The sequence below is a fragment of the Mesorhizobium sp. WSM4816 genome (genome assembly GCF_055811535.1).
The window spans coordinates 176856-234380 of sequence record NZ_JBVVQR010000005.1 but is presented as its reverse complement, the minus strand read 5'-3'; the positions used below and the strand labels follow the sequence as shown (position 1 = coordinate 234380).

The window sequence follows — 57525 nt, the reverse complement described above, 5'->3', positions numbered from 1 at the left end:
GTTGCAGTCTCCGGCATTATAATACCCTCACTTGATCGATGCGCCAAACGTAAGACGCAATGAGGGCCAATGCAAGGAACTTACGGCCGCCGTCTAGTCTCGGATTTCGAGACAGGGCACCGCCACCTTTGCGAAACGCGATTGCGATCGGAGATGTCGTCATGTCCCATTTCACCGCCTTTCCCCTTGTGCTCGCCGCAGCCATCATGGCTGCGGCTCCAGTCCCGGCAGGCGAGCCGGATCTCGTCAGGGCCGACAGGTTCGTCGAACTACCGACGGGCGAGCGCCACTTCGTCCGGGAGGTGCGCCGTCCTGGCGCAGCGTCCGAACCCAAGTCCGCCGTCCTCCTCATCCATGGCGCACGCGTGCCCGGCGTGGCGTCCTTCGATCTGCCTGTTGCGGGCGGATCGCTTGCCGCCGACCTCGCGGCGGACGGGCACCTTGTCTATGTCCTGGATCTTCGCGGCTACGGCGCATCGAGCCGTCCTGCGGCCATGGACAGGCCGCCGGACAAGTCCGCTCCCCTGATGCGCACCGAAGACGTCGTGGCGGATATCTCCGCAGCGGTCGACGGCATCGCGAAATGGAGCGATGTTTCGAGGATCAGCCTCGTCGGCTGGGCCACCGGCGGGCATTGGGCCGGCGCCTATGCCAGCCGCTTGCCGCAGACGGTTGATCGGCTCATCCTCTACAACACCCTGTATGGAGGCTCAGACCAGCATCCCACTCTTGGCACCGGCTCGCCGCTCGAAAATCCGGATCGGCCCGGGACGTTCAATGTCCATGCGTTTGGCGGTTATCGGCTGAATACACGTCCGAGCCTGTTCACCGCCTGGGACGACAGCATCCCGGCCGCGGAAAAGGCTCAGTGGCGCGATCCCGCGGTGGCCGCGGCCTACGGTGATGCGGCACTCGCCTCCGACGAGACGGCGTCGACGCGCCAGCCGCCGAGTTTCCGGTCACCGAGCGGCGCCATGGCCGACAGCTTCGAACTCGCGTTCGATCGCCGGCAATGGTCGGCGGCGGCGCTCACCATGCCGGTGCTCGTTATCCGTTCTGGACGGGATTTCTGGAGCCGACCGGAGGATGCGAAGGCAATTGTGGAAGAAGCACCAAAAGCGGAACGCCTGAACATCCCGGACGCTACCCACTTCGTGCATCTCGACCGCGAGGCCGCAGGGCGCGGTGTGTTCCTCGGCGCCGTGAAGCGGTTTCTCGATCGGCAGGAGGACTGACCATGAAGGGCAGTTCATGTGTCCTGCGGGAGCAGCAGCCGCAACGGTGTCAGGTCGACCGCCTCCAGGCTTTGCGGCTACCGTCCACCCGACAGCTACTCACTGCGCGGTCGCGGGGCTACGCCTTATCTCCGCCGCGCCACATCTCGACTCCCCCGTCTCCGCCATTTCCCTGCGCGTACAAACGTCAGACTTCACTGGGCCGGCGCCGTTTCCTTGGATGTACATGCTTTTTTGTCATCGACGAACGCACCCATCGCGGCGAGGTGGTCGGCGAAGCCGGCAACGAACCGCCTAACCTTCAACGGAATGAAGCGGTTCGATGGATAGACCGCATGCACATGGTGCGGCGCATAGTGCCAGTCCGGCAGCACAAGTTCGAGCAAGCCTTCGGCGATGAGCGGATCGAGTGTCACCCTGTGCCCGAGGCCGATGCCGACGCCGGACAGCAACGCTTGATGATTGAGCAGCGAATTGTCGGAGCGCATGGCCGGCCGGATTCGCACCTCGGCCTTTTCGCCGCCCGGGCCGGTGAGCGGCACGACATCGCGCTTCCTGATGTGGGCGTAAAGCAGATAATCATGGTCGGCGAGATCTTCCGGGCGTCGCGGCCGGCCCCTGCGGTCGAGATACTCTGGCGTTGCCGCAAGGCAGCGCCCGATCACCCCGAGCTTGCGCACGATCAGCCGGTCGTCATCGATGGTCCCCATACGGATCGCCACGTCGAGCCCCTCTGCGATCACATCGACGAAACTGTCGGTCAGCGCCACGTCGAGCAACAGTTCCGGATAGGCGCGCTTGAACTCGATCAGATAGCTGCCAAGCACGCCGGCGCCGAAGCTGGCCGGCGCGCCGACGGCAAGACGTCCGCACATCTTCGATTCGAGGCAGCCGACGCTGCGGTCCGCCTCCTCGATGCGCTCAATGATGTCGCGGGCGCGCTCCAGATAACGCCGGCCGGCTTCCGTCGGCGAAACATGGCGGGTCGTACGGTCAAAGAGCCGGACGCCTAGACGCGTTTCCAGTGCACGGATCTGCTGGCTGACGGCCGGCTGGCTCAAGCCCAACTCGCGCGCTGCCGCCGAGAAGCTGGCGGTATCGCAGGCGCGTACGAAGCTGGTCAGCTCGGTCAAGCGGTCCATGATGGCAACTCTCCGTCGTGATTAATAAACAAGAGTAATAAGACATATAAGGTATTGGCAAGTTCAAAAAGCTGAGCCTATGGCATAGACCCGCCTTGCTCCGCCTGGAGCTCTAGATCCCAAACTGGAGACGATGCAATGCCGCTTTCCCGCCGTCATTTTCTCGCCGGTGCCGGCCTAACCGGCGGCACTCTCCTAGCCAACGTCTCCGTTCCGGCGGTGGCCCGCGCGCCGCTGGTCGACGCCGCAACGCTTGGCGGGCTGCGCCGCAACGTGGGATCGGTCCAGGTTACGGCGCTACTAGATGGCTATATCGACCTTGGTTCCGAGCTGGTCATCGGACTCGCTGAGGCCGATGCGGAGCGGCTGGCTGAGGCCAGCTTCCAGAAGCCCGGACCGCGCCGCGCACCGGTCAATGCCTATCTCATCAATCTGGGCGACCGTCTGGTGCTCGTCGACGCCGGTACGTCGGGCAGCATGGGCCCGTCACTCGGCAGACTTCCGGCCGCTATCGAGGCGGTCGGCGTCTCTCCGGACCAGGTCGATACATTGCTGATTACCCACATGCATCCCGACCATATCAACGGCGTTCTGACTCCCGCCGGCCAGGCGCTGTTTCCCAATGCCGAGCTCGTCGTCACCGCCGCCGATTACGCCTTCTGGCATGACGACGCGAACATGAACCAGGCGCCGGATGGGGCAAGGCCGTTCTTCATCGGCGCCCGCCAGGCCGCCGTCGCCTATGCGAACCGCGTGCGGCAGGTGGGTGGCGAGGGCGAGGCGGTCGGCGCGATCCGCACCGTGCCGCTGCCCGGCCACACTCCGGGCCATGCCGGCTTCATCGTGGAATCGGACGGCGAGGCGCTGTTCATCTGGGGCGATGTCGTGCACATGGCGACCTACCAGTTCGCGCGCCCGGACTGGAGCATCGCCTTCGATGTCGATTCCAAGCTGGCTGCCGAAACGCGCAAGCGGACGCTCGACCGGGTCGCTGCTGACCGGATGCTGATCGCCGGCATGCATTTGCCGTTCCCCGGCATCGGCCATGTGGCGCGCGATGGCGACGCCTATCGCTTCGTGCCGGACGAATGGCCCTATGCACTGTAGCGGCGGCCGGCGCGGTAAGGGGCCATCATAGCCCCGCTGCTCAACACCACACCCGGCCCCTCGCCAGCGCAGCCGATGTCTTTGAGACTTCGGACGATAAATCGGCTCCTTTTGGTTTGGCACGGCAGAAGCCTGCTCACCTCCCTCGCGCTGCGTGAAACCGCGACGTCGCCATCGACCGTGCGTCAGCCATCAGCTCAAACTGAACCGGCCGACCACTTTTCTGGTGCACCACGATCGCACGCGCCCGTATCTGCGGACCGACGACCAAGGTTCCGATGTTGATCTTCACGAGGTCGCATCGGTATCGTGGCGAAATGCGCGATCTGCCTCGGCTGCCAATTATGATCTGTCGCGAAATTCAGTTCTGCACCCGACTTCTGCGACAGATATGATCCATGACGACGGCCACCTGCAAGGCCTGCTTTCAGAGCCGTCACTTCCTGACAAGAACGGCCGAGATGGATCGTCTCCCGGCGTCCCCAGCGGGTACCAAGCGTTAGGCGCTAAAACGCGCTGACGTAGAGGCCGCCATCGACCGGTATGTTCTGCCCGGTCAGGTAGCCGGCATGAACCGAGCACAGGAAGGCGCAGATCTGGCCGAATTCCTCGGGCGTGCCGAGCCGCTTGGCCGGAACGTTGGCTGCTGCCTGGGCCTTGCGTGCGGCGGCGGCAGCCGGATCTTCCGGGGTGCCGGCTTCATGCGGGGGACGCAGCCGGTCGGTGTCGAGCTTGCCCGGCAGCATGTTGTTGATCGTCACATTGCGGTCGATCACCGTCCGCGCGACGCCGGCCAGGAACGAAGTCAGGCCGGCGCGCGCGCCGGACGACAGATCGAGGCCTGGAATGGGAACATAGACCGACAGCGAGGTGATGTTGACGATGCGGCCGAAGCCGCGCTCGGCCATGCCGTCGATCACAGCCTGAACAAGCTCGACCGGGGTCACCATGTTCTGGGTGACGCCTTCGAGGATCTTTTCGCGGTCGAGCTCGCGGAAATCGCGAAGCGGCGGTCCGCCATTGTTGTTGACGAGGATATCGGGATCGGGACAGGCGGCAAGCAGCGCGTTCTGCACCTCGAGCTTCGATACGTCGCCGACGATCTCGGTCACCTCAACGCCAAATTTTTCGCGCAGTTCGGCGGCGGTCTTGGCCAGTTGGTCGGCGTTGCGCCCGTTGACGACCAGGTCGCAGCCGGCTTCGGCCAGCGCTTTGGCGCAACCGCGCCCAAGACCCTTGCTCGAAGCACAGACGATGGCCTTTTTTCCGCGAATACCGAGATCCATGGCGATTTCTCCTCTGATTTGGGTCGCAACCTACTCTTGGGGCTGGACCAATCGCAACCGTCATACGGTTGTTGCATGAATCGAGGCATAGCCTGTTCGGAAGCAACGGTGAGAATCCAATGCCTGGCGCAGAGCCCCGCACATTCCGCAGCATGTTCATCTCCGACGTCCATCTCGGATCGAAGGCGGCGAAGGCCGAGTTCCTGATCGATTTCCTGCGCCATCACGACGCCGATATCATCTATCTCGTCGGCGACATCGTCGACGGCTGGCGGCTGAGACGGAACTGGCACTGGCCGCAAAGCCACAATGACGTCGTCCAGAAATTGCTGCGCAAGGCGCGCAAGGGCGCCAGCATCACCTACATCGCCGGCAATCACGACGAATTTGCGCGCCAGTTCCAGGGCGTGCATTTCGGCGGCATCGTCGTCGCCGACCGCGTCGTCCACGAGACCGCCAACGGCAAACGCTTTCTCGTCATCCATGGCGACCAGTTCGACACCGTCGTCCACAATGCGCGCTGGCTGGCCTATCTCGGCGACTACGCCTATGATGCGGCGATGCTGGTCAACCGCGTGGTGACGCGACTTCGCCAACTGCTTGGCCTGCCTTACTGGTCGTTTTCGTCCTGGGCCAAGGTCAACGTCAAGAAGGCGGTGAATTTCATCGGCTCGTTCCAGACCATGCTGACCGAGGAAGCGCGCCGCTCGCATGTCGACGGCGTGATCTGCGGCCACATCCACCATGCCGCGATCGAAAATTATGAGGACGTGCAGTACATCAACACCGGCGACTGGGTGGAGAGCTGCACCGCGGTGGTCGAGCATTTCGACGGCCAGATGGAGATCCTGCACTGGGCGCATGTCCTGCCGGAGGTTCCGGTCGGCGGCGAAGTGCTGGTGCCGATCGACATCGTCGCCATCAAGGGCAGGGCAGTCCAGGCTGCCTGACGCGATGATGCGTTCATGCATGTCGCGCAAAAGCATGCCCTCGGGCCTGACACGAGGGTGTGCAGCGGTTTTGCGATAACGACATGCATAAACAAGAACCTAAAGCGCGTCGCATGAGGCCGGTCAAACGCGACGCGCTTTAGCGCAGCGGTTTCATCGCTTTTTTCGCCATGTTATGGGATCGGCTTGCGTTGTTTGGCCGGCCGGTCGAATGCTGCGCCGACGGATTGCCTGCTGATGTCCTCCCTGCCGCCGCTTTCACCCGAACAACTCGTCAAGCCGCGTCAGTTCGAGCTGCGCATGGGCCTGATCTTCTTCACGCTTTTCGTGCCGCTCGGGATACATTTGCCGTACTTTCCGCTGTGGCTGCAGGCAAATGGTTTTGATGCCGAGCAGATAGCGATCATTCTCGCGGCACCGATGTTCCTGCGCGTGGGGACGACGCCATTGCTTACGGCACTGGCCGACAGGGCGAGCGACCGCGCCCATGTCTATGTCGCGCTGACGGCCGCATCGCTGGCGCTGTCCGCCGGTTATTTCCTGACACCGAGCTATGCCATGGTGCTGGCCGTTTCGCTGGCGCTCACTGTCGCCTGGACCCCGCATTCGCCGATCGCCGATTCGCTGGCGCTGTCGGGGGTGCGTCGCTTCGGCTCGAATTACGCCAACATGCGCAAATGGGGATCGATCTCCTATCTGTGCGCAAATCTTGCCGGCGGTTTTATCCTGTCGGCGACCGGCGCCCAGGCAGTTCCGGTGATCATCTTCGTGGCGTTTGGCGCCGCACTTGTCGTCGCACTGATCGCGCCGCGGCTCGGCCGTCCCCGCCGTGCCTTGCCGCTTTCGGCTGCCGACATCCAGCAGTCGGCGCCAAAACTCCTCAACGGCTATTTCCTGTATTTCTCCGTCGGCGTCGGCGTCATCACCGCCAGCCACGCGTTTTTCTACGGCTTCGTCTCGATCTACTGGAAATCGATCGGCATCGGCGACTCTGTGGTCGGGCTGCTTTGGGGTTGGGGTGTCCTGGCCGAGATCGGCATGTTCATGATCTTTACTCGGGTTTTCGGTTCCTTCTCGGTCGTATCGATCATGCTGATGGCGGGAATAGGCGCGATCGTGCGCTGGATTGCCTTTCCCTTGATCTGGCCGCTTGGCCTTGGCGTAGGTGGGTTTTTCGCAGTCCAGACGCTGCACGCGGTCTCGGTGGCGCTGGTGCTGATCGGCCTGCAGAAAATGATCGGTGAGACGGTCGCGGAGGAACGCACCGGGGCCGCGCAAGGCATCGCCTATTTCTCCAACGGGTTTTTCACCGCTGTGGTGACGCTCCTGTGCGGCCCGCTTTACGACCGCTTCGGCGTCGACGGCTTTTTTGCCATGATCCCGATCGCCCTGGTCGGCCTCGTGCTGATCGGGCTTGCGGCGCGTTCAGCCCCACAGCGCCGGATCGGGCGGTGACACCAGCGAAACTTGGTAGACAAGGCCAGGCGCACGGTCGCGGGCCAGCAGCAGCGGACCGTCGAGATCGACGAAATCGGCATCCTGGGCCAACAGCACCGCCGGCGCCATGGCCAATGACGTGCCGACCATGCAGCCGACCATGACGCCAAAACCCAGTTCGCGGGCGCGATCGCGAAGGACGAGGGCAGCGGTCAAGCCGCCGGACTTGTCGAGCTTGATGTTGACCGCATCGTAAAGGCCGACAAGCCAGGCAAGGTCTTTAGCCTCATGCAGGCTTTCATCGGCGCAGATCGGCACCGGATGGGCGATGTTGCGAAGCATGCCATCACGGCCCGCCGGCAGCGGCTGTTCGATCAGCGCGATGCCGTGCTCGGCGGCAAAGGCCAGGTTTGCAACGATGTTGTCGTCGCGCCAGCCCTCATTGGCGTCCAGGATGATGCGGCTCGCCGGTGCCGCCTCCCTGACCGCGCGAATGCGGGCCATGTCGTTGTCGCCGCCGATCTTGACCTTGAGAAGCGGGCGCAGGGCATTGGCGCGGGCCTGGGCTGCCATGGCTTCGGGCTCGCCGAGCGACAGCGTGTAAGCCGTTTCGAGCGCCCTCGGCGGCGCCGTGCAGATGCTGGAAGCCACCGGCTTGCCTGCGATCTTCGCCTCCAGGTCCCACAGCGCGCAGTCGACGGCGTTGCGCGCCGCGCCTGCCGGCATGGCGTCGAGCAGCGCGGCCCGGCTGATGCCGCCCGCAATCTGCTCCCGCATAGCCTCGATCGCATCGCGCACACCCTCGATGGTTTCGCCATAGCGTTTGTAGGGGACGCATTCGCCGCGCCCGCTCTGGCCGTCCTCGCGGATCGTCACTGTGACGACCTCGGCTTCGGTTTTCGAACCGCGCGAGATGGTGAAGGTCCCGGCGATAGGAAAGCGCTCGGACTCGACCGAAATGACACGCGCCATATTTTTCTGCTCCGGCTGTGCGACAACAAGCTTGTCGGCAAATCGACAGGTGGGTTCTGTCAGGTTAAACAGATCGGCCCGTCAGGCTAAACAGGACGCCATGTTGACGATCCGCAAACGCGACGCAAGCGGCACGACCGCCAAGGAGGCCGACCACCAGCCGCGCGTTGTGGTCGGCGAGGACGGCGGCGTCCTCGGCTGCGCTTTCTCCGGGACCTGGACGACACGCACCGTGGCGCTCGTCGATGCCGAGATGCGCAAGATCGAGCAACGCAGCGGCTTTCAGACATTGGCGCTTGACCTCTCGCATATCGAGAAGATGGACACCGCCGGGGCCTGGGTGATCGACCGTCTGGTCAGCGCCTTCGAAAAGCAGGGTGTGAAAATCACGATGCAGGGGCAAAGCGAGGTTGCCTCGATCCTGCTCGGCGCCGTCGGCGACGCCGTTCGACGCGAACCTGATTCCGGCATCGTTGGGCCGCCGAACATCGTCATTCGCGCGCTCGAGGCGGTTGGCCGCCGCGTCTATGAGATGCGTGACGATTTCCTGGCCGCGATGAACATACTGGGCGCCACGATACGCGGCGCGCAGATGAAGCTTGGCCGCGGCCATGCGGTCAATCCGGCGGCGATCTTCAACCAGATGGACCGCATGGGCGTCGGCGCCATCCCGGTGGTTGTGCTGATGTCGGCCATCGTCGGGGCGATCGTCGCCCAGCAAGGCGCCTATCAGCTCAGCTATTTCGGCGCCGATATCTTCGTCGTCGACCTTGTCGGCGTGCTGATCCTGCGCGAGCTCGGCGTGCTGATGACTGCGATCATGATCGCCGGCCGTTCGGGCAGCGCCATCACGGCTGAAATCGGCTCGATGAAAATGCGCGAGGAGGTCGACGCGCTGAAGGTCATCGGGCTCAATCCGATCGGCGTTCTGGTGTTTCCGCGGCTGGTCGCGCTGGTGATCGCACTGCCTTGCCTGACGATCATTGCCAATTTCGCCGCACTCGGCGGCGGCATACTGGCGGCATGGCTCTACTCCGACATCGCACCGGCCGCCTTCATCGACCGGCTGCGCGTTGCCATCGATCTCAGCACCATCTTTGCCGGGCTGATCAAGGCGCCGTTCATGGCCATGATCATCGGCACGATCGCCTCGGTCGAAGGCATGAAGGTCGGCGGCAGCGCCGAATCGCTCGGGCAGCACGTGACTGCTTCGGTGGTGAAGTCGATCTTCGTGGTGATTATCCTCGACGGGCTTTTCGCCATGTTCTACGCAGCGATCGAGTTCTGACATGGCGCTGCTTGGCACAAAGCCGACCACGACTACGCAAAGGGCCGACGAGGACGAGATCGTGCTTTCTGCGCACGACGTCACCGTCTCCTTCGGCGACAAGGTCATTCTCGACAAATTGTCGCTCCATATCCGGCGTGGCGAAATTCTCGGCTTCGTAGGCGCCTCCGGCGCCGGCAAGTCGGTTCTGCTGCGCACCATTCTCGGCCTGGTGCACAAGCAGTCGGGAGCGATCAAGCTGTTCGGCGTCGATGTCGAAAAGGCGAGCGAGAGGGAGCGCCTTCGCATCGACATGCGCCTTGGCGTCCTCTTTCAGCACGGCGCGCTGTTTTCGGCGCTCACGGTGCTCGAAAACGTGCAGGTGCCGATGCGCGAATATCTCGATCTGCCGAAAAAGCTGATGGACGAGCTGGCGATGCTCAAGGTCGAACTGGTCGGGTTGCCGCCGGATGCGGCGCAGAAATTCCCGTCCGAGCTTTCCGGCGGCATGATCAAGCGTGCGGCGCTGGCGCGCGCGCTGGCGCTCGACCCCGAGATCGTGTTCCTGGACGAGCCGACATCCGGCCTCGATCCGATCAGCGCGGCTGAGTTCGACGAACTGGTCGTCAAGCTGCGCGATACCATGGATCTGACCGTATACATGGTCACGCACGATCTCGACACGCTGTTCACCGCTTGTGATCGGGTGGCCGTGCTCGGCAACAAGAAAGTGCTGGTCGAAGGCACGATCGACGACATGCTCAAGAGCGAGGAACCCTGGGTGAAATCCTATTTTCGCGGAAAACGTGCGCGGCAACTTGATCTTGCGGCCCGCGCGTAGCCATAAGTGGATAAATGGAAACCAGAGCCAACTACGTCATTGTCGGCATTTTCACGCTAGCCGCGATCCTGGCGGCATTCGCGTTCGTCTATTGGACTGCCGCGATCGGCGACAGGGGTGAGACGGCGATGCTGCGGGTGCGCATTCCGGGATCGGCTTCCGGCCTCGGCCGCGGCAGTTTCGTGCTGTTCAACGGCGTCAGGGTCGGGGATGTCAGGCGCGTCTATATCGACCCCGCCAATCCGAACGACGCCATAGCCGAAGCCGAAGTAGGCCGCACGACGCCGATCACCAAATCGACGCAGGCCGATATCGGGATCGTCAGCCTCGCCGGCCAAGCGAGTATCGAGCTCAGGGGCGCTGACCCCAAGGAAGTCAACCTTCTCGACCAGGCGGAGCAGGAGGGCCGCGTCGCCGAGATCGTCGCCAACCCGTCGGCGGTCACCAACCTGTTGCAGACGGCGCAGAACATCTTCACCCGCGCCGATACGGTTCTCTCCCAGCTCGAAGGCTTCACCAGCGACGTTCGCGGGCCGCTGACGCAGACCGTTAACAATGTGCAGACCTTCTCCGATGCGCTGGCCAAGAACTCTGACGGCATCGACAAATTCCTCGCCAGCGTCAGTTCGCTGTCGGAGGAACTGAGGGGCGTCTCGGGCAAGCTTGACGGCACGCTGAAGGCGGCGGAAGGGCTGCTCAACGCCGTCGACAAGGATCAGATCAAGAGTATTGTCGCCAATGTCGATACGGTGACCGAGAACCTGAAGGAAACCAGCAAGCAGTTCGACACGGTCGTCAGGAATGTCGACACCGCGGTGGGGTCGATCAACGATTTCGCCCAAAGGACGCAAGGCACGCTGGCCAAGGTCGACGGCGTTCTCGACGGCATCGATCCGGCACAGGTCCGCACCGCGCTGGCCAACATCCAGAAGGCCAGCGAAAACGCTAACGAGGCTGCCGCCGACATCGCCAAGGTGACCAACAAATTCGCCAACCGGGCCGACGATATCGACCAGACGATCAAGGATGCGCAGCAGCTCGCGGAGCGCCTCAACGACGCTTCGGTGCGTGTCGACGGCATCCTCGTCAAGGTCGATACATTGCTCGGCTCAGGCCAGGCCGACGGCATGATAGCCGATGCCAGGAATACCCTGAAATCGTTCAAGCAGGTCGCCGACACGCTGAACGCCCGCCTCGGCACCATCACCGACAATCTGGCGCGATTCTCCGGCCAGGGCCTGCAGGACGTCGAAGCGCTGGTCCAGGACAGCCGTCGTTCGATCAACCGCATCGAAGAGGCGGTGACGGATCTCAGCCGCAATCCGCAGCGAATCCTGTCAGGCGGCGAAGGTGAGGTTCGGCAATTCGATGGCAGGGTGCGGCGTTGACTTCGGCTTTCGCCGGCCCCAAGAACGGCAGGCAAGTACGCTGCGGGTGCGATTTGCTCATTCGATTCGGGGACAACGGGGATCGCGTGTGAAGTCGGTCGTGCTTAAATTGGGCGTGCTTAGATTGGGCGGGGTGAAAGCGGGCGGGCCCACTGCGGGTGTGGCATTGCTTGCGCTTTCGCTGGCCGGCTGCGCGTTTTTGCCGGGCGGCGGGCCGGCGCCCCTGGACACATTCGAACTGTCGGCGCCGTCGCTCGATGCGCGCGGCCGCGGCCGCCAACAAATCCTCATCGCCCAGCCTTCGGCGCTCAAGGCGCTGGACAGCCAGAACATCGTCATCAAGCCGTCGGTGCGCTCGATCCAGTACCTCAAGGGAGCGCAATGGGCCGACCGGCTGCCGCTGATCGTGCAGGCGCGGCTGGCCGAGACATTCCAGCGCTCGGGCAGTTTCGCCGGCGTCGGCAAGCCGGGCGAGGGCCTGGCGATCGACTATCAGGTGATCGTCGAGGTCCGTTCCTTCGAGGTCCGCGTCGACGGCGGCCAACACGCCGAGGTCGAGCTGTTCGTGCGGATATTGAACGACCGCAATGGCGAGGTGCGCGCCTCCAAGAGCTTCAACGCGACCGCGCCCGTCTCGGGCAGCGGCAACCAGGCCTATGTCGATGCGCTCGACAGGGCGTTCGGCGCTGCCGCCAAGGACATCGTCCGCTGGACCGATTCGGTGATCTGACCACAGCCGTGCACTCAATTGTCGCAGCCGGAGCCGCCCCTCATCCGCCTGCCGGCACCTTCTCCCCGTATAGTGACGGGGAGAAGGGGTCGGCTGCAACCTCGGCACCCTTTCTGCAACGCTGAAGATTGGCGAAATCCTCGGTGAAGGCGTCCTTCTCCCCGTCACTATACGGGGAGAGTGCCCGGCAGGGCAATGAGGGGCGGCGCCAACGCCGGTAACGGTGTGAAATTCAAATCCGAAGCGATTGCCCTAAAAGGCGGGAGTTTCCCGCCTTTTTCCGTTCGCTTATCGTCTGATCAATGCAGGCGGCCACTGGCGTGGGCAAGCATCGTATAGACCTTGCCGGTGTCCGACGTCAGGTAGGTCTGCGCCATCATGTTGTCGCGGTCGTTGCGCGACACGTCCTTGAGCAGCTTTTCGAAATCGTCACAGTAACGGTCGACGGCGGCGCGAAATTCCGCCTCCATCTGATATTTGCGCCGAATCTCGTCGAACGTCTGCTGTCCCTTCAGCGTGTAGAGACGCCGGGTGAACACGTCACGCTCGCCGCTCCGGTAGCGGTTCCACAGTTCGATCGAGGCGTCGTGATCGATGGCGCGGGCGATGTCGACGGAAAGCGAGTTGAGCGACTCCACGACATGAAGCGGCGAGCGCTGGGCAGGGGCTGCCGAGCGTGGCGCTTCCGAAGGTGCTGCTGGCTTGGCGGCCTCTTCGCGCGATGCCCCGGTCAAGAGATCGCGCACCCAGCCGCCCTGCGGCGCGCGGCCATTAGGGTCGCGCTGGCGCGGCGCCGTCTCCGGCGGCCGTTCCAGGTCGCCGCGCAGTGCGGTGTCACCCGACGGCGCCTGCGGGGCAAGAGGTTCCGGGGCCGGAGGCCGGCGCAGCGGCTCAGTGGCGCGCGGGGCAGGCGCCTGTTGTGCCGGGCGCAGGTTGCGCGGCTCCGAAGAGTCGGTGTTGCGGCCAGATTTCACAACGATATCAGATAGTTCCTTCAGGGCGTTGATCTGCTCGGAAACGGCACGGCGGATGGCCGTGGTCGATTCCTTTGCCTCTTCCGGCATCTCGATGACACCCTTCTTGAGCTCGGCGCGGGTAAGGTCGAGCTCGCTCTTGATCGAGCTGGCGGTGCGTCGCATCTCCTCGGTCGCGTCGGCAAAGCGCTTGGTTGCCGAATCGACGACGTCGGCAATGGAGGTACGGATCTTGTCCGCCGACTCCAGCGTCTTGCCTTCGGCGTTCTGCAACGTCTGGCCGACCAGATCCTCGAACGAGCGCATGACTTTTTCGAGATCCTCCGACTTCTTGACCAGGCCGACGGCGAGGTCCTCCAGCGACGACTGCCTTTCCAGCGTGTGTTCGAGGTTGCTCTGGGCCGAGCTCAACAGGTCCGAAGCACTCGACAGCAATCGGCTGTGCTCGTCGAACTTGGTGGCGATCGAGGCAACCTCGCGCAAGGTCGAGGACGACAGCTCGGTAAGCCGTGTCGTGTTCGAATCGACCAGACGCGCAGAGCTGGCGAAGGTCTGAGCGGCTTTTTCCGTGGTCGCCGCAAAGCTTTGCGTGCTGCCGGTCAGGCGTTCGTCGACCTGGCCGAGATTGGCCGCCGCCTGTTCGATGAGCTGGCCGAGCTGTGCGCTCGAGGTGCTCATGCGGCCGATGAGGTCGGCGACGCTGTCGGCGAGCGTCGAGCGCGCCCCTTCGACGGCCGACAATGTTTCGGCCGTGCGGCTGGCGAGCGCGTCGACCAAGGCGGCGTTTTCGCTGCGCAGCTTCTCGGTGGCGCGTTGGGTCACCTCTTCCATGCTCTTTTGAAGTTCCGAGCCGCCGTGGGCGAAGCGCTCGACCAGGGGCCGAGCCGTTTCATCGAGGATTTTCGAGATCTCGGCCGAACGTGCCGCAAGCATGGTGTTGAGTTCGCGGGTGTTGGTGCCGATGGTCTTGGCGGCGTCGTTGGTGCTCTGGCCGATATGCTGGCCGACCGCAGTGAAGGTTTCGGCGATCGAGTTGGCGCGCGAAATGAGCTGCGCCTCGGCGGTCGAAACCTGCTCGTTGAGCTTCTGGCCTATCGTTTCGGTGGTGTTGACCAGACGGTTTTCGACGCCGGCAACCTGTTCCTCGACGCGAGCCGCCGCGGCCGCCGCGCTGGAGGCCAGGCGCTCGTCGGCGCCGGCGAGCGCCTGCTCGATCTCACGGGCGTGGACGGCCAGGTCCTGCCCGGTCTGCTTTGCACGTTCGGCAACCCGCTGCTCGGTGCTGGCGAAGGCCCCGACGATGTTGTCGGCATGTTCTCCGATCGTCGACGTGCTGTCGGCGATACGCGACACCAGGCGGTGATCCGCCTCATCGAAGATGCGGCCGATCTCGGACGCGCGGGCCGACAGCGCTTCCGAACCTTCGGCGATGCGCGAGATCAGCTGCTGGTCGGCGGCATCGAAAATGCGGCCGAGGTCCGATGCGCGCGTTGCGAGCGCTTCGGCCGATTCGCCGATGCGCACGCTGAGCCGTTCGTCGGCGCCTTCGAAATTGCGCAGGATGTCGCCGGCGCGTTCCGCCAGCGACTGCGCCGTTTCGACCGCGCGGGCAACCAGCTTCTGGTCCGCCGCATCGAATGTACCGGCGATCTCGCTGGCACGGGCAGCCAACTGGTCGGCCGTCTCCTGGGCGCGCGCCAGCAACGAGTTCGAGGTGTCGTCGACGCGGGCCATGATTGCGCTCGATGCACCCTCCGCCCGGGCAACGAGCGCGCTCGACGTGTCTTCGGCACGTGCGGCGAGGCGGCGATCCGCTTCCTCGAAGGTGCGTGCGATATCCTCCGCCCTGGCGAGCAGGGCAGCAGAGGTCTGCTCCGCCCGTTCGGCGATCTTGCGATCGGCGTCACTGAAAGCCGCGCCTGCCTGCTCATGCAGTGCGCTGGTAACTTCCATGACCTTTTCGCGCAGCGCTCCGGCAACGAAGACGGCGCTCTTTTCGAGCACGTTGCGGACGTTGTCGACGCCGGTCGACAGCGCGCGCTCCATGGTCCCGGCACGCTCCTCGATGATGCCGGTCTGGCGGCTGAACGCCTGCTCGATTTTTTCGACGTCGGCGGCAATGGCGTCCGAGATGTCGGTGCTCCTGGCGGCGATCTGGTCGATATGGCCGGACAGGGAACGGTCGACTTCCTTGCGCGTGTCGGCGAGCTTGGAGAGGTCGTCCTCCAGCGCACGGGTCAGCGCGTCGCGGCCTTCGGTCAGCTTGCCGACGTGCCCGGCGATGATGTCGTCTATGTCGCTGCGGCTGGCTGCAATTTTCTGCAGGTCTGCTTCCAGCGCACGTCTGAGGATGTCGCGGCCTTCGGCCAGCTTCTCGACCTGGCCGGAAACCAGCCCGTCGATGCTCGACCGGCCTTCCGCCAGCTTGGCGAGATCGTCTTCGAGCGCCTTGGACAGGATCGAGCGGTCCTGGATGAGCTTCTCGGCGTGGCTGTTCACAAGACCGTTGACGCTGCCGAGGTCGGCCTCCAGCGCCCGCGCAAACTCTGCGCGATTGTCGGTCAGCTGCTGAGACTGGTCGGCGACGACACCCTTGATGGTGTTGAGGTCTGCTTCCAGCGCACGTCTGAGGATGTCGCGGCCTTCGGCCAGCTTCTCAACCTGGCCGGAAACCAGCCCGTCGATGCTCGACCGGCTTTCCGCCAACTTGGCAAGATCGTCTTCGAGCGCCTTGGACAGGATCGAGCGGTCCTGGATGAGCTTCTCGGCGTGGCTGTTCACAAGACCATTGACACCGCCGAGATCGGCCTCCAGCGCCCGCGCGAACTCTGCGCGATTGTCGGTCAGCTGCTGAGACTGATCGGCGACGACACCCTTGATGGTATTGAGGTCGGCTTCCAATGCGCGTCTGAGCAGGTCGCGGCCTTCGGCCAGCTTCTCGACCTGGCCGGCAACCAGCCCGTCGATGCTCGACCGGCTTTCCGCCAATTTGGCGAGATCGTCTTCAAGCGCCTGGGACAGGGTCGAGCGGTCTTCCACAAGCTTTTCCGACTGGTCCGATATAACGCTTTTGATCGTGTTGAGATCGGATTCGAGCGCGCGCTTGAGAATGTCGCGACCCTCGGCCAGTTTCTCGACCTGCCCGGTGACCAGCCCATCGATGCTCGACCGGCTTTCCGCCAATTTGGCGAGATCGTCTTCGAGCGCCTGGGACAGGGTCGAGCGATCTGCGGCGAGCCTGTTCATGTGATCGGAGATAAGGCCGTTCACGCTCTGCAGGTCGGTTTCCAACGCCTTCGAGAGATGATCACGGTCTTCCGCCAGCTTTTCCGACTGGCCTGATAGGACCTCCTTGATCGTGTTGAGATCGGATTCGAGCGCGCGCTTGAGGATGTCGCGACCCTCGGCCAGTTTCTCGACCTGGCCGGCAACCAGCCCGTCGATGCTCGACCGGCTTTCCGCCAGCTTGGCGAGATCGTCTTCGAGCGCCTTCGACAGGATTGAACGGTCCTCGGCGAGCCTGTTCATGTGATCGGAGATAAGGCCATTCACGCCCTGCAGGTCGGTTTCCAACGCTCGCGCCAGTTGACCACGATCTTCCGCCAGCTTTTCCGACTGGTCTGATAGAACGCTTTTGATCGTGTTGAGATCGGATTCGAGCGCGCGCTTGAGAATGTCGCGACCTTCGGCCAGTTTCTCGACCTGGCCGGTGACCAGCCCATCGATGCTGGACCGGCTTTCGGCCAGCTTGGCGAGATCGTCTTCGAGCGCCTTCGACAGGATTGAACGGTCCTCGGAGAGCCGGTTCATGTGATCGGAGATAAGGCCATTCACGCTCTGCAGGTCGGTTTCCAACGCCTTCGAGAGCTGACCACGGTCTTCCGCCAGCTTTTCGGACTGGCCTGATATGACCTCCTTGATCGTGTTGAGATCGGATTCGAGCGCGCGCTTGAGGATGTTGCGGCCTTCGGCCAGCTTCTCGACCTGACCGGCGACCAGCCCGTCGATGCTCGACCGGCTTTCCGCCAATTTGGCAAGGTCTGCCTCGAGCGTTTGCGAAAGCAGGCTGCGATCGTCGGCGAGCCTGCCCGAATGGTCCTCGATCAGGCCTCGGATGCCCGACAGGTCGTCTTGGAGCGAACGCGAAAGCTCGCTGCGGTCTTCCGCCAGTTTGGCGGAATGGGTCTCGATGAGACCCTTGATGCCGACAACGTCGGTTTCCAACGCCTTGGCGAGCAAGGCGCGACCTTCGGCGATCTTCTCGACCTGGCCAGCGACCAGGCCGTCGATGCTGGCGCGACTGTCGGCCAGCTTGCCGAGATCGGCATCGAGAGCGCGTGAAAGGATGCTGCGGCCTTCGGCAAGCTTGCCAACATGGCCGGCAACCATTTCGTCAATGATCGTGCGGGCTTGTACAAGTTTTCCAGAGTCTTCGTTCAAGGCCTGCGAAAGCCTGTTGCGGCCCTCTTCGAGCCGTTCGAGATGGCTGCCGAGCGACGCATCGATGGCGGCGCGCGACTCATTGACCTTGCGCAGATCCTCCTCCAGGGCGCGCGAGATCAGGTTGCGGCCTTCGGAAAGCTTCTGCACCTGGTCGGTGACAGCCGCGTCGATGCCGGCGCGGCTTTCGGCGAATTTCTCCAGATCGGCCTGCATGGCCGCCGTCATGTGTTCGCGGCTTTCGGAAAGCTTGCGGCTGTGGTTCTCGACAGCCTCCTCGATGCCGACGCGGGCATCGGCAAGCCGCTGGATGTCGGCGTCGAAGGCGCGCGACACCACATGACGGGCCGCTTCCATGCGGCCGGCGAAATCGCCGGCGCGTGCTTCGAGCATCGACGAGGTCGACGAAACGATGTCGGCCATGTCGGCGCCGATCTGGGTCTTGCCCTGATCGATCATCGCCGAAAGCGTCTCCTTGCTCTCCTGGAAGGTATGGGCGATTTCGCGCGCGCGCTCGACCAGGGTCTCGTTGATCTGGCGTGCGCGGGCCTCGAGCGCGGCGTTGAGCTTTTGGGTGCCGGTGTCCAGCGCTTCGGCGCGGGTCTGGAACTCACTGATCAGCACCTGGCCGCGTTCGGCCAGTGTCCGCTCGATGCCGTCAAGGCTGGCTTCAAATTCGGAGTTGAGCGTGCGTGCGGCGCCGCCGAGCAGCGACACCATGCCGGAGGTCCGATCGTCGAGCAGATCGGTCAGCGACCGGGTGAGGCCGTCGGTCGTCTCCGTCAGCTTGGCAATGCGTGTGTCGAGAAGGCTGGCGAAGGCTTCGCCGGAGGTCGACAGCCGGTCAGTGATGGATTCGAGCCGGCCTTCCACCGAATCGAAGATAGACAGCGAGCTTTGGTTGATCCTGTCGATCAACGTGTCGCCGGAATTGGTGATGGTCATCGACAGGTTGGTCGAGGCGTTGAGGATGCTGTCGCGAATGATGTCACTGGCAGCCCCGATTTCGTCCTTCAGCGTCTCATGCGCGCCGGTGATCGAGGCGCGCACGCGTTCGGCGTGGGTGACCACCGCTTCGCGCTCGCTGCCCAGCCCGTCGACAAGCGAGCGGATGCGGGATTCATTCTCCGAATAGGAGCGCTCGATCTGGTTGACCTCGCTGTGGACCAGGGTTTCGAGCTCGACGGCACGTGCAAGCGTGCGCTCGATGCCTTCACCCATGGCCGCAACCTCGCGGCGCACGGCTTGCCCGATCATCATGACGCGATCCTGGGCGATTTGCTCCGGCTCGGTCAGGCGGAAAGCCACTTCCGTCATCGACTGAGCGGCGATGCGCATCTCCTGCGCGCGGCGGATCATGGCTGCAAACGCCCAGAACAGGAGGACGGGCAGGATCGCAGCGATTGCCAGGCCAATCAGTTCGGGACGGGCGAAAAACTGGCCGGGCGTGCGGATTTGCCAAATGCCTGGGCCAAACAGCAGGTTTGCCAATGCACCGGCGCCCGCGACCCAGGCGAGCGAAACGAGCGCCACGACCCAGTAGATCGTGTTCGAGGCACGCCGATTGAGGGTGTGCAGCAGCGTCTTGTAATCTTTTTGACGAGGATCGTTGGCCGGCGTGAAGCCGGCCGACTGCGTGCCATTGCGCGTTTCAACGGGGCGCGTTTCAACAGGGTGCGTCTCAAAAGGGCGCGTTTCAACGGGGCGCAGCTCAGCAGGGCGCGGTTCAGCCGGCCTGGCGTTTGCCGCTTCTCTCTGGTCCTGGGCGTTCTGGTCCTGATTGGCGGCAAGCTCGGCATTCTGGCTCTGGTTGACGACAGGCTCGGCATTCTGATTCTGGTTGGCGACAGGCTCCGCATCCTGGTTCTGGTTGGCCACAGCCTCGGCATCCTGGTCACGGCCCTCGCGTGCCAACTCGTCGGCGGCCTGCGATATCTGCGCTTCCAGATCCTCCATCGACGCGGCGATGTCGAGGTCGCCGCCGGCATCGCCGTTCAGATCGATTTCAAGTGCTTTTTCGAGTTCCCTGGCTACGTCGTTGTCGAGCGTTCTTGTCGTCGTTGTTTTCTTCGCCATGCCTTCGCTACCCTGTACAAGCTGCCGCGGGACTTGTTGATTTTGCTTTTCGTGTCCCACGCAAGAGGCTGAAAATGGACCTTTCGTATCGTAATGACACACCGGGGTAAAGAAAACATGCATTCGGTGCGATGCGTAAAACTTTAAATATAAGGTTAACAGAACTGTGATTCCGGCGCCGCTATCGCAACATTTTTTCGGGCCAATCATTAACCCGTCGTCCACAGGATGGGCCTATTTTTTTGGCGGCTGCCTCGTTTTTTGGCGGCTGGAAGAACGGAGTTGCAGAGTCATGCGTGGCGAAAACGGCATTGCCTTCTCGATGCCCGGCGGCGATGTGTCGGGAACGGCCGGGTCGCGGCCCGTGGACCTGGCGCATCTGGCGCGCCAGACGATGGGCGACCGCAGCCTCGAACAGGAGGTGCTGGCGCTGTTCGTGCAGCAGGCATTGTCGGTTCGCGACAGGATCGTCGACGCCGATGTGAAGCAAAGACTGCTCCTGGCGCACGGGCTGAAAGGCTCGGCGCGCGGCGTCGGCGCCTTCGCTGTTGCCGATTGCGCCGGCGCGATCGAACTTCAACCTGAAGATATCAATACCCTCAAGCGGCTTGGCTCCCTGATCGAAGAAGTCCGCGATTTCGTCGCCGCCATCAGCCGTTAAACCCATTTCCGAAAAAAACGGCATAGAGCGACGCTTTCGCGCCGCAGTTGACTTGTCTGCGGGAGTGATTATCTCGGCTGGGACTCCCTTCAGGTGACAAATGACCAAGCTGACCTTCATCGCCCATGATGGCACACATTTTGACGTGGATGCCGAAAACGGCTCGACCGTCATGGAGAACGCGATCCGCAACGCCGTGCCGGGGATCGAGGCCGAATGCGGCGGCGCTTGCGCCTGCGCGACCTGCCATGTCTATGTCGATGAGGCATGGGCGGCGGAGGTCGGCGAGCCGGAAGCGATGGAAGAGGACATGCTGGACTTCGCCTACGACGTCCAGCCGAACTCACGGCTCTCCTGTCAGATCAAGGTGCGCGACGCTCTCGACGGCCTGGTTGTGCGCGTGCCCGCCCGCCAGGGCTGAAGCGTGGAGGCTTAAGCGGGGGATATAGCCGATTTTTCCGGCGCCGGCTTGGCAGCGGGCCAATGGTCATGCAGTGTCGCGCCGTTCTCTACAGCGCCGCACGATCCCTGGACCACGCAAAGCACGCTGTAGCACGGTGATTTGGCGCAGGATCCCCGGCGAGAATCGATTCCGATTTTCGGGGGCATGCGCATCGAAGGCGCATTCATGACCGATATCATCAGGACGGACGTATTGATTGTCGGGGCAGGGCCTGTCGGCCTGTTCGCCGTGTTCGAGCTCGGCCTCTTCGACATGACATGCCATCTGATCGACATACTCGATCGGCCCGGCGGGCAATGCGCCGAACTCTATCCGGAAAAGCCGATCTACGACATTCCCGGCTGGCCATCGATCTCGGCCCAGGGCCTGGTCGACAGACTGCTTGAGCAGATCGCGCCGTTCAAGCCCAACTTCACCTTTAACCGCATGGTCTCGAGCCTCGAAAAGCTCGAGGACGGCGGCTTTCGCGTCATCACCGACGAGAACGAGGTGTTTGAAGCCAAGATTGTGGTTATCGCCGCCGGCGGCGGCTCTTTCCAGCCGAAGCGGCCGCCAATTCCGGGCATTGAGCTTTATGAGGGCAAGAGCGTCTTCTACTCGGTGCGCCGGATGGAGGAATTCCGCGGCCACGACCTGGTGATCGTCGGCGGCGGCGATTCGGCGCTCGACTGGACGCTGAACCTGCAGCCGGTGGCCAAGAGCGTGACACTTGTCCACCGGCGGCCGGAGTTCCGCGCGGCGCCCGACAGCGTCAACAAGATGTACGCCATGCAGGAGATGAAGGAACTGAATTTCCAGGTCGGGCAGGTGACCGGGCTGACCGGCACGGAGGGCCATCTCTCGGCGGCGACCATCAAGGGTCCCGATGGTGACAGCGAGGTGCCGTGCACTCGGCTGCTGCCGTTCTTCGGCCTGACCATGAAGCTCGGACCGATCGCCGAGTGGGGGCTCAATCTTCATGAGAACCTGATCCCGGTCGACACCGAGAAATTCCAGACGTCGGTACCGGGCATCTTCGCCGTCGGCGACATCAACTGGTATCCCGGCAAGCTGAAGCTGATCCTGTCGGGCTTCCATGAGGTCGCGCTGATGGCGCAGGCGGCCAAGCGCATCGTCAGCCCCGGCGAGCGCATCGTATTCCAGTATACGACGTCGTCGACCAGCCTGCAGAAGAAGCTCGGCGTCGCCGGCTGAGTCTCTTACTCGACGAGAATCGCCCTACCGTCTGGCCGAAGCTAACCCGGCAGCCGGCCGTTTTCGATGCGCTTCATGCGATAGCGCAGCAGCCGCAGGATGCGGCTTTCGAAATTGATGGTTTCGACGCGATCGAACTGCATCTGAGCGCGGTCGTGCTTGGCAAGAATAGCGGCGGAGATCTCCGCTGCCTTGGCCTTGGCCTCCTGGCACGTCTTGCGCGGGTGGGTCGCCTTCAGCGCGTCCTCGAGTTCGCCGGCATGGTTCTTGGCGATCTCGACATGGCGGTCCTCATGACGCTTGATGTCGGCCGACAATGTATCCCAAAACAGCCTTACGCCGGCATCAGCCTTGCGCGGGCGGCGCCACTCGGGAAGGATCACCTTGACCTTGACGGTGACATCGGCGTCGGCAATCGCGCAGGAGTTCGATCTTTCCGCATAGCTGACGCGGGTGGTGAACGCCATCTGCGTGGCGCCTGGATGCCGCATCCCGGTGCTTTTCACCCGAGGTCCAAGTTTCGTAAGCTGGGATCCGATATCATCGAGCGTTCTGCCGCCGATGCTGAAATAGCTATATGTCTTCACCAAATTCGCCGTGCCCGCCGGCAAGGCGGAACAAGCAAGCATCAGGGCGCAAAGCAGGGAACGTTTCATCATGTTGCCTCTTTGCCTACCTTGCGCTACGGCCGTTGCCGACGCAACGGAATTGATCTTTGGTGGATCACACATGGTTTATCGACAATGACGACAGGGCGATGGCAACTGGCGCATGGGCGCCATCTCGACCTTGGCGGCAAGGCGGTGATCGTCGGTATTCTCAATGTCACGCCGGACAGTTTTTCTGACGGCGGACTGTTCGTCGCGCCCGAACAGGCGATTGCCCAGGCGCGCCGGATGGCGGAAGAGGGGGCCTCCGTCATTGACGTCGGTGGCGAATCGACACGCCCCGGCGCATCTCCGGTAGCCATCGAGGAAGAGCAGGCCCGCGTGCTGCCTGTCATCGAGGCGCTCGCCGGGCTCGGCGAGGCGCTGATTTCGGTCGACACCTACCGCGAGGACACCGCCCGGCTTGCCGTCGCCGCCGGCGCGCATATCCTCAACGACGTCTGGGGTCTGCAACGCGAACCGGGCATCGCGCGGGTCGCGGCCGAAACCGGCGCCGGGCTTGTCATCATGCACACCGGGCGCGACAGGCAAAAACTGCCCGACGTGATCGAGGATCAGTTTTTCTTCCTCGGTAAGTCCCTGGAAATCGCCCGGCGAAGCGGCGTTGCCGACGACCAGATCGTGCTCGATCCGGGCTTTGGCTTCGCCAAGGAAACCGCAGAGGAAAATCTCGACCTGATGGCACGGTTTTCCGAGCTCGATGTCTTGGGCTTTCCGCTGATGGCCGGTACATCGCGAAAGCGTTTCATCGGCGCCGTCACCGGCCGCGATGCCTCGGCCAGAGACGCCGGAACAGCGGCGACAAGCGTCATACTGAGGCTCAAGGGCGCGCGGCTTTTTCGCGTCCACGATGTCGCAATCAATGTGGATGCGCTGGCGGTGGCGGATGCTATGCTGGCGCGTGAAACCGCCGCACAGCCTTCAAATCGAAATGCGTAGATTAAAAGCCTTAGAGCGTAGTCTGTGCGCCCAAGCGGACGCGCATCGCTCCAATCGAGCAGGACGCTGAGCGATGTATATCATCCGCATGAAAAATTGCGCCTTCTTCGCTCGGCACGGCGTGCTGGATGAGGAGGAGACGCTCGGCCAGCGTTTCTATGTCGACGCTGCGCTCACCGTCGAACCCGGCCGCGCGCTGGTCGATGACTCCATCGAGGATACCGTCCACTATGGCGTTGCCTTCGGGGTGATCGAAAAGATCATCACCGGGGAGAGGCGTTTTCTGATAGAAGCGCTGGCGCTGGAGGTGGCCCGGGCGCTGACAGCCCGCTTTCCCCAGATCAAAAAGGCCGAGATCACTGTGCGCAAGCCGAATGCGCCGGTGCCCGGCGTGCTCGATCATGTCGAGGTGACCGTTGCCTGGCCCCAATAACACGGTCTACCTCAGCCTTGGCGGCAATCTCGGCGACCCGGCAAGGTCGATGGGCGCGGCGCTGCGCATGCTGGACGCCGACGGGAACACGCGCGTCGTTGTCGTCTCCTCGCTTTACCGCACGCCGCCCTGGGGCAAGCTCGACCAGCCGGATTTTCTCAATGCGGCCGCCGAAATTTCGACCGTGCTCGCGCCACATGCATTGCTCGATCTCTGTCTCGACGTCGAGCGCAGGCTGAAGCGGGTGCGCGAGGAGCGCTGGGGTCCACGGCTGATCGACATCGACATTCTGGTGTTCGGCGATCGGATCATCCACGAAACCGGGCTGGAAGTGCCGCATCCGCGCATGCTGGAGCGCGCCTTCGTTCTGGCGCCGCTGGCCGAGATCGCGCCTGACCTCACCGTCGACGGCAGAAGCGTGGCGGAGCGGCTTGCCGCTCTCGACAGCGCCGGCATCGAGCGACTGTCGTCCGGCCGGAATTGGTGGCTGACTTGACGTCATAAACGCGGGCCACAATCGTCGAGGGCAATCGCATCAGGTTTGCGCTGCCCCTCATCGCCCTGCCGGGCACTTCTCCCCGTATAGTGACGGGGAGAAGGACGCCTTCGCAAAGGATTTCGCCAAATCTCCATTAATCTTTGTCTGAGGCGATTGCCCTGCGCAAAGTCAGCCGGCAAATCCGCCGCCGTCGAGGAACACCTGTTCCTGCGGCGTCGTCTCTCGGCCAAGCATCCTGTTTCGATGCGGAAAGCGGCCGAAGCGCTGAATGATCTCCAGGTGCTCGACGGCATACTTCAGATAGGATTGGGCTTTGGCGGTAGTGAGGTCCACCGATTTGAGCTGGTCGGCGAGATGCTCCGAATGCTCATAAGGCAAATAGAGGAAGACGCGAAGCTCTTCGTCGAGCGCGAGATCCTGGCCGCGGGCGATCGCCTTTTCGGCAAAATGCCTTGCCAGCGGGTCGGTGGCATACATATGGCCGGTGCCGCGAAAACAATTTCGCGGGAACTGGTCGAGCAGGATCATCAGCGCCAGTGAACCTTCGGCATGCTCCGACCAGTCGTCGCATTCACGCCGCGCGGCAGCGTAATGCAGCTCGAGAAACTGGTTGCGGAACTCCGCGTCGAAGGCGTCATTCTTCTCGAACCATGCAGCTTGCCCGGCGTCACGCCAGAATTTGGTGACGGAGATCGCGCGCTCGTCGAGTTCGATCATCTGTTTGCTCTCCACATGTTTAGTCGGCAGGCTCGGATTTGTGCAGAACGTCGGCGGTTTCTTCATTGAGCGCCTGACCGGTGCGGCGCGGCTGGCTGAGCGGCGTCGGAATGGGTGTGCCGATATTGCCCTTGAGGAAGCGCGCTCCGGCGCGCACCCCTTCGGCGAGCTGCAACTCGAAACGGGCGGCATCGCGGTGGCGGACGTCCTCGATCACCTCGGCGACTTCTTCCGGATCAACGCCCAGCGCTTCCAGCGTGGAGCCGCCGAAGACAAGCGCTGATTCGAAGGTTTCGCGAATCTGGAAATCGACGTCGGCACGTATCAATTGCAGTGCGGTTCCGCGGTCGAAAGCGCGTGCCAGCACGGTGAGCAGGGGAAACTCCGCCTTGATCAGCTTTGCGATGCGGACGGCGACATCGGGCTTGTCGACGCAAATCAACACGGCACGCGCGCGGCCGGCGCCTGCGGCACGCAGAATGTCCAGCCGCGTGCCGTCGCCATAATAGACCTTGAAACCGAAATCGGCCGCCGCCTGGATCATCTCGACCTCATTGTCGATGATCGATACGTCGATCCCGCGCAACAGCAGCGGTTGGCTGGCGATCTGGCCGAAGCGGCCGAAGCCGATGATCAGCACGCTGCCGGTCAGGCCATCGGCGATGTCGACGCCTTCGAGCGACTGCTCGTCGCGCGGCGTCAGATGCCGCAATGCCAGAATGGCCAGCGGTGTCAGCACCATGGAGATGATGACGATCGCCGTCAGCGTCGCGTTAGCCTGGCTGTCGATGATGCCGACCGCCGCGGCGGCGGAATAGAGAACGAAGGCGAATTCGCCGCCTTGCGCCATGAAGACAGCGCGCTCGAGCGCTTCCCTGTGGCCGGTCTTGAGGATGCGGGCGACGAGGTAGATGCCGATCGCCTTTATCACCATGTAGGCGACGACGTAGATGGCGACAAGCCGCCAGTTCTGGGCAACCACGTGTAGGTCGAGCGACATGCCGACAGCGAGGAAGAACAGCCCGAGCAGCACACCGCGGAATGGTTCGATGTCGGCCTCGAGCTGATGGCGGAAGGTGGATTCCGACAACAGCACGCCGGCCAGGAAAGCGCCCATCGCCATCGACAGGCCGCTGAGCTGCATGGCAAGCGCCGACCCCAGAACGACCAGAAGGGCGGCGGCGGTCATCACTTCGCGGGCGCGGGCATCGGCCAGGATGCGGAAGAACGGGTTGAGCAGGTAACGCCCGGCCAGCACCAGCCCGACGATGGCGGCAAGACCGATGCCCACGTCCGTCAGCCGCTGCGTCAAGCTCATATCGGCGCCGCCCGGTGCCAGGAAAGCGATCAGGGCCAGCAGCGGCACGATCGCCAGGTCTTCGAGCAGCAGGATGGAAACGATGCGCTGGCCTTTTGGCGCGGCGATCTCACCGCGTTCCTCCAAAAGCTGCATGACGATCGCCGTCGAGGTCAGCACGAAACCGGCGCCGGCGACGAAGGATTGCGAGACCGGAAAACCTCCCGCCAGTCCTACTCCGGTCAGCAACAGCGCGCAGACGCCGACCTGCAATGCGCCAAGGCCAAAGATCTCTCGCCTGAGGCCCCACAGCCGTGACGGCTGCATCTCCAGCCCGATGATGAACAGGAACATGACGACGCCGAGCTCGGCGACGTGAAGAATGGCTTCCGATTCGGAAAAGATGCCGATGCCGAACGGGCCGATGACCACGCCGGCCGCCAGATAGCCGAGGATGGAGCCAAGCCCGATGCGCTTGAAGATCGGCACGGCGACAACACCTGCGGCGAGCAGCGCCACGACGTGGATCAGATCGCTGCCCGCTGCTTCTGCCGCCATGCCTGCCGTTCCATTCTCTGTAAGGACCGCTGCACGTGCTGCGGCATCGAGCGGCAAAGATAGGGGCTTCGGTTGAGATCGAACAGTCCGAATCCGGAAACTGGTGCAGTAGCGCTGCAGGCGTGCTTCACGCCGCGGCTTTGGCCGTGAATGGTGAATAGTGAATAGTGAATAGTGGATAGTGGATAGTGGATAGTGGATAGTCGGTAGTCGGTAGTCAGTAGTCAGTAGTCAGTAGTCAGTAGTCAGTAGTAGTATGAAGTGATATCCAATTCCATTCACCATTCACTACTCACGGCGCGATGGAGCCGACTTCGAGCGTATCGACGCGCTTCAGCTTCATGCCGATGACCGGCACCAATTGCTGGTCGACGCGCACCGCAACCGTCACTGTCATCGAATTGTCGTTGGGGACAAGAGCCTGCATGACGCCGCGCAACTGGTTACGGTTGATGGTGAAGACGACCTTGTTGGCGCTGACCACGTTGCCGCCGATGATGTCGAGCCCGGAACCGGCGGCACCGCCCATGAAGCTGCCCTTGTAGCCCTCGCGGCCCTTGTGCTGGATCGTCGCCGACATCTGCTGGGTGAACATGCCGACCCGGCAACCGCCGTCGAGCGACATGCCGATCTTGCCGTCCGGCGTCGAACCGGTGAAATTGCAGGTGAATTTCGTGCCTTTGTATTTGCCGGCGACGATTTCCCCCGGGCCGACCCATTCGCCTTTCACCGATTGAAAGAACTTCTTGTCCCGTTCTGCCGCAAAGGTCTTTTCGGCCATGCCGGCGGTTGTTGAAACCACGACTGCCATGGGCAGGACGCTAGACAAGATCACGCTTTTCATCGACGACACCCGGCAACAAAGAGACTGGTTTGGAACCCGTCCGACCATGAACAAGATTGGTTAATGCTTCGTCACCGCTTGCGCATGCTCCTGAAAGTCGGGCGCGATTTGCGCTGGGGATCATGGGCAAAGCCAAAGTGCTGCAGCGCCCAGTTGTGCAACCAGGACGTGTAGTGTCACGTGTCGGAAGCGGATGTTTCCTTCTGCTTTTTGGTTGCAAATGATGTCAGCGCGGACAGGAAATCGCCCATGCCGGGCCGCCTCGCGGCGCTGAAGGGCAGGGGCCTTGCGGTCTCCATCGCAGCAATGCCGATGCGCGCCGTCATCATGCCGTTGACGACGCCTTCGCCAAGTTTTGCCGAGAGCCGGGCGGCAAGGCCATGGCCGACGATCTGCTGCACGAAACTGTCGCCGACGGCAATCGAGCCGGTCACCGCCAGATGGGCGAGAACGCTGCGTGCCAGCCGGAAGAACCCCAGCGTGCCCGGGCGGCCGCCATAAAGCTCCGACAGGCGGCGAATCAGCCGGCCGGCTTCGAACACGACATAGGCGACGTCGACCAGAGCGCGAGGGCTGACCGCCGTCACCAGCGACACACGCTTTGCCGCTTCGAGGATCATCACCTTGGCGCGCGCATCGAGGGGGCCGAGGATTTCGGTCTCGGCCAGGCGCACCAGATTGCCACCGTCGATGATCTCGTCGCGCAAGTCTGCCAGGGCACGTCTGCCGGCCGCGGTTTCGGGCTTGGCCGCGACAAAGGCCGACAATTCGTCGACCACGGCGCGAGCGGCTTTCGGATCGTCGCGGGCGATGGCGTCGAGCGCCCGCTTCTGCAGCTTTTCGACCTCGGCGAGGCGGGCGATCGCCAGGAACTCGCGGGCAAGGATGACCAGGAGCGCGAGCAGCGCGATCACGGCCATCCCGGCGGCCAGCCAGCCCAGCCATTCGGCCCGCGCGAACAGATCGCGAATCAGCTGGTCGGTCCAAAGGCCGAGGGCCAGCGAAACAAGAACGCCCAATGCGCCGAAAAACAGGCTGCCTGATATCGAGCGCTGCCTCGGCGCGGTCGCCGGCGGCGGTTCGGCGGCGATGATGTCCGGCTCGTCGAAAACGTCGATTTCCGCCGGCGTGACGACGGCAAGGTCAGCGTTCACGGTGCGCGGTTTTCTGGCCGCAGCGGTGTCGGGCTGGCGCAAGGCCGCCTGTTGCTTTGGCGGGGCTTCCGGCTCGATGCGAAATGCCGCCGGCTTGCGGGGCGGGGTCATGCCAGATGATCTCCGATCAGGAACTGCAGGGCGCGGTCGAGCCTGATATGCGGCAGCGACAGCGTGACGCCTTCGGCCGTGCGTTCGAGTTTTGGCGGGCGAAAGCGCACGAAGCGGATCGCCGGGTCCTCATTGGCCTGCCGATGGCCTGGGTCCTGCCGATGGCCCGGGTTCTGCCGACGGTCTGGTCCGGAGACATCGAACACTGCATCAATTTTCTCCGGCAAGTCACCGGGAAATATGGCTGTTTCTGTTCTGCCATCAAATGTTTCGCCGTTGATCTTTTCACCTTTCAACGGTGTGCCGATGATGACCGGCAGCGTTTCACGGCCTTGCTTGACCGTGCCTTCCCGGGTCGCTCGCACCGCCGCCAGGGCGACCACGTCGACATCGGCGCCGGTGAAATTCGCCCGCGCCACGGCACGGTCGGCAAGCCGCCGCACGATCGCCTGCAGCCGGTCATGGCTTTCGTGATGCAGATGGTCCGCCTTTGTCGCCGCCACCAATATGCGGTCAATGCGCCTTGAAAAAAAGTCGGTCAGGAAATTGCCGCGACCGGGGCGGAAGCAGGCGAGGATTTCGGTCACCGCACGTTCGAGATCGGCCATCGCGCCGGGCCCGGCATTCAAGGCCTGCAAGGCGTCTATCACAACGATCTGACGGTCGAGGCGCGTGATGTGCTCCCGGAAGAACGGCTTTACGACATGCGTCCTGTAGGCCTCGTAGCGCCGCTCCATCATCGCCTGAAGCGACCCGGGCCGCGCCCGCCGCTCGCTCAGGCCCGGCAACGGCGCGAAGGTCAGCGCCGGCGAGCCCTCAAGGTCGCCGGGCATCAGGAAACGGCCCGGTGGCAGGGTCGAAAGCGCCCGCTCGTCGAGCTTGCATGCCTTGAGATATGCGGCGAAGCTCTCGGCGAGGCGTCGCGCCGTCATCTCATCGGCGTCGGCATTCGCGTCGATTGCGGCGGAGAGCGCGCGCCATTCCTGCGAGAGGTCGGCGCGCACCGGCAGCACGGCCATGTCAAAGGCTTCGCGTGAGAAATCAGAGTAGGATTTCCCGAGCAGCGGCAGGTCAAGCAGCCATTCCCCAGGATAGTCGACGATATCGACCGACAATCTGCCTGATGAGAACATGCGGCTCCAGCCGGAGGCCGATTCATATTCTATGGTAAGCCTCAGCTCGGAAATGGCACGTGTCGAATCCGGCCACAGGCGGTCGTTGACCAGGGCCGCGATGTGGTCCTCGTACTGGAATCGCGGCACGGCGTCATCGGGTTGCTCTTCGAGTAAGGCACGGGCGATACGCCCCGATTTCTGCGCCTCGAACAGCGGCAACCGCCCGCCATGGATCAGATTGTGGACAAAGGCTGAGATGAACACCGTCTTGCCGGCGCGGGAGAGGCCGGTAACACCCAGCCGCAGCGATGGCGAAAAAAGCCCGGTAGCGCGCCCCGACAGCGTATCCAGGGCAATCTTCGCCTCGTCGGTGAAAGTGGTCAGCGATGATGCCAAAATGCGGTCTCTCGGGGCTTCGGTCCGCCCCGATATAGGCGCTGCCGGCTAGTGTGGCGAATCCGAAATTCGCAGTACCTTGGAGCATCGCAGTGAGCGAATTTCGGATTCTAAGTCACACTGAGAAACCATCGTTTCTAGCGTGGTTTTGGATTTGAAGTTCCTGAACGCTGATGCCATTGAAGTGGCAGGAACTTCAAATCCACCACGCTACGTTTGAAATGGCGTCAGATATCGGCCGGCGACAGGAAGGCTTCGAGATAGCCTGTGCCTTGCGCGGCGTTGGCAAGACTGCCTGGAAAACGCACGACCGCGAGGCCGGAGGTCGGGAAGCCGTGGTTCAGCATTCCCCTGGCAGCCTCCTCGCCATCGCCCGAAAGCGCGATGGTGAGATCTTCCGTCATCGGATTGTGGCCGACGACGAGCAGCGAGCCTGGCCCGCCATTGCCGCGGATGAGGTTGAGATAGCCGGCGGCATCCTCGCTGTAGAGCGTCTCCAGGAACAGGACCCGGCCCGTATCGGTGTGACCGGCCAGGCCCTCAAGCGTTTGGCGCGCTCGCTTTGCATTCGAGCAAAGGGTCAGGTCCGGAATGTAGTTGCAGGCCCGCATGACCGCACCCATCGTGTCGGCGTCGGCGACGCCGGATGCGTCGAGCGGACGATCGAAATCGCGCATGCCCGGCAGGGCCCATCCGGCCTTCGCATGCCTCAGCAGATAAAGCTTGCTCACCGGTCCCTCGCTTGTGCCAAACACCGAAACTCGTCAAAAGGCGCTGCGGGATTAGTCATGAGAAACGCCTTGCGCACAATGGCCGGCGCCCTACAAACCTAACGAATCATACGCGAATTCGGTCGCGCCCTTCATGCGAATGATGCAGCCCATGGCGTATTGGCCGAGATTAACAATTGCGTGAATCAGTCGTCGATTGCGCTTGTGCAGCATTCGGTCCGTGAATATATAGGCGCCAAATTTGGGGCTGTCTGGGTGAGTCGAATGAACGACATCGTTACCGCCGATTACGTACCCTCCGAAGACGAGCCGTTCATGAACGAGCGGCAGAAATCCTACTTTCGCCTGAAGCTCGTCACCTGGAAGAACGACATACTGCGCGAAGCGCGCGAAACTCTCGAAATCCTGCAGCAGGAAAACGCCAACCACCCCGATCTCGCCGATCGCGCCTCTTCGGAAACCGACCGCGCCATCGAACTTCGTGCCCGCGATCGCCAGCGGAAACTCATTTCAAAGATCGATTCTGCGCTTCAGCGCATCGATGAAGGCACTTACGGCTATTGTGAGGAAACCGGCGAGCCGATCGCGCTGAAGCGGCTCGATGCGCGTCCGATCGCGACCCTGTCGATCGAGGCGCAGGAGCGTCACGAACGCCGCGAGAAGGTCTACCGCGACGACTGAAGCACGGGCGAAGCGTCCAAAACGCATCCAATAGCGAATTTGTCAGGGCCGGTCTCCGGCCATTTTTTTGTTGGCTGTTGGCCGGTTATCTCTTCTGGCTGGACAACTCGCCGAGAAGCTTCGTCATCTCGTCATCGAGAGACGACGGCGCTTTCGCCGCCGGCTTGCTCTCCGGCTTGGCGGGGTGCGGGTCATCAAACGGGACCTCGAGCTCCCTCATCAGCGTATCGTCGATGGAATCCTCTTTTGCCGGGGAATCCTGTCTTGCCGGCGATGGCGCGTACCGAACAGCATTGGTGTAGGCGGGCAGCGGCGTGATGGTCGCCGATTGAGGGCTTTGCGCTGCTGGCCTCGGCGCCGGTGCGGGCTGATGCGGCCGGACAGGCGCCGGGGCCGTGCTTGCCGGCGGCGGAGACGGTGCTTGCCTCACTGGCGCGGGAGCCGGTTGCGGCGCGCGCGGCGGCGGTGCCGGCTGATGGCCGCCGCCATCTCCGGTCAGTGCAGGACGGCGTAGCGCCGACAGCCTGATGTCGCGTTCGACGACGACGTCGGTCGGGCCGCCGATCAGCAGCAGGTGCTCGATATCGTCGCGGCGCACCAGCACCAACCGGCGGTGACTGTCGACTGCGGTGGCGTCCATCACGGCCAGCCGCGTCTTGCGGTTCCTGCCGCCGGCAACGAATGTTCCAAAAGTCAGGTTGCGGACCAGCTTGATGATGAGGAGAACGATGACCACAAGGACAAGCGCGACAAGGGTCCACAGGATTGCCGCGGCATAACCGGGACCCGCCACGCTATCCAGCCACTGCAGCATTGGTGCACCCAAAATCAGCTTTCGAAGAAGACGCGACACTAGACTGTTGCGGTACGCGACTGCAAGTTACGTTTCGCGCTTCGTGAACAGCTTGAAACACCCATGTGGTGGATTTCAAGCTCCAGCGAATTGAGGGCGTCAGCGTCCCCACTTCAATCCACGACGCTGGATTTTCAGCAAGTTGCTGGCGTGATGAATCCGAAATTCGCTCGCGTCGGACCAGGAATGATGCGAATTTCGGATTCGCCGCACCAGGCGCCGAACGGGTGTCATTTTTAGCGGACAGTTGCCGCCAAGGCCTTTTCCGGACCCTGAGAATGTGATTCAACCGGGCAGGGGCAAGTACCGGAATTCACGAGCAGGGGGCACATGGCCAAGGAAGCGCGCGGCGATTTCTATCCGGTACCGATCGTCGACCAGAACACGCGACCGGGCGCGGTCACCCGGCTCATCGTCTTCATCGTTGTGCTGACAGGGGCGGCGATCGTTTTCGGCCTTTTCCGAGAACGTCTTGGTGATCCATTCCTGCTTGGAATGCTTGGCGTGCTGGCGATGATCGGTGTCGGCTTCCTGTTCGCCACCGCCATCGGCTTCGTGCAGATCACACCGCGCTCGACGAGTGACGAGCTGTCGAAGGCCTTCGTCGATTCAATGTCGCAAGGCCTTCTGGTCACCGACACCAAGGGTCGTGTCGTCTACGCCAATCGGGCCTATGCCGAGATGACGGGCGCGGCTTCTGCGGCGGATCTAAAGACCGTCGAAGGGTTGCTGTCCGATGTTCCCGAGGCCTCGGTGACCATATACCGGCTCGCCTCCGGCCTGCGCGACGGCCAGCCCGGCGACGGTGAGTTTCGCCTTGCCCAATCCATTCGACCCGGCGTTGAGCCGGGCGCGCGCTGGTACCGTGTCCGCGCCCGCGCATTCAGCGTTCCGGGCCAGCGGCTGCCCTTGCTCGCCTGGCAACTCGCCGACATCTCGAAAGAACGGGCCGAGCAGGAGCGCTTCTTCCTTGATCTGCAGGAGGCCATCGACCATCTCGACCATGCGCCTGCCGGCTTCTTTTCGGCCGACCAGGAAGGCCGCGTCACCTACATCAACGCCACGCTTGCGGAGTGGCTGGGCATCGACCTGACGAGCTTCACGCCTGGTGCCGTCACGCTTGCGGAGATCGTCGCCGGCGACGGCATGGCGCTGGTCCGCTCGGTCAAGGCCGATCCCGGCACCACCCGCAATGCGGTCATCGATCTCGATCTGACGACAGTGAAGGGCGAGGCGCTGCCCGTGCGTTTCATGCATCGGGTTTCGGCCAGCCGCGAGGGCGCCAACGGTCCGACGCGCACCATCGTGCTCAACCGGACGCAAGGCGAGGATGCTTCCGCCGATCTGCGCGCCTCGGAGATCCGCTTCACCCGCTTCTTCAATTCGACGCCGATGGCAATAGCGGCTGTCGACAACCGCGGGCGCATCCTGCGCACCAACGCGCCTTTCCTGTCGCTGTTTTCCTCCGTCGTCGACGGGGACGCGGTCGATCGGCGCGTGCGGCTGGACACGGTGATCCATGAGCGCGACCGCCCCGCCTTTGCCGCGGCGTTCGAAAAAGCGCGACAACGGCAGGCCGATATCGAACCGATCGATACGCTGCTGCCCGGCAATGAAGAACGGCACATGCGCTTCTACGTCAACGCGGTTGCCGACGGCACCGGCGAGGGCGCCGAAGAATCGGCCATCGTCTACGCCGTCGAGACCACCGAGCAGAAGGCGCTCGAGGGCCAGATGGCGCAAAGCCAGAAGATGCAGGCGGTCGGCCAGCTTGCCGGCGGCATCGCACACGACTTCAACAATGTGCTGACCGCCATCATCATGGCGTCGGACCTGTTGTTGACCAACCACCGCCCGTCGGACCCGTCCTTCCCCGACATCATGAACATCAAGCAGAATGCCAACCGGGCGGCCTCGCTGGTGCGGCAGCTTCTGGCCTTCTCGCGCAAGCAGACGCTGCGGCCGGAGGTGCTCAACCTGACCGACGTGCTTGCCGATCTGCGGATGCTGCTGGCCCGTCTGGTCGGCAACGACATCAAGCTGAAGGTCGATCATGGCCGCGATCTGTGGCCGGTGAAGGTCGACATCGGGCAGTTCGAGCAGGTGGTGGTCAACCTGGCGGTCAATGCGCGCGACGCGATGCCGAACGGCGGCGAGCTCACCGTGCGCACCCGCAACGTGACCACACAGGAGAGCAAGAGCCTTCCCTACCGCGAACTTGCGCCTGCCGATTATGTGGTGGTCGAAGTTGAAGACACAGGCAGCGGCATCGCCCCCGAAGTGCTCAAGAAGATTTTCGAACCATTCTTCACCACCAAGGAGGTTGGCAAGGGCACCGGCCTCGGCCTGTCGATGGTCTATGGCATCATCAAGCAGACAGGCGGCTTCATCTTCTGCGAGTCCGAGGTCGGCAAAGGATCGGTGTTCCGCATCTTTCTGCCGCGCTACGTCGCTGAGGCGAGAACGGCAGGCGAGCCCGGCGAGGCGCCGGCTGCACCGGCAAAGGTCGCCGACGCAGCCAAGGACCTGTCAGGTTCGGCCACGGTGCTGCTCGTCGAGGACGAGGATGCCGTGCGCATGGGCGGCATGCGGGCGCTGACGTCGCGCGGTTACACCGTCCACGAAGCGTCCTCGGGCGTCGAGGCGCTGGAAATCTTCGAGGCGCTCGGCGGTAAGGTCGACATTGTCGTTTCCGATGTGGTGATGCCTGAGATGGATGGGCCGACGCTGCTTGGCGAATTGCGCAAGCTGCAGCCGGACATCAAATTCGTCTTCGTTTCCGGCTACGCAGAGGACGCGTTCGCCAAGAACCTGCCGGCAGACGCGCATTTCGGTTTCCTGCCGAAGCCGTTTTCGCTCAAGCAACTGGCCACAATCGTCAAGGACGTGCTGGAATCTTAATGCATGTCGCGCAAAAGTGTGCAGCGGTTTTGCGATAACGACATGCACAAAAACAACAACCTAAAGCGCGCCGCATGAGGCCGGTCAATGCGACGCGCTTTAGGGCTCACTAATTCGCACTTGCGAAATGGTGTGAGAATGCCATGATTATGGAGCCAAACAGACGGCGGGTTTTGGGGGAGCATGCCGTGACGCCGCACAACGAGGCAGGCAAGGGTGATTATGCGGCAACAGTGCTGTTGCCGGGCGATCCGCAGCGTGCCGAATGGATGGCGGAAACCTTTCTCGAGGCGCCGCGCTGCGTCAACTGTCGAAGGCAGGCCCTCGGTTTTACCGGCCTGTTTCGCGGCAAGCCCGTCAGCATCCAGTCCACCGGCATCGGCGTCTCGTCATTCCTGATCTACGCCCATGAATTGCTGGACTTCCATGGCGTGAGGACACTGATCCGCACCGGCACCTGTGGTGCCCTGACTGCCGCAGTCAAACTGCGCAGTTTAGTGATCTCGCAAGCGGTGCGGGGTGAAAGTGCCGAGAGCGGCCAGGTTTTTGGGCTTTATGGTGCTGATGCCGGACCCGATCCGGATCTGGTTTCCCAAGCCCTGGCCCGGGCTGCCGAAATCGGCATCGAACATCAGGCCGGGCTGACCATCTGCAGCGACATATTCTATCATCCCCGGGGGCGCGACCGCTTCGCCGAAGCGCAGGCACAGGGCGCGCTGGCCGTGGATATGGAAACCAGCGCGCTCTATCGCATCGCCGCGCATTTCGGCGCCAGGGCCTTGTCGATGCTGACTGTCGTCGACAATGTAGTGACCGGCGAGCAAACCGATTATTCCGAACGCCAGGCGCTCTTCACCGATATGACCCGCCTGGCGCTCGATGTCGCGATCGAAAGTTAAGCTGCCTGCCGCTTCGGCGCCGTGTGTTCTTCGATGCCGGGCCGATGGCCGCGCAGATAGAGAGCACAGGTCGTGCGCAGCATCGAGGCGAAGTTCGGAATCTGGCCATTGATCTCGATGGCCTCGTCATAAAGCTTCGAGATGAATTTCGGCGTCGTCAGGCCCTGGCTGTCGGCGATCTCGTCGAGCAATGCCCAGAACGTCGCCTCGAGTTGGATGCTGGTCGAATGCCCGTCGATACGAATCGACCGGTTGATCTGCCGGTAGCCCTCCGGATCCTGCCCGGCAAAAACCCTGCACATCGTTACCTCCCGTTCTTATTGATCTGGCCGTTTTTATTGATTTTGGGCGCAATCAGCAGTGATTCGCGCCTTTGGCAGTGCCTTGTCGTGGCCAATTATCTTCAGCTGGAAAGCGGAAAACAGCAATCGGACTTTCGTCCTTAGGCGGTTTTCCCCGTCATTAGATTAGCGCGTGGTAATCGGCTGCCACCACGTTTGCCGCAACCCGCGCATAATCACGCCGACGCGCACATCGCGCTTACCGCACGGAGTGTCATTTGGCGAAGGCGATCCACACCATGATCCGGGTTCTCGACGAGGCCCGGTCCGTCGACTTCTACCGGAAAGCGTTTGGACTGGACGTCGCCGAACGGCTCGATTTCGAAACCTTTACGCTCGTCTATCTGAGCAATGCCGAGGCGGAGCTCGAGGTCGAGCTCACCGTCAACAAGGCCCGCCAGGAGCCTTATGCGCTCGGCGACGGCTACGGCCATCTCGCGGTTTCGGTCGCCGATCTGGACAGCGAGCATGACCGGCTCGGCGCGCTTGGCCTGATCCCGAAGAAGATCGTCGAGTTCAACCGCGACGGAGCGCTGCTCGCACGCTTCTTCTTCATCGAGGATCCCGATGGCTACAAGATCGAGGTTCTGCAGCGTCAGGGCCGGTTCAAATAGGAGATACGACGGCCGCGCCGGCCAGCGCGGCGCCAGCCAGGGCACCTTCGGGTGCAGACAGCAAGCAAGGGAGGAACAATTGGTCACAATTTATGAGAGCAAGCCGGTCCATGAAACGAAGCCAGTTCTATCGCGCCGCGAGCTACTGAAGCGCGGCGGTGTCGGCGCGCTGCTGGTCATTTCAGGCAGTGCCGTCATCAGCCCGGAACATGCCTGGGGTCTCGAAACATCCGCGCTCAAGCCCGAAACCATGGCGACCCTGATCCAGATGGCGCGCGACATCTACCCGCACGACCAAGTGCCTGACAAATATTACGCAATCGCCGTCAAGGCGCACGATGAGCAGGCCGGCAAGGACCCTGCCCACAAGGACCTTATCGAAAAGGGCATCGCCGATCTCGACCTGAAATCGGGCAAGGACGGCTACACCGGTCTCGGCTGGGAGGAGCAGCGCGTTGCGGTGCTCAGGGATATCGAGGACACGCCGTTCTTCCAGGCCGTCCGCGGCGGGCTTGTCGTCGGCCTCTACAACCAGAAGGAGGTCTGGCCGATCTTTGGCTACGAGGGCGAGTCCTACTCCAAGGGCGGCTACATGGCGCGCGGGTTCGATGACATCGAGTGGCTCTGAGCCCCATCGTCGCAACCGCACACAGACATCAATGGGAGGAAACCTTGGCAGCACCATTTGATCTCAACAACGACGGCGTGGTCGTCATCATCGGCTCGGGCGCCGGCGGCGGCACGCTCGGCAATGAACTTGCGCAGAAGGGCGTCGATGTCGTCATGCTGGAGGCGGGCGCCCGTCACGAATACGAGGATTTCATCAATGACGAGTGGGATTCATTCGCCCAACTCGCCTGGACGGACAAGCGCACGACCTCGGGCGACTGGCGGGTGGCGAAGGATTTCCCCAACCTGCCGGCATGGATCGTCAAGGCGGTCGGCGGCTCGACCACGCACTGGGCAGGCGCCTCGCTGCGCTTTCAGGAGCACGAATTCAAAACGCTTTCGACCTACGGAAAACTGGAAGGCGCGAACCTGCTCGACTGGCCGATCACGCTTGGCGAGCTCGAGCCCTACTACGCAAAGGCCGAAGACAAGCTAGGCGTGACGCTCACCAGCAACATCCCGGGCCTTCCCGGCAACAACAACTTCAAGGTGATGAAGGCCGGCGCCGACAAGCTCGGCTACAAGGAGTGCCACACCGGCCGGATGGCAATCAATTCCGAGCCGCGCGACGACCGCAATGCCTGCCAGCAGACCGGCTTCTGCTTCCAGGGCTGCAAATGGGGCGCCAAATGGTCGACGCTCTACAGCGAAATTCCCAAGGGCGAGGCGACCGGGCATCTCGAGGTCAGGCCGAATGCCATGGCCATCAAGATCAACCACGATGCGTCGGGCAAGGTAACCGGGGTCGTCTATACCGACAAGGACGGCAGACTGAGGGAACAGAAGGCCCGCATCGTCGCGGTCGCCGGAAATTCGATCGAGAGCCCGCGGCTGCTGCTCAATTCGGCATCGAGCCAGTTTCCCGACGGCCTTGCCAATTCGTCGGGGCAGGTCGGCAAGAACTACATGCGCCACACCACCGGCTCGGTCTACGGCATCTTCGACAAGCCGGTGCATATGTATCGCGGCACCACCATGGCCGGTATCATCCGCGATGAGGCCCGCAATGATCCCTCGCGCGGCTTCGTCGGCGGCTATGAGCTCGAGACGCTGTCGCTCGGCCTGCCGTTCATGGCCGCCTTCCTCAATCCCGGCGGCTGGGGGCGTTCCTTCACCACCGCGCTCGACCACTACGACCACATGGCCGGCATGTGGATCGTCGGCGAGGACATGCCGCGCGAGGAAAACCGCATCACGCTGCATGCCGATATCAAGGACGCGCACGGCATGCCGGTGGCGGACGTCCATTTCGACGACCATGCCAACGACACGGCGATGCGCAACCACGCCTACAAACAGGGCTCGGCGCTCTACGAGGCGGTCGGGGCGACGCGGACCTTCCCGACGCCACCCTATCCGTCGACCCACAATCTCGGCACCAATCGGATGAGCGAGAAGGCGGCCGACGGCGTCGTCAACAAGCATGGCCAGGCGCACGACATCAAGAACCTGTTCGTGTCGGATGGCAGCCAGTTCACCACGGGCGGGGCTGAAAATCCGACATTGACGATCGTGTCGCTGGCGATCCGTCAGGCCGAGTACATTGCCGTACAAATGTCGGCTAAAAGCATTTAGCCATAGCCTCCCGACTGCTGCTGGCGCGGAACCTCACAAGGTTTCGCGCCTCTTCTTGCCGGCTGTTCACCGCTTCGTGCAGGTCGAGGCGGTGAAGGCGCCGTCAGGCTGCTTCATGATGATGTCGAAGGACGGGCTGGTTTGACCGTCCAGGGTGGCTTGCGTGAGCGAGATCGAGTTGCCGCCGGTCGTGTAGCCGCCCAACGGGCCCAACCAGGTGATCTCGCCATTTACATTCATCTGATAGTTGTAGCCCTGCCGGGCGGTTCCGAAGCTCACCGGGCCGCTATAGACATTGCCCTTGACGGTGATGTCGCCAAGGCTGAGGAACATGCCAAGCAGATAGACTTCGCAGTGATAGGTGCCGTCCGGCAATTTGCCATCGGTGAAGTCGGCGCGGGCGCTGCCGGTTGCCGCAACCAGAAGCATGGTGCTGAAAATGCGAGAAATCCTGGAGGTCATGCGGTCGCTCTCTTGAAGATCGATCCTGCCCCATTTTCCTGCAGCGCCGCAACGGTTCGCCGTCTTTTGCTCAAAATTCATGCATTAATTCGCGAGTGATCAAAAATTGGGCGATAGCGGGGGACTTTTTCTCAAGCAGAGCACCGGCAGCGGCGCTTATCTTTGGCGGCTAACATATTAAACGGCTGATAGGGTTAGGAAATCCAGACCCGCTTGATTTTGCTCCTGCGGTTGGCACAGCCGTTGCATGGTCTGTTCGCGATGCGATCAACCAGTCAGGGAGTTTTGAAATATGCGGGGCAGTTTCTCGACAATAACAAAAATGTTTTCGGCAGGCGCGGTCACGGCCGGCCTGCTGATGAGCGTCCCGGCCAGGGCGGCTGACGACACGATTAAGGTGGGTATCCTCCACTCGCTGTCGGGGACCATGGCGATTTCGGAGACGACGCTGAAGGACGCCATGCTGATGCTCATCGAAGAGCAGAATGCAAAGGGCGGCCTGCTCGGCAAGAAACTCGAAGCGGTCGTCGTCGATCCGGCTTCGAACTGGCCGCTGTTCGCCGAAAAGGCGCGCGAGCTGATCTCCAAAGACAAGGTCGCGGCGGTGTTCGGTTGCTGGACCTCGGTGTCGCGCAAGTCGGTGCTGCCGGTGTTCAGCGAACTCGACAACATCCTGTTCTACCCCGTCCAGTATGAGGGCGAGGAGAGCGAGCGCAACGTGTTCTACACCGGCGCAGCGCCGAACCAGCAGGCTATTCCGGCTGTCGACTATCTAATGAGCGAGGACGGCGGTTCGGTGAAGCGCTGGGTGCTTGAAGGCACCGACTACGTCTATCCGCGCACCACCAACAAGATCCTCGAAGCCTATCTGAAAGCCAAGGGCGTCGCTGCCGAAGACATCATGGTCAACTACACGCCGTTCGGCTTCTCCGATTGGCAGACCGAGGTCGCGGCGATCAAGAAGTTCGGCTCCGCCGGCAAGAAGACCGCCGTCGTCTCGACGGTCAATGGCGACGCCAACGTGCCGTTCTACAAGGAGCTTGGCAACCAGGGCGTCAAGGCCGAGGACATCCCGGTCATGGCCTTCTCGGTCGGCGAGGAAGAGCTTGCCGGTCTCGATACCGCGCCGCTCGTCGGTCATCTCGCCGCCTGGAACTATTTTCAGAGCATCGATACGCCCGAGAACGCCAAGTTCATCGCCGACTGGCACAAGTTCATCAAGAGCGACAAGCGCACCACCAACGACCCGATGGAAGCCCATTATGTCGGCTTCAACATGTGGGTGAAGGCGGTCGAGAAGGCCGGCACCACCGATCCTGACAAGGTCATCGACGCCGTGATCGGCGTCTCGGTGCCGAACCTGACCGGTGGCTATTCGACCATGATGCCGAACCATCACATCACCAAGCCGGTGCTGATCGGCGAAATCCAGGCCGATGGCCAGTTCGAGACCGTGTCGCAGACGTCTGGCCTGGTGATGGGCGACGAGTGGTCCGACTATCTGGCCGATTCGAAGGACCTGATCTCCGATTGGCGCGCGCCTCTGTCCTGCGGCAACTTCAATGTCGCCACCGGCAAATGCGGCGGCAAGGGAACCAACTGATCCTCCCGGGTCTGACGGTCGTGGATTTCTCCACGACCTGGACCGCGACGCGTCCGGGCGAACTCGTCCTCTCCTCCAGTTCGCCCGGACGCGAAGTTTCAACCCTCAAGAATCGCAGAAATCGATGATCCTCACCCGCGCGATCGGCCTGACGCTGCTGCTCCTCCTGGGGATGCTGTCGCCGTCGAACGCTGCCGAAGCGGATCTGCGCGCCATCATCGCCAAATTTGCCACTGCCTCGAATTTCTCGGCCACCGAAGCTGTCGTGCGCGAGCTGGCGGCCACCGGTGATACTGCCGTCGAACGTCCGCTTGGCGCGCTTGCCGAGGGCGATCTTTACGTCCGCAAGGCCGATTCGCTGGTTTTCATCGGCAAGGCAGCTGGCGTCAGCGTTGAGCTGCTCGACCCGCTGAGCGGTGAAAAATCCGGTGACGCGGCCAAAAGCGAGATCACCAAGATCAAGGTCAACAACACGCTGCGCCGCGCCATCCGCGATGCGCTGGGCACGCTGACGCTCGGCGCAAAAGATCCGGCCGCGCGCATTGCCGCTGCCGACACCATGTTCAGGACGCCCGACGCGACAAACATCGAGCCGCTCGATGCCGCAATCGCCGGCGAGAGCGTGGCAAGCGTCAAGGCGCTGCTCGAACAGGCCCGCGCCGCATCGGTTCTGGTGTCCGACAGGCCGGAGACCGACAAACTGGCGGCGGTCGCCCTGATTGGCGGGCGCGGCGATCGCAACGCGCTGTCCCTGCTCACCGCCGTCGAGGCCAATTCCGAAGGCGCGGTCAAGGACGCGGCGACGGCGGCGATCGCCAACATCAATTCGACGCTGGCGCTGTGGGATGCGGGCCAGAACATCTGGTACGGCATTTCGCTCGGATCGGTGCTGCTGCTGGCGGCGATCGGCCTCGCCATCACCTTTGGCGTCATGGGCGTCATCAACATGGCGCATGGCGAAATGGTGATGCTCGGCGCCTACACGACCTTTGTCGTGCAGGAGGTGATCCGAACCTCCTTTCCCGGCCTGTTCGACTGGTCGCTGGTTATCGCGCTGCCGCTCGCCTTCTCGGTCGCGGCGTTCGTCGGCCTCGTCATCGAGCGGGGCGTGATCCGTTTTCTCTACGGCCGGCCGCTGGAGACGCTGCTGGCGACATGGGGCGTCTCGCTGATCCTCCAGCAGGCCGTGCGCACCATCTTCGGGCCGACCAACCAGGAGGTCGGCAATCCGTCGTGGATGTCGGGTTCGTTCTATATCGGCCAGCTTGCGGTGACCTGGAACCGGCTCTGGATACTGGTATTCGCGCTCGGCGTGTTCGCGGTGCTGCTTTATGTGATGAAGCGCACCCCCTGGGGCCTGCAGATGCGCGCCGTCACCGCCAATCGCCGCATGGCCGCTTCGATGGGCATCAGGACACCGTGGGTCGACGCGCTGACCTTTGCCCTGGGATCCGGCATTGCCGGCATCGCCGGTGTCGCGCTCAGCCAGATCGACAATGTCTCGCCCAATCTCGGCCGCGGCTACATCATCGACAGCTTCATGGTCGTCGTCTTCGGCGGTGTCGGCAATCTCTGGGGCACGCTGGTCGGCGCCTTCTCGCTCGGCATCGTCAACAAGTTCCTCGAACCCTATGCCGGCGCGGTCCTCGGCAAGATCGTCGTGCTGGTCCTCATCATCCTGTTCATCCAGAAACGCCCGCGCGGCCTGTTCGCGCTGAAGGGGAGGTCGGTGGAAGCATGATCACCGGACGCTTCTTCGCCGCCGGCGCCGACCGCCGCATCGCCATCACGATCTTCATCCTTCTTGCGGTCGCCATCATCGTGCCGCTGCTCAATCTTGCGGTCTCGCCGACGAGTGCGTTCTATGTGCCGTCCTATGTCGTCGCGCTCACCGGCAAGTATCTCTGCTACGCGCTGCTCGCCCTGGCGCTCGATCTCGTCTGGGGCTATTGTGGCATCCTTTCGCTCGGCCACGGCGCCTTCTTCGCGCTCGGCGGCTATGCGATGGGCATGTATCTGATGCGCCAGATCGGCTCGCGCGGCGTCTACGGCAATCCGCTGCTGCCGGACTTCATGGTATTCCTGAATTATGGGGAATTGCCGTGGTTCTGGTACGGTTTCGACCAATTCTGGTTTGCCGCGATCATGGTTCTTGCAGTGCCTGGCCTGCTCGCCTTCGTCTTCGGCTGGTTCGCTTTCCGCAGCCGCGTCACCGGCGTCTATCTGTCGATCATCACCCAGGCGATGACCTATGCGCTGCTGCTTGCGTTTTTCCGCAACGACATGGGTTTCGGCGGCAACAACGGCCTGACCGATTTCAAGGATATTCTCGGCTACAACGTGCAGGCCGATGCCACACGCTCGGCATTGTTCGCGGCCAGCGCCATCACCCTGGCGCTCGCCGTCTTCGTCACCTGGGCGATCGTCGGTTCCAAATACGGCAAGCTGCTGATGGCGGTGCGCGACGCCGAGAGCCGCACGCGCTTTCTCGGCTGGCGGGCGGAAAACGTCAAACTGTTCGCCTTCACCGTGTCGGCTGTCATGGCCGGCATTGCCGGGGCGCTCTACGTGCCGCAGGTCGGCATCATCAATCCGGGCGAGTTCGAGCCGTCCAATTCGATCGAGGTCGTGGTATGGGCGGCCGTCGGCGGGCGCGGCACCATCGTCGGGCCGATCATCGGCGCGCTCGTGGTCAATGCCGGCAAATCCTGGTTCACCGGCGTGCTGCCGGCGTTCTGGCTGTTTGCGTTGGGCGGACTGTTTGTCGCCGTCACGCTGTTCCTGCCAAAGGGCATTGTCGGCATGTGGGATTCTTGGCGCGGCAATGCCAGGGCGCTGCGCGCAGCCTCGATCGCCGAGGAGGCCGGCACCGATCCTGCCGTCCCGCCACCGCCGAAGATTGTTCGCTCGGCTGCGAGGACGCCGGGCGACTGGTCCGCATCCGGCCCCGAACCTCAGCCGGCGGAGTGAGCGATGCCGAAGAGCAACACCATCCTCTATCTCGACGGCGTCTCGGTTTCCTTCGACGGCTTTCGCGCCATCAACAATTTGTCGCTGGTGCTCGACAAGGGCGAGATGCGGGCGATCATCGGTCCCAACGGCGCCGGCAAGACCACGATGATGGACATCGTCACCGGCAAGACGCGCCCCGACTCGGGCGAGGTTTACTTCGACGGGCAGGTCGACCTGACGAAACATGACGAGGCCGAGATCGCCATGATGGGCGTCGGCAGGAAATTCCAGAAGCCGACGGTGTTCGAAAGCCACACGATCGAGGACAACCTGATGCTGGCGCTGAAGGGCCCACGCTCGATCTTCCCGGCACTGTTCCATCGCCGATCGGCGGCGGAGGCGCGGCGGATCGACGACATCCTCGGCATCATCCGGCTCGGTGACAAGCGCCACGAGCTTGCCGCCAATCTCAGCCACGGCCAGAAGCAATGGCTCGAGATCGGCATGCTTTTGGCGCAGGATCCGAAGCTGCTTTTGGTCGACGAACCGGTCGCCGGCATGACCGACGCCGAAACCGAGGAGACCGCGCGGCTGCTCAGGGATATTGCCCGCGACCATTCGGTCATCGTCGTCGAGCACGACATGCATTTCGTGCGCGAGCTCGGCGTCAAGGTCACCTGCCTGCACGAAGGCTCGGTGCTGTCCGAAGGCTCGCTCGATTTCGTTTCGGCCGACGAGCGTGTCGTCGAAGTCTATCTGGGGAGATGACCATGGTCTGGCGCGTTCCGTTCCATCATTTCGATCTTTCGTTCTTCAGGCGCTGGAGAAGGCGCTGACCATGCTCGAAGTCTCCAACGCTACGCTGCACTACGGCGCCGCCCAGGCGCTGCGTGGCGTCTCGCTGAAGGCCGGCGCCGGCAAGATCACCTGCGTGCTCGGCCGCAACGGCGTCGGCAAAACCAGTTTGATGAGATCGATCGTCGGCCACCACCGGCTGACGAGCGGAAGCGTTGCCTTCGAGGGGAAGGCGCTCGACCGGAGCGCGGCATATGATCGCGCCCGGTCGGGCATCGCATTCGTGCCGCAGGGCAGGGAGATCTTCCCGCTGCTCACCGTGCGGGAAAACCTCGAATCGGGCTTTGCGCCATTGAAACGCGCCGACCGCAACATTCCCGGCCACGTCTTCGAATTGTTCCCGGTGCTGAAGCAGATGCTCGGCCGCAGGGGCGGCGACCTTTCCGGTGGCCAGCAGCAGCAGCTTGCCATTGGCAGGGCACTGGTGATGCGGCCGAAACTGCTGGTGCTCGACGAGCCGACCGAGGGCATCCAGCCGTCGATCATCAAGGATATCGGCCGCGCCATCCGCTATCTGCGCGACCAGGCCGATATCGCCGTGCTGCTGGTCGAACAGTATCTCGATTTCTGCCGGGAACTGGCCGACGAAGTCAACATCATGGACCGCGGCCTGATCGTCCACACCGGCCCGGCCGAGGATCTCGACCGGGCGGATGTGAGGAAGTTTCTTACGGTGTAGGGTTCATCCCGTCGTCATCCTGGGGCGAAGCAAGGAGCAAAGCGACGCGGCGCAGACCCCAGGATCCATGCCGTGCAGTCAGCCAAAGAGTGCAGCGGTCAAGAACAGAAGCCGTTTTCCAGCGTACAGTATCCTGGATTCTGTACCGTGGCGACGCTCTGAAGTTACGGCATGGATCCTTGGGTCTTCGCGCCGCTTGGCGTCGCTGCGCCCAAGGATGACGAAGTCGCGAATGCCCGCCCAGTCTATCCTGAAGGCCTTTGTTCCTGAACGCCTCTGGCGCGGTGAAGATTGCATGCTAGGCTTTACTTGGCCTTGTTGAGTCGGCCGCTTTCCGTATCAGTCACGTCGACAGATCAGGCGCAGGCTCAGCCGGCACGTTCCGTGCAAGCAGCCTCCTCCTGCGATCTGATCGTTGTTCAAACGCATTTGGGGCACTTGGGCCAGGGCAGCCGATGGAACGTTACGTCGAGGACCACCAGAAACGACGGCTTACCGAGCACGTCGACATCATGACCGCCATCGATATTCTGAAATGGCAAGGATACGACCACGACGAACTGATCGCGGAGCTCACCAAGGTGTTCTTCGTCGATCTCGATGCCTACAACGAAGTCGTGGTTGCGGCATGACCGAAGGGGTGGACGCGATGTGCCGCCAACGTCAGCCTGTGACGCGCTTCATCAGCGCCATGGCGCCGAACGGCGCGCGGGCCTTGCCTTCGGTGATGAAGTAGACGAACACATCACGCGGTTTGACCGGCGCTTCGGTTGAGGGATCGGCACGCGGCAGGTCGGCCGGCGCCTTGCCCTGCGCCCAGGTCTTTGCCCGCGCCGCCCATTCGTCGAGCACCTTTGGCGTGTAGCAGTCGGGATTGTCGTCGCTGCCGGTCTGCAGCCGGACATAAATGAAATCGCCGGTGACGTCGGCGATCGCTGGATATTTGGCGTGGTCGGCGTAGACGATCGCCACCTTGTATTGGCCCGCCAGGGCAGCGAATTCCGGCACGACGAAACTGTCGTTGCGCACCTCGACCGCATGGCGCAGCGCAACGCCGTCCTGCTTCTCAGGCAACAGCTTGAGGAAAGCCTCGAAATCGTCCGGGTCGAATTTTTTGGTTGGCGCGAACTGCCACAGGATCGGCCCGAGCTTGTCGCCGAGCGCGGCGACGCCCGATCCCAGGAAACGCGTCATCGACTCGCCGGCTTCACCGAGCACGCGGCGGTTGGTGACGAAACGGTTGCCCTTCAGCGAATAGACAAAACCGTCCGGCGCTTCGTTTGCCCATTTGACGAAGGTCGGCTCCTTGAAGCTCGAATAGTAGGTCCCGTTGACCTCGATGCTTGGCACCTGCCGGGTAGCATAGTGCAGTTGCTTCGCCTTGGACAACTTGTCCGGGTAGAAAGACTTGTCCCAGGGCTCGAAGGTCCAGCCGCCCATGCCGGCGCGGATTTTTCCAGATTGAGTCATGGTCGTCCTCCCGAGTTGAAATGGATCAGACCGTAGCGAGCCGGTGCGGATTGGGCGTAGGGCGCAAAGACGGCTTGCGTTAGCTGGACGACAGCATCAGGATCACCGGCAAGCGCTCTTCTGATCTTCATTTGAAGGTTCTTCCAAACGCCAGCCAGTCTTCACTCACTCCGCCGCTTCGCGCTTGCCTCCGGGGCGCCGCTCCAAAAGTTCCCTGAGGAACTGGCCGGTGTAGCTGCGTTTTTCGCGGACGATATCCTCCGGCGTGCCTGAGGCCACCAACTCGCCGCCGCCGTCGCCGCCTTCGGGGCCGAGGTCGAGCACCCAGTCGGCAGTCTTGATAACTTCGAGATTGTGCTCGATGACAACCACCGTGTTGCCCTGGTCGACCAGTTCGTGCAGCACTTCCAAGAGCTTGGCGACGTCGTGGAAATGCAGGCCGGTGGTCGGCTCGTCGAGGATGTAGAGCGTCTTGCCGGTCGCCTTGCGCGACAGTTCCTTGGCCAGCTTGATGCGCTGCGCCTCGCCGCCCGACAACGTCGTCGCCTGCTGGCCGACATGGATGTAGCCGAGGCCGACCTGCTTCAGCGTCTCCAGCTTGTCGCGCACGCCGGGCACCGCGGCGAAGAAATCGACGCCTTCCTCGACTGTCATGTCGAGCACGTCGGCAATCGACTTGCCCTTGAACAGGACGTCGAGCGTCTCTCTGTTGTAGCGCTTGCCGTGACATACGTCGCAGGTGACATAGACGTCGGGCAAAAAGTGCATCTCGATCTTGATGACGCCGTCGCCCTGGCAGGCCTCGCAGCGGCCGCCCTTGACGTTGAACGAGAAGCGACCTGGCTGATAGCCGCGCGCTTTGGACTCCGGCAGGCCGGCGAACCAGTCGCGGATCGGCGTGAAGGCGCCGGTATAGGTGGCGGGATTGGAGCGCGGCGTCCGTCCGATCGGCGATTGGTCGATATCGATGACCTTGTCGAGGAACTCGAGGCCCTCGATGCGGTCGTGTTCGGCCGGGTGCTCGCGCGAACCCATGATGCGGCGCGACGCCGCCTTGAACAAGGTCTCGATCAGGAAGGTCGACTTGCCGCCGCCGGAGACGCCGGTGACGGCGGTGAAGGTGCCGAGCGGGATTTCGGCGGTAACATTCTTCAGATTGTTGCCGCGCGCACCGACGATCTTCAGGCGCCGGTTCTTCTTGGCCTCGCGCCGCACCGCCGGCGTCGCCACTTCGAGCTCGCCGGACAGATATTTGCCGGTGATCGAGGCAGGGCTGGCCATGATCTGCTGCGGCGTTCCCTGCGCGATGATGTGGCCGCCGTGGATGCCGGCGGCCGGGCCGATATCGACGACATAATCGGCATGCAGGATGGCGTCCTCGTCATGCTCGACGACGATCACCGTGTTGCCGATGTCGCGCAAATGCTTCAGCGTGTCGAGCAGGCGCGCATTGTCGCGCTGGTGCAGGCCGATCGACGGCTCGTCCAGCACATAGAGCACGCCGGTGAGGCCGGACCCGATCTGCGAGGCCAGCCGTATGCGCTGGCTCTCGCCGCCCGACAGCGTGCCGGAATTGCGCGACAGCGTCAGGTAGTCGAGCCCGACATCGTTGAGGAAGCGCAGCCGCTCGCGGATTTCCTTGAGCACGCGCACCGCGATCTCGTTCTGCTTGTCGCTGAGTGCGGCGGGCAGCTCGGTGAACCATTGGTCGGCCTTGCGGATCGACAGTTCGGTGACCTCGCCGATATGCTTGCCGGCAATCTTCACCGCAAGCGCTTCCGGCTTCAGCCGGTAGCCGCGGCAGGCCGGGCAAGGCGTGGCCGACATGAAGCGCTCGATCTCCTCGCGCATCCAGGCGGATTCGGTTTCCTTCCAGCGCCGCTCGAGATTGGGGATCACGCCTTCGAAGGTCTTTGTCGTCTGGTAGGAGCGCAGGCCGTCATCATACTGGAAAGTGACCTCGCGCTCGCCGGTGCCGTGCAGGATGGCTTGCTTTGCCTCTCCGGTCAGGTCGCGGAACTTGTCGCCGAGCTTGAAGCCATAAGCCTTGCCCAGCGCCTCGAGCGTCTGCACGTAATAGGGCGAGGTCGATTTCGCCCATGGGCTGACGGCGCCGGCGCGCAGCGACAGATTGTCGTCGGGCACGATCAGGCTGGCGTCGATGGCACGCTGGCTCCCGAGGCCGTCGCAGGTCGGGCAGGCGCCGAACGGGTTGTTGAAGGAGAACAGCCGCGGCTCGATCTCGGGAATGGTGAAGCCGGACACCGGGCAGGCGAATTTTTCGGAGAACAGGATGCGCTCATGCGTCTCGTTCTTCGACTTGTTGACCGAATCCTCGCCGGTCTGGCTGGCGTCGAGCGGCCGGTCGGCGAATTCGGCCACCGCCAGCCCGTCGGCGAGCTTCAGCGCGGTCTCGATGGAATCGGCAAGCCGCGTCGCCAGATCGCCGCGCACGACGATGCGGTCGACGACGACGTCGAGGTCATGCTTGTACTTCTTGTCCAGCGCCGGCACGTCGGCGATCTCGTAAAAGACACCGTCGACCTTGACGCGCTGAAAACCCTTTTTCTGCAGCTCCAGCAGTTCCTTGCGGTATTCGCCTTTGCGGCCTCGCACCATCGGCGCCAGGATGAACAGACGCGTGCCTTCCTCGACCGCCAGCACGCGGTCGACCATCTGCGAAACCGTCTGGCTCTCGATCGGCAGGCCGGTGGCCGGCGAATAGGGGATGCCGACACGCGCGAACAGCAGCCGCATGTAGTCGTAGATCTCGGTGACGGTGCCGACCGTCGAGCGCGGGTTCTTCGACGTGGTCTTCTGCTCGATGGAGATGGCCGGCGACAAGCCGTCGATCTGGTCGACGTCAGGCTTTTGCATCATTTCGAGGAACTGCCGCGCATAGGCCGAAAGGCTCTCGACGTAGCGGCGCTGGCCCTCGGCATAGATGGTGTCGAAGGCAAGCGACGACTTGCCGGACCCCGACAGGCCGGTCATGACGATCAGGCTGTCACGCGGCAGGTCGAGATCGACATTCTTCAGATTGTGTTCGCGCGCCCCGCGAATGGAAAGATATTTATGGTCGGCCATCGCCGGTCGCCGCCTCAGATCTGGAATCTCGTGGGATGGCGGGTTGTCCCGGCCATCTCCCATGTAGGTAATTTCGCTCACCATTTCGAGAGAACTCTCGACCAAAGCCTTTAACCGTCTTTCGCGCGGGCGAGCAAGCGGAAAGAACAAAGGCCGAACACGCTCCTGACAAATGCGTCCATGTATCCACAGCCAACGTCGCGCTGCTCAAAACGGATGCAAATTTTGGATTCGCCACACAAGCGATCACGTTTTTGGTAAATCGGCTATCCAGCTGTTGACGTCTCAGCCTTAGGGAGTCAGACTCCAGACGTCACCGAAGCCGACTATCTTTCGATGGCCTCGCCGCCCTAAGGCGGCCTGCATGACTTGCAGGCTTTTGCGATATGTGCTTCGGACGATACCAGTCGCAATGGACAGAAGAGGAGAGCAGAGGAATGACTCCACCGGACAGTCCCTTGAGGCTCCACGTGTCACTGGAGCCGCGGCAGGCATAAGTGCTAGGGTCAGGCGTTTGCGCCGCCCGACAAACCGTGACCTGCCGATCCCATGAAAATCAGAGACTACTAGTCGGATCGTCGGCTGAACGCCGCGAAGCATCCGAGATCAAAGAGCCGGCAGTTCGCTCTCGGCCATTGGATTTCAGATCCAAGAAAGCCCCGACCGTTTGCGGAAGCAGCGGCGGGGCTATTCGTTTCAATGGCGCAAGCGCAGCACGAATGCCTGGCACTCCTGACATTGTGGCAGCGCCGATGGACGTGTCCTATCGCCGATGGACGTGTCCTATCGCCGGGGGCTTTGATTGCGCCGGCACCGACATCGAAAATTATGCTGCCGGAAATCCTGACGTCGGACCGGCACGGCGGAACCCATCGATTGCTGACATTCCTTGACAAAACGGATTGATGGATATAGAACGAAAAGAGAACAAAAACCTTGTGGGAAAAGCCAGCCACGGCAGGCGGGGAATGTCCGCAGTCTATAAGGTGAGAGCGAGAAAATTTGTTTCGGATGAGCGCGGAGAAGTATAATGGCGGGTAGCGTCAACAAGGTCATTCTGGTGGGCAATCTCGGGGCGGACCCGGAAATCCGCCGTTTGAATTCGGGTGAGCCGGTCGTCAACATCCGCGTCGCCACGTCGGAAAGCTGGCGCGACAAGACTTCCGGCGAGCGCAAGGAAAAGACCGAGTGGCACAATGTCGTGATCTTCAACGAGCAACTCGCCAAGGTCGCCGAGCAGTATCTGAAGAAGGGTGCGAAGGTTTATGTCGAGGGCCAGTTGCAGACGCGCAAATGGCAGGACCAGACCGGCAATGACCGCTACACGACCGAAATCGTGCTGCAGAAATTCCGTGGCGAGCTGCAGATGCTCGACGCACGCGGGCAGGGCGAGGGCGGTCAGGTCGGCAGCTATGCCGGTGGTGGCAGCAGTCGCGGTTCCGATTTCGGCCAGTCCGGCCCGGGCGAGAATCTCAATCGCGGCGGCGGTGGCGGTAACAAGGGTGGCGGCGGTTCGTCGCGCGAACTCGACGACGAAATTCCGTTCTGATCGCTTGGAGCAAGCGGCTCTGCGCGAGCTGATAGCCAGCTATTTGAGGCCACGCATTGGCGTCCCGAAAATCTGTCTCGGATTTTCGGGACGTTGTGCGTTTGAGCGGTGTGCGGTGAAAGGACGTATCAGGTGAAAGCACGGGTCAAATGGGTCGAGGAGCGCACTTTCGTCGGCGAGTCCGGCAGCGGTCACAAGGTGGTGCTGGGAACCGCGTTCGGACCCGACGGCAAGACGCCGGGGCCAAGCCCGATGGAACTGGTGCTGCTCGGCACTGGCGGCTGCTCGGCCTATGATGTCGTCCACATCCTCGAAAAGGGCCGCGAGGCGGTCGAGGACTGCGTGGTCGAACTCGATGCCGACCGGGCGGAGAAGGAGCCGCGGGTGTTCACCCGCATCCATATGCATTTCATCGTCAAGGGCCGCGCGCTTTCGCCTGACAAGGTCAGGCGGGCAATCGATCTTTCGATCGAAAAATACTGCTCGGCCTCGGCAATGATGGCCAAGACCGCCGAGATCACCCACGACTTCCAAGTTATTGATACGACGGCGAAGTAGGATAGCGTCCGCCCAGTGGCGGTTCGTTGCGCGAGATGGACAACGAAAATGACGGCGTCGGCAATCAAGCGCGAGGCCGCTTTCATTTTCATCCTGCCATCAACGCCTTGACGCCGTCGGCGACGAACTGCACGGCGAGCGCCGCCAGGATGACACCGAGCAGCCGTGTCAGGATCGAACGGCCGGTCTGGCCGAGGACCCGGTCGATGCGCTCGGCCAGCACGAACACCAGATAGGTGAGGACAAGGCAGATCGCGATGATGCCGACAAGGGCTGCCTGCGCGCCAAAACCTGGAAACGAGCCGGACAGCAGGACTGTCGCTGAAATTGCCCCCGGACCGGCGATCAGCGGGATCGCCAGCGGAAAGGCGGCGATGTTGTGGATCATGTCCTTGGTGATGGCGACGTCGCCGATCTTCTCCTTGCGGTCCTGTCGGCGTTCGAACACCATTTCGAAGGCGATGAAGAACAGCAGGAACCCGCCGGCGACGCGGAACGCCGGCAGCGTGATGCCGAACACCGACAGGATCGATGCGCCGGCGATTGCAAACAGCGCCATGACCAGGAAAGCGATGATCGAGGCGCGCACGGAAACCTGGTTGCGCTCCTCGCGGTTCATCCCCCGCGTCACGGCAAGGAAGAGCGGCGCCAGGCCAGGCGGGTCGATGGTCACCAGAATGGTGACGAAGGCGTTGAACAGGCTGTCGAAGCTCGGCATCTCTGACCCTCCCCGCCGGGCGGTGCCCGAGACCCCACATTGGTAGAGCAAAGCGGCGTCAGGGGAAACCGTGCAGGTCAGCTGCTGGCGACGCGCCGCGCCAGGAACTCGACTTCGAGCCGCCAGGTCGCGCCATCGTCCTGAGAGCGTTCGCCTAGCCAGCGGAACGAATTTTCGGTGATGCGGGAAAAGCTCCAGCGCACCGAGGCGCCGGTGCCGTCGGCGCCTTGCTGGACGATGGTGTCGCCCTCGGCGCGGCCGAGCTGGCGGCTGTAATACTGGGTGCGCGGATCGCTCCAGAAGATATGCCAGGCGTCGATGCCCGGGTCATAGACGCGCAGTGTCGTGCCATAAAAGCTCCATTTGCCGAGCGACCTCTGTGCGCCAGTGTTCCGCGCGGGCAAGATCCATACGTCCTGGATCGCGCGGCCCTCGAGCACCCAGCCGAAATGCACCTCGCCGCGTCCGGTCAGCACCTGGCCGTCTTCGAGATGGCGCCTGGCATCGAACGTCCAGGCGCCGACGAAGCGGCCGTAAAAGTTCAGTTTTTCGGCAAGGCCTGCGGCTGGCCCGTCACCGTGCAGGGCTTCGGCAAAGGAAGATGAATTGAACATGGTTTCTGCCCACTTTGTCAGGAGACCGGGAAGAATAGGCCCTGGCAGTCTTCTTGCGCTTGGGAAAAATTGCTATCTTTCGACCATGACGACGAGCGTGCATACACTGGCGTCCGGAAAAGGCTGGCGGGTGTCGGACGTGGTCTGCACTGCCGGCGTCGCTGATCGCCCGTTCGAGGAAGAGCATCGCAGCTTCTGCGTCGCAGTGGTGACCAACGGCACCTTCCGCTACCGCGCACGCCAGGGCACGGCGATGCTGACGCCGGGCGCAATTCTGCTCGGCAACCCCCGCACTTGCTACGAGTGTGGGCACGAGCATGGCGCCGGCGACCGCTGCATGTCCTATCATTTCAGCCCGGCCTATATGGAACAGATCGTCGCCGACACGCCGGGCGGCGCGAAGAAGCTGGCCTTCGAGACGCCGCTTCTGCCGCCCTTGCCAACGCTGGCACGGCTGCTGGCCGAGGCGGAAGCCGCGCGCGAAATGGCCGAGATCGAGGCGTTCGAGGAACTCGGACTGCGGATTGCCGGCGCAGCCGTCGCCTCCGGTGTCACGCCCGCTGCCCGGTCACCGAGCCGCCGCGATCAGAAACGCGTCGCGGAGGCGGTGCGGCGCATCGAAAAGGATGCCGAAAGGCCGGTCTCGCTCGCCGAGCTTGCAAGCGAAACGGCGACCAGCCCTTACCATTTCCTGCGCAGCTTCCGGCATGTCGCGGGCATGACGCCCTACCAGTTCGTGCTGAAAACCCGGCTGCACAGGGCGGCAGTGCGGCTGCGCATGTCGGACGAGGCGATCTCGACGATCGCCTTCGAGGCCGGATTCAACGATTTGTCGACCTTCAACCGCCGTTTCCGCCGCGTGATGGGGGAGGCGCCCGGCGCCTACCGGCTCCGGCGGCGAGGCGATAAATTGCCGAACGCATCCGTGCTTCCGGCTTTGTGAAGCAAAAAATTGGCCTGACAATGAGCCTTGCCCCGGCGGCCACGAAAGCGCCTCGGCCATATCGTCGCAATCAGTGATATCCTTTTGAAATCACCACAAAAACCGACACTGGAAAACTGCCGCGGGCGTTGGAGTTTCGGCCCGGCTTCCTATATAAGCACCGAGTGATTCCCGATTTGATTGTGACCTGATTTGACCGACCAGAAGACACCGCGCGGCGCCGACGGCGGGCCCACCGGCATCGAGCCGATTTCCATCATCGAGGAGATGCAGCGCTCCTATCTCGATTACGCGATGAGCGTGATCGTCAGCCGTGCGCTGCCCGACGTGCGCGACGGGTTGAAGCCGGTGCATCGCCGCATCCTCTACGCCGCCCATGAGAGCGGCTACCACTGGAACCGCAAATATGTGAAGTCGGCTCGCCCGGTCGCCGACGTGATGGGTAAATACCATCCGCATGGCGACGCCTCGATCTACGACGCCTTGGTGCGGATGGCGCAGGACTGGTCGCTGCGCGTGCCGCTGATCGACGGGCAGGGCAATTTCGGCTCGATCGACGGCGATCCGCCGGCGGCGATGCGTTACACCGAATCGCGGCTGACCAAGGTCGCGCATGAGTTGCTGGAAGACATCGACAAGGACACCGTCGATTTCCAAGACACTTATGATGCGTCCGGCAGCGAGCCGAAAGTCCTGCCGGCGCGCTTTCCGAACCTGTTGGTCAACGGCTCCGGCGGCATCGCCGTCGGCATGGCCACCAACATCCCGCCGCACAATCTTGGCGAGGTCTGCAACGGCGCCATCGCCCTCATCGACAATCCGGCGATCGATCTGCCGACGCTGATGGAGATCATTCCAGGGCCGGATTTCCCGACCGGCGGCATCGTGCTCGGCCGCTCCGGCATCTACAGCGCCTATTCGACCGGCCGCGGCTCGATCGTCATGCGCGGCCGCGTCAATGTCGAGGCGCGGGGCAACGACCGTGAGTCGATCGTCATCACCGAGGTTCCCTACCAGGTGAACAAGTCGTCGATGATCGAGAAGATGGCCGAGTTGGTGCGCGACAAGCGCATCGAGGGCATTTCCGATATCCGCGACGAGAGCGACCGCCAGGGCTACCGCGTCGTCATCGAACTGAAGCGCGACGCGGTCGCCGACGTCATCCTCAACCAACTCTACCGTTTCACGCCGCTGCAGACGTCGTTCGGCGCCAATATGGTGGCGCTGAACGGCGGCAAGCCGGAATTGCTGACGCTGACCGACATGCTGAAGGCGTTCGTCGCCTTCCGCGAGGACGTGATCAGCCGGCGCACGAAATTCCTGCTGCGCAAGGCGCGCGACCGTGCCCATGTGTTGGTCGGCCTTGCCATAGCCGTCGCCAATATCGACGAGGTGATAAAGCTGATCCGCAGCGCGCCGGATCCGCAGACGGCGCGCGAGCAGTTGATGGAGCGGCGCTGGCCCTCCGGCGACGTCGAATCGCTGATCCTGCTGATCGACGATCCGCGCCACCGCATCAACGAGGACGGCACCTACAATCTGTCCGAGGAACAGGCGCGCGCCATCCTCGAACTGCGCCTGCAGCGGCTGACCGCGCTCGGCCGCGACGAGATCGCCGACGAGTTGAACACGATCGGCGCGGAAATTGTTGATTATCTTGACATTTTGTCGTCCCGCGCGCGCATCCAGCAGATCGTCAAGGACGAGCTTGCCGCCGTGCGCGACGAGTTCGGCACGCCGCGTCGCACCGAGCTGTCCGAGGGCGGGGCGGATATGGAAGACGAGGACCTGATCCAGCGCGAGGACATGGTGGTGACGGTCAGCCATTCCGGCTACATCAAGCGCGTGCCGTTGTCGCTCTACCGGGCGCAGCGCCG

Annotated in this window: 50 protein-coding genes (2 of these 50 running past the window's edge); 31 read left to right on the top strand and 19 right to left on the bottom strand. The window is 62.7% G+C overall.

What is annotated here, in order from left to right; all coding sequences use genetic code 11:
• Positions 1 to 17, bottom strand: the beginning of a protein-coding gene (locus AC0L3H_RS08895) for an AbrB/MazE/SpoVT family DNA-binding domain-containing protein (RefSeq protein ID WP_023801115.1). 196 nt of this gene lie to the left of the window's left edge; the window shows 17 of its 213 coding nt (coding positions 1-17); its start codon is at positions 15 to 17; its stop codon lies beyond the left edge, outside the window.
• A gap of 144 nt (positions 18 to 161) precedes the next feature.
• On the opposite strand from AC0L3H_RS08895, the gene AC0L3H_RS08890 reads away from it, so the two are divergent.
• Entirely contained in the window at positions 162 to 1235 is a 1074-nt protein-coding gene (locus tag AC0L3H_RS08890; RefSeq protein ID WP_473585196.1) for an alpha/beta fold hydrolase, read from the top strand.
• Between the two features lie 194 nt (positions 1236 to 1429).
• Here the strand turns inward: AC0L3H_RS08890 and AC0L3H_RS08885 are convergent, their stop codons facing one another.
• A complete protein-coding gene (locus tag AC0L3H_RS08885) occupies positions 1430 to 2377 on the bottom strand; it encodes a LysR family transcriptional regulator (protein ID WP_473585195.1) in 948 nt (315 codons plus the stop codon).
• 138 nt (positions 2378 to 2515) lie between these two features.
• Between AC0L3H_RS08885 and AC0L3H_RS08880 the strand changes: the two genes are divergently transcribed.
• Complete coding sequence (locus AC0L3H_RS08880) at positions 2516 to 3484, top strand: MBL fold metallo-hydrolase (RefSeq protein WP_473585194.1); 969 nt, start codon at positions 2516 to 2518, stop codon at positions 3482 to 3484.
• 506 nt (positions 3485 to 3990) lie between these two features.
• Here AC0L3H_RS08880 and AC0L3H_RS08875 read toward each other — a convergent pair.
• Entirely contained in the window at positions 3991 to 4770 is a 780-nt protein-coding gene (locus tag AC0L3H_RS08875) for an SDR family oxidoreductase (protein ID WP_473585193.1), read from the bottom strand.
• A 119-nt stretch (positions 4771 to 4889) separates the two neighbouring features.
• On the opposite strand from AC0L3H_RS08875, the gene AC0L3H_RS08870 reads away from it, so the two are divergent.
• Both AC0L3H_RS08870 and AC0L3H_RS08865 read left to right on the top strand, forming a co-directional pair.
• Complete coding sequence (locus AC0L3H_RS08870; protein ID WP_473520511.1) at positions 4890 to 5720, top strand: UDP-2,3-diacylglucosamine diphosphatase; 831 nt, start codon at positions 4890 to 4892, stop codon at positions 5718 to 5720.
• Between the two features lie 237 nt (positions 5721 to 5957).
• Positions 5958 to 7175 carry an MFS transporter gene (locus AC0L3H_RS08865; protein WP_473585192.1) on the top strand — a complete coding sequence of 406 codons (1218 nt, stop codon included), beginning with the start codon at positions 5958 to 5960 and terminating at the stop codon, positions 7173 to 7175.
• Here AC0L3H_RS08865 and dgcA read toward each other — a convergent pair.
• Positions 7146 to 8129, bottom strand: coding sequence for an N-acetyl-D-Glu racemase DgcA (gene dgcA / locus AC0L3H_RS08860; protein WP_473490267.1), 984 nt, complete (start codon positions 8127 to 8129; stop codon positions 7146 to 7148). The genes AC0L3H_RS08865 and dgcA overlap by 30 nt on opposite strands.
• 100 nt (positions 8130 to 8229) lie before the next feature.
• On the opposite strand from dgcA, the gene AC0L3H_RS08855 reads away from it, so the two are divergent.
• The 4 genes from AC0L3H_RS08855 (at position 8230) to AC0L3H_RS08840 (ending at position 12355) form a co-directional block, all read left to right on the top strand.
• Entirely contained in the window at positions 8230 to 9417 is a 1188-nt protein-coding gene (locus AC0L3H_RS08855; protein ID WP_027155114.1) for an ABC transporter permease, read from the top strand.
• Between the two features lies 1 nt (position 9418).
• Positions 9419 to 10237 (top strand): ABC transporter ATP-binding protein, encoded by an 819-nt coding sequence (locus AC0L3H_RS08850; RefSeq protein WP_473585191.1) that lies wholly within the window; start codon positions 9419 to 9421, stop codon positions 10235 to 10237.
• A gap of 14 nt (positions 10238 to 10251) precedes the next feature.
• On the top strand, positions 10252 to 11625 hold the full coding sequence (locus AC0L3H_RS08845) for an MlaD family protein (RefSeq protein WP_128169027.1): 1374 nt from the start codon (positions 10252 to 10254) through the stop codon (positions 11623 to 11625).
• Positions 11626 to 11734: 109 nt separating this feature from the next.
• Positions 11735 to 12355, top strand: coding sequence for an ABC-type transport auxiliary lipoprotein family protein (locus AC0L3H_RS08840; protein WP_473585266.1), 621 nt, complete (start codon positions 11735 to 11737; stop codon positions 12353 to 12355).
• Between the two features lie 299 nt (positions 12356 to 12654).
• Here the strand turns inward: AC0L3H_RS08840 and AC0L3H_RS08835 are convergent, their stop codons facing one another.
• Positions 12655 to 18489 carry a kinesin gene (locus AC0L3H_RS08835; RefSeq protein WP_473585265.1) on the bottom strand — a complete coding sequence of 1945 codons (5835 nt, stop codon included), beginning with the start codon at positions 18487 to 18489 and terminating at the stop codon, positions 12655 to 12657.
• Positions 18490 to 18792: 303 nt separating this feature from the next.
• On the opposite strand from AC0L3H_RS08835, the gene AC0L3H_RS08830 reads away from it, so the two are divergent.
• The 4 genes from AC0L3H_RS08830 to AC0L3H_RS08815 all read left to right on the top strand — a co-directional run bounded on the left by AC0L3H_RS08830 (position 18793) and on the right by AC0L3H_RS08815 (position 22163).
• Positions 18793 to 19917: a pentapeptide repeat-containing protein gene (locus tag AC0L3H_RS08830; RefSeq protein WP_473585190.1), complete on the top strand. Its 1125-nt coding sequence runs from the start codon at positions 18793 to 18795 to the stop codon at positions 19915 to 19917.
• A gap of 220 nt (positions 19918 to 20137) precedes the next feature.
• Positions 20138 to 20506 (top strand): Hpt domain-containing protein, encoded by a 369-nt coding sequence (locus AC0L3H_RS08825; RefSeq protein ID WP_473585264.1) that lies wholly within the window; start codon positions 20138 to 20140, stop codon positions 20504 to 20506.
• 100 nt (positions 20507 to 20606) lie between these two features.
• Positions 20607 to 20927 carry a 2Fe-2S iron-sulfur cluster-binding protein gene (locus AC0L3H_RS08820; protein ID WP_455840385.1) on the top strand — a complete coding sequence of 107 codons (321 nt, stop codon included), beginning with the start codon at positions 20607 to 20609 and terminating at the stop codon, positions 20925 to 20927.
• Between the two features lie 207 nt (positions 20928 to 21134).
• Positions 21135 to 22163 (top strand): NAD(P)/FAD-dependent oxidoreductase, encoded by a 1029-nt coding sequence (locus tag AC0L3H_RS08815; RefSeq protein ID WP_473585189.1) that lies wholly within the window; start codon positions 21135 to 21137, stop codon positions 22161 to 22163.
• Positions 22164 to 22204: 41 nt separating this feature from the next.
• Here AC0L3H_RS08815 and AC0L3H_RS08810 read toward each other — a convergent pair whose 3' ends face one another.
• On the bottom strand, positions 22205 to 22822 hold the full coding sequence (locus tag AC0L3H_RS08810) for a DUF922 domain-containing Zn-dependent protease (protein WP_031255671.1): 618 nt from the start codon (positions 22820 to 22822) through the stop codon (positions 22205 to 22207).
• A gap of 84 nt (positions 22823 to 22906) precedes the next feature.
• On the opposite strand from AC0L3H_RS08810, the gene folP reads away from it, so the two are divergent.
• The 3 genes from folP (at position 22907) to folK (ending at position 24699) form a co-directional block, all read left to right on the top strand.
• On the top strand, positions 22907 to 23770 hold the full coding sequence (gene folP / locus AC0L3H_RS08805) for a dihydropteroate synthase (protein WP_473585188.1): 864 nt from the start codon (positions 22907 to 22909) through the stop codon (positions 23768 to 23770).
• Between the two features lie 73 nt (positions 23771 to 23843).
• On the top strand, positions 23844 to 24203 hold the full coding sequence (gene folB, locus AC0L3H_RS08800) for a dihydroneopterin aldolase (RefSeq protein WP_027151983.1): 360 nt from the start codon (positions 23844 to 23846) through the stop codon (positions 24201 to 24203).
• Complete coding sequence (gene folK, locus AC0L3H_RS08795) at positions 24187 to 24699, top strand: 2-amino-4-hydroxy-6-hydroxymethyldihydropteridine diphosphokinase (RefSeq protein ID WP_287178200.1); 513 nt, start codon at positions 24187 to 24189, stop codon at positions 24697 to 24699. Before folB ends, folK begins: the two co-directional genes overlap by 17 nt.
• Positions 24700 to 24870: 171 nt before the next feature.
• On the opposite strand, the gene AC0L3H_RS08790 is transcribed toward folK, so the two are convergent.
• The 6 genes from AC0L3H_RS08790 to AC0L3H_RS08765 all read right to left on the bottom strand — a co-directional run bounded on the left by AC0L3H_RS08790 (position 24871) and on the right by AC0L3H_RS08765 (position 31625).
• Positions 24871 to 25419 carry a DUF924 family protein gene (locus AC0L3H_RS08790; protein WP_473585187.1) on the bottom strand — a complete coding sequence of 183 codons (549 nt, stop codon included), beginning with the start codon at positions 25417 to 25419 and terminating at the stop codon, positions 24871 to 24873.
• A gap of 19 nt (positions 25420 to 25438) precedes the next feature.
• Positions 25439 to 27274 carry a monovalent cation:proton antiporter-2 (CPA2) family protein gene (locus AC0L3H_RS08785; RefSeq protein ID WP_473585186.1) on the bottom strand — a complete coding sequence of 612 codons (1836 nt, stop codon included), beginning with the start codon at positions 27272 to 27274 and terminating at the stop codon, positions 25439 to 25441.
• Between the two features lie 292 nt (positions 27275 to 27566).
• A complete protein-coding gene (locus tag AC0L3H_RS08780; protein ID WP_473490259.1) occupies positions 27567 to 28118 on the bottom strand; it encodes a hypothetical protein in 552 nt (183 codons plus the stop codon).
• A 176-nt stretch (positions 28119 to 28294) separates the two neighbouring features.
• Positions 28295 to 29383 (bottom strand): YcjF family protein, encoded by a 1089-nt coding sequence (locus tag AC0L3H_RS08775; protein WP_473585185.1) that lies wholly within the window; start codon positions 29381 to 29383, stop codon positions 28295 to 28297.
• Positions 29380 to 30894, bottom strand: a complete 1515-nt coding sequence (locus AC0L3H_RS08770) for a YcjX family GTP-binding protein (RefSeq protein ID WP_473490257.1) — start codon at positions 30892 to 30894, stop codon at positions 29380 to 29382. The genes AC0L3H_RS08775 and AC0L3H_RS08770 overlap by 4 nt, the downstream gene beginning before the upstream one ends.
• 227 nt (positions 30895 to 31121) lie before the next feature.
• Entirely contained in the window at positions 31122 to 31625 is a 504-nt protein-coding gene (locus tag AC0L3H_RS08765; protein ID WP_473490256.1) for a SixA phosphatase family protein, read from the bottom strand.
• A gap of 264 nt (positions 31626 to 31889) precedes the next feature.
• On the opposite strand from AC0L3H_RS08765, the gene dksA reads away from it, so the two are divergent.
• Complete coding sequence (gene dksA / locus AC0L3H_RS08760) at positions 31890 to 32306, top strand: RNA polymerase-binding protein DksA (protein WP_006202025.1); 417 nt, start codon at positions 31890 to 31892, stop codon at positions 32304 to 32306.
• 85 nt (positions 32307 to 32391) lie between these two features.
• Here the strand turns inward: dksA and AC0L3H_RS08755 are convergent, their stop codons facing one another.
• Positions 32392 to 33120, bottom strand: coding sequence for a hypothetical protein (locus tag AC0L3H_RS08755; RefSeq protein ID WP_473585184.1), 729 nt, complete (start codon positions 33118 to 33120; stop codon positions 32392 to 32394).
• A gap of 369 nt (positions 33121 to 33489) precedes the next feature.
• Here AC0L3H_RS08755 and cckA point away from each other — a divergent pair, with 369 nt between their 5' ends.
• Both cckA and AC0L3H_RS08745 read left to right on the top strand, forming a co-directional pair.
• Positions 33490 to 36060: a cell cycle histidine kinase CckA gene (gene cckA / locus AC0L3H_RS08750; protein WP_473585183.1), complete on the top strand. Its 2571-nt coding sequence runs from the start codon at positions 33490 to 33492 to the stop codon at positions 36058 to 36060.
• 188 nt (positions 36061 to 36248) lie between these two features.
• The gene (locus tag AC0L3H_RS08745; protein ID WP_473585182.1) at positions 36249 to 36959 is read left to right on the top strand and encodes a purine-nucleoside phosphorylase; all 711 of its coding nucleotides are present in this window, start codon (positions 36249 to 36251) and stop codon (positions 36957 to 36959) included.
• On the opposite strand, the gene AC0L3H_RS08740 is transcribed toward AC0L3H_RS08745, so the two are convergent.
• The gene (locus tag AC0L3H_RS08740) at positions 36956 to 37261 is read right to left on the bottom strand and encodes a ribbon-helix-helix domain-containing protein (RefSeq protein WP_077384009.1); all 306 of its coding nucleotides are present in this window, start codon (positions 37259 to 37261) and stop codon (positions 36956 to 36958) included. The two genes, AC0L3H_RS08745 and AC0L3H_RS08740, sit on opposite strands and share 4 nt — an antisense overlap.
• A gap of 257 nt (positions 37262 to 37518) precedes the next feature.
• On the opposite strand from AC0L3H_RS08740, the gene AC0L3H_RS08735 reads away from it, so the two are divergent.
• From AC0L3H_RS08735 to AC0L3H_RS08725, 3 genes are all read left to right on the top strand, one after another.
• Positions 37519 to 37914, top strand: a complete 396-nt coding sequence (locus tag AC0L3H_RS08735; protein WP_473585181.1) for a VOC family protein — start codon at positions 37519 to 37521, stop codon at positions 37912 to 37914.
• 79 nt (positions 37915 to 37993) lie between these two features.
• On the top strand, positions 37994 to 38542 hold the full coding sequence (locus tag AC0L3H_RS08730) for a Twin-arginine translocation pathway signal (protein WP_091593680.1): 549 nt from the start codon (positions 37994 to 37996) through the stop codon (positions 38540 to 38542).
• A gap of 44 nt (positions 38543 to 38586) precedes the next feature.
• Complete coding sequence (locus AC0L3H_RS08725; protein ID WP_473585180.1) at positions 38587 to 40158, top strand: GMC family oxidoreductase; 1572 nt, start codon at positions 38587 to 38589, stop codon at positions 40156 to 40158.
• A gap of 66 nt (positions 40159 to 40224) precedes the next feature.
• Here AC0L3H_RS08725 and AC0L3H_RS08720 read toward each other — a convergent pair whose 3' ends face one another.
• Entirely contained in the window at positions 40225 to 40620 is a 396-nt protein-coding gene (locus tag AC0L3H_RS08720) for a hypothetical protein (protein WP_473585263.1), read from the bottom strand.
• 292 nt (positions 40621 to 40912) lie between these two features.
• Here AC0L3H_RS08720 and urtA point away from each other — a divergent pair, with 292 nt between their 5' ends.
• From urtA to AC0L3H_RS08690, 6 genes are all read left to right on the top strand, one after another.
• Positions 40913 to 42223, top strand: coding sequence for an urea ABC transporter substrate-binding protein (urtA, locus tag AC0L3H_RS08715; RefSeq protein ID WP_128244855.1), 1311 nt, complete (start codon positions 40913 to 40915; stop codon positions 42221 to 42223).
• A gap of 124 nt (positions 42224 to 42347) precedes the next feature.
• A complete protein-coding gene (gene urtB, locus AC0L3H_RS08710) occupies positions 42348 to 43964 on the top strand; it encodes an urea ABC transporter permease subunit UrtB (RefSeq protein WP_473585179.1) in 1617 nt (538 codons plus the stop codon).
• Positions 43961 to 45193, top strand: a complete 1233-nt coding sequence (gene urtC, locus AC0L3H_RS08705; protein WP_473585178.1) for an urea ABC transporter permease subunit UrtC — start codon at positions 43961 to 43963, stop codon at positions 45191 to 45193. The genes urtB and urtC overlap by 4 nt, the downstream gene beginning before the upstream one ends.
• Positions 45194 to 45196: 3 nt before the next feature.
• The gene (gene urtD / locus AC0L3H_RS08700) at positions 45197 to 45943 is read left to right on the top strand and encodes an urea ABC transporter ATP-binding protein UrtD (protein WP_473585177.1); all 747 of its coding nucleotides are present in this window, start codon (positions 45197 to 45199) and stop codon (positions 45941 to 45943) included.
• A 70-nt stretch (positions 45944 to 46013) separates the two neighbouring features.
• Positions 46014 to 46709 carry an urea ABC transporter ATP-binding subunit UrtE gene (urtE, locus tag AC0L3H_RS08695; protein ID WP_091593695.1) on the top strand — a complete coding sequence of 232 codons (696 nt, stop codon included), beginning with the start codon at positions 46014 to 46016 and terminating at the stop codon, positions 46707 to 46709.
• Positions 46710 to 47164: 455 nt separating this feature from the next.
• A complete protein-coding gene (locus tag AC0L3H_RS08690) occupies positions 47165 to 47341 on the top strand; it encodes a hypothetical protein (RefSeq protein ID WP_473585176.1) in 177 nt (58 codons plus the stop codon).
• Between the two features lie 31 nt (positions 47342 to 47372).
• On the opposite strand, the gene AC0L3H_RS08685 is transcribed toward AC0L3H_RS08690, so the two are convergent.
• Complete coding sequence (locus tag AC0L3H_RS08685; protein ID WP_473585175.1) at positions 47373 to 48179, bottom strand: DUF72 domain-containing protein; 807 nt, start codon at positions 48177 to 48179, stop codon at positions 47373 to 47375.
• A gap of 165 nt (positions 48180 to 48344) precedes the next feature.
• Positions 48345 to 51266 carry an excinuclease ABC subunit UvrA gene (uvrA, locus tag AC0L3H_RS08680; protein WP_128183068.1) on the bottom strand — a complete coding sequence of 974 codons (2922 nt, stop codon included), beginning with the start codon at positions 51264 to 51266 and terminating at the stop codon, positions 48345 to 48347.
• A 1030-nt stretch (positions 51267 to 52296) separates the two neighbouring features.
• On the opposite strand from uvrA, the gene ssb reads away from it, so the two are divergent.
• Positions 52297 to 52815, top strand: a complete 519-nt coding sequence (gene ssb, locus AC0L3H_RS08675; RefSeq protein WP_128172377.1) for a single-stranded DNA-binding protein — start codon at positions 52297 to 52299, stop codon at positions 52813 to 52815.
• A 132-nt stretch (positions 52816 to 52947) separates the two neighbouring features.
• The gene (locus AC0L3H_RS08670; protein WP_473585174.1) at positions 52948 to 53373 is read left to right on the top strand and encodes an OsmC family protein; all 426 of its coding nucleotides are present in this window, start codon (positions 52948 to 52950) and stop codon (positions 53371 to 53373) included.
• 88 nt (positions 53374 to 53461) lie between these two features.
• Here AC0L3H_RS08670 and AC0L3H_RS08665 read toward each other — a convergent pair whose 3' ends face one another.
• Both AC0L3H_RS08665 and AC0L3H_RS08660 read right to left on the bottom strand, forming a co-directional pair.
• The gene (locus tag AC0L3H_RS08665; protein WP_473585173.1) at positions 53462 to 54091 is read right to left on the bottom strand and encodes a MarC family protein; all 630 of its coding nucleotides are present in this window, start codon (positions 54089 to 54091) and stop codon (positions 53462 to 53464) included.
• A 77-nt stretch (positions 54092 to 54168) separates the two neighbouring features.
• Positions 54169 to 54705, bottom strand: coding sequence for a hypothetical protein (locus AC0L3H_RS08660; protein WP_473585172.1), 537 nt, complete (start codon positions 54703 to 54705; stop codon positions 54169 to 54171).
• 85 nt (positions 54706 to 54790) lie between these two features.
• On the opposite strand from AC0L3H_RS08660, the gene AC0L3H_RS08655 reads away from it, so the two are divergent.
• Complete coding sequence (locus tag AC0L3H_RS08655; protein WP_473585171.1) at positions 54791 to 55648, top strand: helix-turn-helix transcriptional regulator; 858 nt, start codon at positions 54791 to 54793, stop codon at positions 55646 to 55648.
• A gap of 192 nt (positions 55649 to 55840) precedes the next feature.
• On the top strand, positions 55841 to 57525 hold the 5' portion of the coding sequence (gene gyrA / locus AC0L3H_RS08650) for a DNA gyrase subunit A (protein ID WP_473585170.1). 1126 nt of this gene lie beyond the right edge of the window; the window shows 1685 of its 2811 coding nt (coding positions 1-1685); the start codon lies at positions 55841 to 55843; its stop codon lies beyond the right edge, outside the window.

Excerpts from the sequence above, each read along its gene's own strand:
- AC0L3H_RS08890 (WP_473585196.1), top strand. The coding sequence starts at position 162 with ATGTCCCATTTCACCGCCTTTCCCCTTGTGCTCGCCGCAGCCATCATG.
- AC0L3H_RS08825 (WP_473585264.1), top strand. The coding sequence starts at position 20,138 with ATGCGTGGCGAAAACGGCATTGCCTTCTCGATGCCCGGCGGCGATGTG.
- ssb (WP_128172377.1), top strand. The coding sequence starts at position 52,297 with ATGGCGGGTAGCGTCAACAAGGTCATTCTGGTGGGCAATCTCGGGGCG.
- urtE (WP_091593695.1), top strand. The coding sequence starts at position 46,014 with ATGCTCGAAGTCTCCAACGCTACGCTGCACTACGGCGCCGCCCAGGCG.
- AC0L3H_RS08660 (WP_473585172.1), bottom strand. The coding sequence starts at position 54,705 with ATGTTCAATTCATCTTCCTTTGCCGAAGCCCTGCACGGTGACGGGCCA.
- AC0L3H_RS08855 (WP_027155114.1), top strand. The coding sequence starts at position 8,230 with ATGTTGACGATCCGCAAACGCGACGCAAGCGGCACGACCGCCAAGGAG.
- AC0L3H_RS08685 (WP_473585175.1), bottom strand. The coding sequence starts at position 48,179 with ATGACTCAATCTGGAAAAATCCGCGCCGGCATGGGCGGCTGGACCTTC.
- AC0L3H_RS08780 (WP_473490259.1), bottom strand. The coding sequence starts at position 28,118 with ATGAAAAGCGTGATCTTGTCTAGCGTCCTGCCCATGGCAGTCGTGGTT.
- urtD (WP_473585177.1), top strand. The coding sequence starts at position 45,197 with ATGCCGAAGAGCAACACCATCCTCTATCTCGACGGCGTCTCGGTTTCC.
- AC0L3H_RS08830 (WP_473585190.1), top strand. The coding sequence starts at position 18,793 with ATGCGCGCCGGTGATCGAGGCGCGCACGCGTTCGGCGTGGGTGACCAC.
- AC0L3H_RS08665 (WP_473585173.1), bottom strand. The coding sequence starts at position 54,091 with ATGCCGAGCTTCGACAGCCTGTTCAACGCCTTCGTCACCATTCTGGTG.
- AC0L3H_RS08790 (WP_473585187.1), bottom strand. The coding sequence starts at position 25,419 with ATGATCGAACTCGACGAGCGCGCGATCTCCGTCACCAAATTCTGGCGT.
- AC0L3H_RS08865 (WP_473585192.1), top strand. The coding sequence starts at position 5,958 with ATGTCCTCCCTGCCGCCGCTTTCACCCGAACAACTCGTCAAGCCGCGT.
- AC0L3H_RS08720 (WP_473585263.1), bottom strand. The coding sequence starts at position 40,620 with ATGACCTCCAGGATTTCTCGCATTTTCAGCACCATGCTTCTGGTTGCG.
- dgcA (WP_473490267.1), bottom strand. The coding sequence starts at position 8,129 with ATGGCGCGTGTCATTTCGGTCGAGTCCGAGCGCTTTCCTATCGCCGGG.
- AC0L3H_RS08820 (WP_455840385.1), top strand. The coding sequence starts at position 20,607 with ATGACCAAGCTGACCTTCATCGCCCATGATGGCACACATTTTGACGTG.
- AC0L3H_RS08655 (WP_473585171.1), top strand. The coding sequence starts at position 54,791 with ATGACGACGAGCGTGCATACACTGGCGTCCGGAAAAGGCTGGCGGGTG.
- uvrA (WP_128183068.1), bottom strand. The coding sequence starts at position 51,266 with ATGGCCGACCATAAATATCTTTCCATTCGCGGGGCGCGCGAACACAAT.
- AC0L3H_RS08755 (WP_473585184.1), bottom strand. The coding sequence starts at position 33,120 with ATGCTGCAGTGGCTGGATAGCGTGGCGGGTCCCGGTTATGCCGCGGCA.
- AC0L3H_RS08835 (WP_473585265.1), bottom strand. The coding sequence starts at position 18,489 with ATGGTGTCGCTGCTCGGCGGCGCCGCACGCACGCTCAACTCCGAATTT.
- dksA (WP_006202025.1), top strand. The coding sequence starts at position 31,890 with ATGAACGACATCGTTACCGCCGATTACGTACCCTCCGAAGACGAGCCG.
- AC0L3H_RS08875 (WP_473585193.1), bottom strand. The coding sequence starts at position 4,770 with ATGGATCTCGGTATTCGCGGAAAAAAGGCCATCGTCTGTGCTTCGAGC.
- AC0L3H_RS08810 (WP_031255671.1), bottom strand. The coding sequence starts at position 22,822 with ATGATGAAACGTTCCCTGCTTTGCGCCCTGATGCTTGCTTGTTCCGCC.
- AC0L3H_RS08885 (WP_473585195.1), bottom strand. The coding sequence starts at position 2,377 with ATGGACCGCTTGACCGAGCTGACCAGCTTCGTACGCGCCTGCGATACC.
- folB (WP_027151983.1), top strand. The coding sequence starts at position 23,844 with ATGTATATCATCCGCATGAAAAATTGCGCCTTCTTCGCTCGGCACGGC.
- AC0L3H_RS08740 (WP_077384009.1), bottom strand. The coding sequence starts at position 37,261 with ATGTGCAGGGTTTTTGCCGGGCAGGATCCGGAGGGCTACCGGCAGATC.
- AC0L3H_RS08785 (WP_473585186.1), bottom strand. The coding sequence starts at position 27,274 with ATGGCGGCAGAAGCAGCGGGCAGCGATCTGATCCACGTCGTGGCGCTG.
- AC0L3H_RS08870 (WP_473520511.1), top strand. The coding sequence starts at position 4,890 with ATGCCTGGCGCAGAGCCCCGCACATTCCGCAGCATGTTCATCTCCGAC.
- urtA (WP_128244855.1), top strand. The coding sequence starts at position 40,913 with ATGCGGGGCAGTTTCTCGACAATAACAAAAATGTTTTCGGCAGGCGCG.
- AC0L3H_RS08850 (WP_473585191.1), top strand. The coding sequence starts at position 9,419 with ATGGCGCTGCTTGGCACAAAGCCGACCACGACTACGCAAAGGGCCGAC.
- AC0L3H_RS08880 (WP_473585194.1), top strand. The coding sequence starts at position 2,516 with ATGCCGCTTTCCCGCCGTCATTTTCTCGCCGGTGCCGGCCTAACCGGC.
- urtC (WP_473585178.1), top strand. The coding sequence starts at position 43,961 with ATGATCACCGGACGCTTCTTCGCCGCCGGCGCCGACCGCCGCATCGCC.
- cckA (WP_473585183.1), top strand. The coding sequence starts at position 33,490 with ATGGCCAAGGAAGCGCGCGGCGATTTCTATCCGGTACCGATCGTCGAC.
- AC0L3H_RS08845 (WP_128169027.1), top strand. The coding sequence starts at position 10,252 with ATGGAAACCAGAGCCAACTACGTCATTGTCGGCATTTTCACGCTAGCC.
- AC0L3H_RS08775 (WP_473585185.1), bottom strand. The coding sequence starts at position 29,383 with ATGACCCCGCCCCGCAAGCCGGCGGCATTTCGCATCGAGCCGGAAGCC.
- AC0L3H_RS08690 (WP_473585176.1), top strand. The coding sequence starts at position 47,165 with ATGGAACGTTACGTCGAGGACCACCAGAAACGACGGCTTACCGAGCAC.
- urtB (WP_473585179.1), top strand. The coding sequence starts at position 42,348 with ATGATCCTCACCCGCGCGATCGGCCTGACGCTGCTGCTCCTCCTGGGG.
- folP (WP_473585188.1), top strand. The coding sequence starts at position 22,907 with ATGACGACAGGGCGATGGCAACTGGCGCATGGGCGCCATCTCGACCTT.
- AC0L3H_RS08815 (WP_473585189.1), top strand. The coding sequence starts at position 21,135 with ATGACCGATATCATCAGGACGGACGTATTGATTGTCGGGGCAGGGCCT.